At 57.0% G+C, this 57,671-nt stretch carries 52 protein-coding genes (2 of these 52 running past the window's edge); 16 read left to right on the top strand and 36 right to left on the bottom strand.

The features are described 5' to 3' along the window. The 5 genes from J3P86_RS07675 to fabB all read left to right on the top strand — a co-directional run. Positions 1-1,017 carry the final stretch of a TonB-dependent receptor plug domain-containing protein gene (locus J3P86_RS07675; protein ID WP_434699826.1) on the top strand. 1,143 nt of this gene lie to the left of the window's left edge, so only the last 1,017 of its 2,160 coding nucleotides appear in the window; its start codon lies off the left edge, out of view; its stop codon occupies positions 1,015-1,017. Further along, positions 1,018-1,950 carry an ABC transporter substrate-binding protein gene (locus tag J3P86_RS07670; RefSeq protein ID WP_305496092.1) on the top strand — a complete coding sequence of 311 codons (933 nt, stop codon included), beginning with the start codon at positions 1,018-1,020 and terminating at the stop codon, positions 1,948-1,950. It begins immediately after the preceding gene. Then, positions 1,947-3,848: an ATP-binding protein gene (locus J3P86_RS07665; RefSeq protein WP_434569399.1), complete on the top strand. Its 1,902-nt coding sequence runs from the start codon at positions 1,947-1,949 to the stop codon at positions 3,846-3,848. The genes J3P86_RS07670 and J3P86_RS07665 overlap by 4 nt, the downstream gene beginning before the upstream one ends. 249 nt (positions 3,849-4,097) lie before the next feature. Further along, entirely contained in the window at positions 4,098-4,613 is a 516-nt protein-coding gene (gene fabA, locus J3P86_RS07660; protein ID WP_030138344.1) for a 3-hydroxyacyl-[acyl-carrier-protein] dehydratase FabA, read from the top strand. 11 nt (positions 4,614-4,624) lie between these two features. Further along, positions 4,625-5,845: a beta-ketoacyl-ACP synthase I gene (fabB, locus tag J3P86_RS07655; RefSeq protein ID WP_434569400.1), complete on the top strand. Its 1,221-nt coding sequence runs from the start codon at positions 4,625-4,627 to the stop codon at positions 5,843-5,845. Between the two features lie 204 nt (positions 5,846-6,049). Here the strand turns inward: fabB and J3P86_RS07650 are convergent, their stop codons facing one another. Together J3P86_RS07650 and J3P86_RS07645 are read right to left on the bottom strand one after the other, a co-directional pair. After that, positions 6,050-6,514 carry a DUF3859 domain-containing protein gene (locus J3P86_RS07650; RefSeq protein ID WP_018610122.1) on the bottom strand — a complete coding sequence of 155 codons (465 nt, stop codon included), beginning with the start codon at positions 6,512-6,514 and terminating at the stop codon, positions 6,050-6,052. Positions 6,515-6,740: 226 nt separating this feature from the next. Beyond that, the gene (locus J3P86_RS07645; protein ID WP_434700610.1) at positions 6,741-7,757 is read right to left on the bottom strand and encodes an amidohydrolase family protein; all 1,017 of its coding nucleotides are present in this window, start codon (positions 7,755-7,757) and stop codon (positions 6,741-6,743) included. A gap of 118 nt (positions 7,758-7,875) precedes the next feature. On the opposite strand from J3P86_RS07645, the gene J3P86_RS07640 reads away from it, so the two are divergent. Next, a complete protein-coding gene (locus tag J3P86_RS07640) occupies positions 7,876-8,736 on the top strand; it encodes a pirin family protein (RefSeq protein WP_434699825.1) in 861 nt (286 codons plus the stop codon). Between the two features lie 142 nt (positions 8,737-8,878). Here J3P86_RS07640 and J3P86_RS07635 read toward each other — a convergent pair whose 3' ends face one another. From J3P86_RS07635 to J3P86_RS07620, 4 genes are all read right to left on the bottom strand, one after another. Beyond that, positions 8,879-9,607, bottom strand: coding sequence for a dienelactone hydrolase family protein (locus J3P86_RS07635; protein WP_434625228.1), 729 nt, complete (start codon positions 9,605-9,607; stop codon positions 8,879-8,881). 146 nt (positions 9,608-9,753) lie between these two features. Further along, on the bottom strand, positions 9,754-11,658 hold the full coding sequence (htpG, locus tag J3P86_RS07630; protein WP_434625230.1) for a molecular chaperone HtpG: 1,905 nt from the start codon (positions 11,656-11,658) through the stop codon (positions 9,754-9,756). Between the two features lie 87 nt (positions 11,659-11,745). Further along, positions 11,746-12,207 (bottom strand): PaaI family thioesterase, encoded by a 462-nt coding sequence (locus J3P86_RS07625; protein ID WP_434625232.1) that lies wholly within the window; start codon positions 12,205-12,207, stop codon positions 11,746-11,748. Next, positions 12,204-12,680, bottom strand: a complete 477-nt coding sequence (locus J3P86_RS07620) for a PaaI family thioesterase (protein WP_434699824.1) — start codon at positions 12,678-12,680, stop codon at positions 12,204-12,206. Before J3P86_RS07620 ends, J3P86_RS07625 begins: the two co-directional genes overlap by 4 nt. 158 nt (positions 12,681-12,838) lie before the next feature. On the opposite strand from J3P86_RS07620, the gene J3P86_RS07615 reads away from it, so the two are divergent. Then, complete coding sequence (locus J3P86_RS07615; RefSeq protein WP_030138335.1) at positions 12,839-13,090, top strand: hypothetical protein; 252 nt, start codon at positions 12,839-12,841, stop codon at positions 13,088-13,090. A gap of 72 nt (positions 13,091-13,162) precedes the next feature. On the opposite strand, the gene J3P86_RS07610 is transcribed toward J3P86_RS07615, so the two are convergent. The 11 genes from J3P86_RS07610 to sdhC form a co-directional block, all read right to left on the bottom strand. Next, entirely contained in the window at positions 13,163-13,900 is a 738-nt protein-coding gene (locus tag J3P86_RS07610; RefSeq protein WP_434603187.1) for a DUF599 domain-containing protein, read from the bottom strand. Between the two features lie 232 nt (positions 13,901-14,132). Next, on the bottom strand, positions 14,133-15,446 hold the full coding sequence (gene brnQ / locus J3P86_RS07605; protein ID WP_305496103.1) for a branched-chain amino acid transport system II carrier protein: 1,314 nt from the start codon (positions 15,444-15,446) through the stop codon (positions 14,133-14,135). A gap of 398 nt (positions 15,447-15,844) precedes the next feature. Next, positions 15,845-16,729 (bottom strand): succinate--CoA ligase subunit alpha, encoded by an 885-nt coding sequence (sucD, locus tag J3P86_RS07600; RefSeq protein ID WP_305496104.1) that lies wholly within the window; start codon positions 16,727-16,729, stop codon positions 15,845-15,847. Next, complete coding sequence (sucC, locus tag J3P86_RS07595; RefSeq protein ID WP_305496105.1) at positions 16,729-17,895, bottom strand: ADP-forming succinate--CoA ligase subunit beta; 1,167 nt, start codon at positions 17,893-17,895, stop codon at positions 16,729-16,731. Before sucC ends, sucD begins: the two co-directional genes overlap by 1 nt. A gap of 196 nt (positions 17,896-18,091) precedes the next feature. Beyond that, on the bottom strand, positions 18,092-19,528 hold the full coding sequence (gene lpdA / locus J3P86_RS07590) for a dihydrolipoyl dehydrogenase (RefSeq protein WP_434569407.1): 1,437 nt from the start codon (positions 19,526-19,528) through the stop codon (positions 18,092-18,094). Between the two features lie 111 nt (positions 19,529-19,639). Beyond that, the gene (gene odhB / locus J3P86_RS07585; protein WP_305496107.1) at positions 19,640-20,863 is read right to left on the bottom strand and encodes a 2-oxoglutarate dehydrogenase complex dihydrolipoyllysine-residue succinyltransferase; all 1,224 of its coding nucleotides are present in this window, start codon (positions 20,861-20,863) and stop codon (positions 19,640-19,642) included. Between the two features lie 44 nt (positions 20,864-20,907). Further along, a complete protein-coding gene (locus J3P86_RS07580) occupies positions 20,908-23,739 on the bottom strand; it encodes a 2-oxoglutarate dehydrogenase E1 component (RefSeq protein WP_434625240.1) in 2,832 nt (943 codons plus the stop codon). Positions 23,740-24,001: 262 nt separating this feature from the next. Further along, positions 24,002-24,706: a succinate dehydrogenase iron-sulfur subunit gene (locus J3P86_RS07575; RefSeq protein WP_039594133.1), complete on the bottom strand. Its 705-nt coding sequence runs from the start codon at positions 24,704-24,706 to the stop codon at positions 24,002-24,004. A gap of 11 nt (positions 24,707-24,717) precedes the next feature. Further along, positions 24,718-26,490: a succinate dehydrogenase flavoprotein subunit gene (gene sdhA, locus J3P86_RS07570; protein WP_434625242.1), complete on the bottom strand. Its 1,773-nt coding sequence runs from the start codon at positions 26,488-26,490 to the stop codon at positions 24,718-24,720. A 3-nt stretch (positions 26,491-26,493) separates the two neighbouring features. After that, entirely contained in the window at positions 26,494-26,862 is a 369-nt protein-coding gene (gene sdhD / locus J3P86_RS07565) for a succinate dehydrogenase, hydrophobic membrane anchor protein (protein ID WP_053182233.1), read from the bottom strand. Continuing rightward, complete coding sequence (gene sdhC, locus J3P86_RS07560) at positions 26,856-27,230, bottom strand: succinate dehydrogenase, cytochrome b556 subunit (RefSeq protein WP_053182236.1); 375 nt, start codon at positions 27,228-27,230, stop codon at positions 26,856-26,858. The genes sdhD and sdhC overlap by 7 nt, the downstream gene beginning before the upstream one ends. A gap of 364 nt (positions 27,231-27,594) precedes the next feature. On the opposite strand from sdhC, the gene gltA reads away from it, so the two are divergent. Further along, complete coding sequence (gene gltA, locus J3P86_RS07555; protein ID WP_092400176.1) at positions 27,595-28,884, top strand: citrate synthase; 1,290 nt, start codon at positions 27,595-27,597, stop codon at positions 28,882-28,884. Between the two features lie 125 nt (positions 28,885-29,009). Here gltA and J3P86_RS07550 read toward each other — a convergent pair whose 3' ends face one another. The 13 genes from J3P86_RS07550 to J3P86_RS07490 form a co-directional block, all read right to left on the bottom strand. Then, a complete protein-coding gene (locus J3P86_RS07550; RefSeq protein WP_434625245.1) occupies positions 29,010-30,596 on the bottom strand; it encodes a (2,3-dihydroxybenzoyl)adenylate synthase in 1,587 nt (528 codons plus the stop codon). Beyond that, positions 30,593-31,843: a hypothetical protein gene (locus tag J3P86_RS07545; RefSeq protein ID WP_434625247.1), complete on the bottom strand. Its 1,251-nt coding sequence runs from the start codon at positions 31,841-31,843 to the stop codon at positions 30,593-30,595. The genes J3P86_RS07550 and J3P86_RS07545 overlap by 4 nt, the downstream gene beginning before the upstream one ends. A gap of 41 nt (positions 31,844-31,884) precedes the next feature. Then, positions 31,885-33,066, bottom strand: coding sequence for a beta-ketoacyl synthase N-terminal-like domain-containing protein (locus tag J3P86_RS07540; RefSeq protein ID WP_434625249.1), 1,182 nt, complete (start codon positions 33,064-33,066; stop codon positions 31,885-31,887). A gap of 4 nt (positions 33,067-33,070) precedes the next feature. Next, the gene (locus J3P86_RS07535; protein WP_434699822.1) at positions 33,071-34,885 is read right to left on the bottom strand and encodes a non-ribosomal peptide synthetase; all 1,815 of its coding nucleotides are present in this window, start codon (positions 34,883-34,885) and stop codon (positions 33,071-33,073) included. A gap of 112 nt (positions 34,886-34,997) precedes the next feature. Further along, positions 34,998-35,840 carry a metal-dependent hydrolase gene (locus J3P86_RS07530; protein ID WP_434625253.1) on the bottom strand — a complete coding sequence of 281 codons (843 nt, stop codon included), beginning with the start codon at positions 35,838-35,840 and terminating at the stop codon, positions 34,998-35,000. A gap of 62 nt (positions 35,841-35,902) precedes the next feature. After that, complete coding sequence (locus J3P86_RS07525; RefSeq protein WP_434699821.1) at positions 35,903-37,315, bottom strand: isochorismate synthase; 1,413 nt, start codon at positions 37,313-37,315, stop codon at positions 35,903-35,905. Beyond that, the gene (locus J3P86_RS07520) at positions 37,315-37,659 is read right to left on the bottom strand and encodes an isochorismate lyase (protein ID WP_434699820.1); all 345 of its coding nucleotides are present in this window, start codon (positions 37,657-37,659) and stop codon (positions 37,315-37,317) included. The genes J3P86_RS07525 and J3P86_RS07520 overlap by 1 nt, the downstream gene beginning before the upstream one ends. An 83-nt stretch (positions 37,660-37,742) precedes the next feature. Further along, the gene (locus J3P86_RS07515; RefSeq protein ID WP_434699819.1) at positions 37,743-38,738 is read right to left on the bottom strand and encodes a Rieske 2Fe-2S domain-containing protein; all 996 of its coding nucleotides are present in this window, start codon (positions 38,736-38,738) and stop codon (positions 37,743-37,745) included. A gap of 36 nt (positions 38,739-38,774) precedes the next feature. Beyond that, positions 38,775-39,773 carry a beta-ketoacyl synthase N-terminal-like domain-containing protein gene (locus J3P86_RS07510; RefSeq protein WP_434699818.1) on the bottom strand — a complete coding sequence of 333 codons (999 nt, stop codon included), beginning with the start codon at positions 39,771-39,773 and terminating at the stop codon, positions 38,775-38,777. Next, positions 39,773-40,219: a 3-hydroxyacyl-ACP dehydratase FabZ family protein gene (locus J3P86_RS07505; protein ID WP_434699817.1), complete on the bottom strand. Its 447-nt coding sequence runs from the start codon at positions 40,217-40,219 to the stop codon at positions 39,773-39,775. Before J3P86_RS07505 ends, J3P86_RS07510 begins: the two co-directional genes overlap by 1 nt. Next, a complete protein-coding gene (locus J3P86_RS07500) occupies positions 40,216-40,521 on the bottom strand; it encodes a phosphopantetheine-binding protein (RefSeq protein ID WP_434625265.1) in 306 nt (101 codons plus the stop codon). Before J3P86_RS07500 ends, J3P86_RS07505 begins: the two co-directional genes overlap by 4 nt. Before the next feature lie 31 nt (positions 40,522-40,552). Beyond that, positions 40,553-41,302, bottom strand: a complete 750-nt coding sequence (locus J3P86_RS07495) for an alpha/beta fold hydrolase (protein WP_434699816.1) — start codon at positions 41,300-41,302, stop codon at positions 40,553-40,555. Between the two features lie 6 nt (positions 41,303-41,308). After that, positions 41,309-41,575 carry an acyl carrier protein gene (locus tag J3P86_RS07490; protein WP_434625269.1) on the bottom strand — a complete coding sequence of 89 codons (267 nt, stop codon included), beginning with the start codon at positions 41,573-41,575 and terminating at the stop codon, positions 41,309-41,311. 968 nt (positions 41,576-42,543) lie between these two features. Between J3P86_RS07490 and J3P86_RS07485 the strand changes: the two genes are divergently transcribed. Together J3P86_RS07485 and asnB are read left to right on the top strand one after the other, a co-directional pair. Continuing rightward, positions 42,544-43,548, top strand: coding sequence for a Rieske 2Fe-2S domain-containing protein (locus tag J3P86_RS07485; protein ID WP_434699815.1), 1,005 nt, complete (start codon positions 42,544-42,546; stop codon positions 43,546-43,548). Between the two features lie 53 nt (positions 43,549-43,601). Continuing rightward, the gene (gene asnB, locus J3P86_RS07480; protein WP_434625273.1) at positions 43,602-45,599 is read left to right on the top strand and encodes an asparagine synthase (glutamine-hydrolyzing); all 1,998 of its coding nucleotides are present in this window, start codon (positions 43,602-43,604) and stop codon (positions 45,597-45,599) included. A gap of 96 nt (positions 45,600-45,695) precedes the next feature. Here asnB and J3P86_RS07475 read toward each other — a convergent pair whose 3' ends face one another. The 3 genes from J3P86_RS07475 to J3P86_RS07465 form a co-directional block, all read right to left on the bottom strand. Further along, positions 45,696-47,354 carry a cation acetate symporter gene (locus tag J3P86_RS07475; protein WP_434569409.1) on the bottom strand — a complete coding sequence of 553 codons (1,659 nt, stop codon included), beginning with the start codon at positions 47,352-47,354 and terminating at the stop codon, positions 45,696-45,698. Next, on the bottom strand, positions 47,351-47,662 hold the full coding sequence (locus J3P86_RS07470) for a DUF485 domain-containing protein (protein ID WP_305496111.1): 312 nt from the start codon (positions 47,660-47,662) through the stop codon (positions 47,351-47,353). The genes J3P86_RS07475 and J3P86_RS07470 overlap by 4 nt, the downstream gene beginning before the upstream one ends. A 319-nt stretch (positions 47,663-47,981) precedes the next feature. Further along, positions 47,982-48,836 carry a glycine betaine ABC transporter substrate-binding protein gene (locus tag J3P86_RS07465; protein ID WP_434699814.1) on the bottom strand — a complete coding sequence of 285 codons (855 nt, stop codon included), beginning with the start codon at positions 48,834-48,836 and terminating at the stop codon, positions 47,982-47,984. 427 nt (positions 48,837-49,263) lie between these two features. Between J3P86_RS07465 and J3P86_RS07460 the strand changes: the two genes are divergently transcribed. Beyond that, positions 49,264-50,562: a serine/threonine protein kinase gene (locus tag J3P86_RS07460; protein WP_434695532.1), complete on the top strand. Its 1,299-nt coding sequence runs from the start codon at positions 49,264-49,266 to the stop codon at positions 50,560-50,562. Then, the gene (locus tag J3P86_RS07455) at positions 50,555-51,343 is read left to right on the top strand and encodes an MlaA family lipoprotein (protein WP_434699813.1); all 789 of its coding nucleotides are present in this window, start codon (positions 50,555-50,557) and stop codon (positions 51,341-51,343) included. The genes J3P86_RS07460 and J3P86_RS07455 overlap by 8 nt, the downstream gene beginning before the upstream one ends. Before the next feature lie 132 nt (positions 51,344-51,475). On the opposite strand, the gene J3P86_RS07450 is transcribed toward J3P86_RS07455, so the two are convergent. Continuing rightward, positions 51,476-52,390, bottom strand: a complete 915-nt coding sequence (locus J3P86_RS07450; RefSeq protein WP_434699812.1) for a DUF808 domain-containing protein — start codon at positions 52,388-52,390, stop codon at positions 51,476-51,478. Positions 52,391-52,521: 131 nt separating this feature from the next. On the opposite strand from J3P86_RS07450, the gene J3P86_RS07445 reads away from it, so the two are divergent. Continuing rightward, positions 52,522-53,130: a TetR/AcrR family transcriptional regulator gene (locus J3P86_RS07445; RefSeq protein ID WP_198798355.1), complete on the top strand. Its 609-nt coding sequence runs from the start codon at positions 52,522-52,524 to the stop codon at positions 53,128-53,130. A 133-nt stretch (positions 53,131-53,263) separates the two neighbouring features. Here the strand turns inward: J3P86_RS07445 and J3P86_RS07440 are convergent, their stop codons facing one another. Next, positions 53,264-53,722 (bottom strand): REP-associated tyrosine transposase, encoded by a 459-nt coding sequence (locus J3P86_RS07440; protein WP_434699811.1) that lies wholly within the window; start codon positions 53,720-53,722, stop codon positions 53,264-53,266. Between the two features lie 209 nt (positions 53,723-53,931). Beyond that, positions 53,932-54,372: a GlcG/HbpS family heme-binding protein gene (locus tag J3P86_RS07435; RefSeq protein WP_434699810.1), complete on the bottom strand. Its 441-nt coding sequence runs from the start codon at positions 54,370-54,372 to the stop codon at positions 53,932-53,934. Between the two features lie 267 nt (positions 54,373-54,639). Here J3P86_RS07435 and gcl point away from each other — a divergent pair, with 267 nt between their 5' ends. The 3 genes from gcl to J3P86_RS07420 all read left to right on the top strand — a co-directional run. Next, complete coding sequence (gene gcl / locus J3P86_RS07430; RefSeq protein ID WP_434699809.1) at positions 54,640-56,415, top strand: glyoxylate carboligase; 1,776 nt, start codon at positions 54,640-54,642, stop codon at positions 56,413-56,415. A gap of 129 nt (positions 56,416-56,544) precedes the next feature. Next, positions 56,545-57,327, top strand: coding sequence for a hydroxypyruvate isomerase (gene hyi / locus J3P86_RS07425; protein ID WP_434699808.1), 783 nt, complete (start codon positions 56,545-56,547; stop codon positions 57,325-57,327). 158 nt (positions 57,328-57,485) lie between these two features. Then, a protein-coding gene (locus J3P86_RS07420; RefSeq protein ID WP_434699807.1) for a 2-hydroxy-3-oxopropionate reductase crosses the window boundary here: on the top strand, positions 57,486-57,671 show its beginning. It continues 705 nt past the right edge of the window; 186 of the gene's 891 nt are visible here — the first part of the coding sequence; its start codon is at positions 57,486-57,488; its stop codon lies beyond the right edge, outside the window.

Here is a 57,671-nt window from a genome sequence, read left to right as displayed (position 1 = left end):
GGTGCCTCGCGAACCCTGTGCGGCGACATCGACCAGAGCGCCCGGGAGTCACGTTACGACCTGGAAATCCAGGACACCCTGAGCCTGTCCGATAGCCTGCGCCTGGTCACCGGGGCGAATTATCGCTACGACCGGGCCGACTCCGAGACGTACTTCAACGGCACGCTGGACGACACCACCTGGCGTCTGTTCGGCCAACTCGAATGGCGCGCCAGCGAGCATTGGCTGCTGCAGGGTGGGGCGATGTTCGAGGACACCCGCCTGACCGGCAGCTCACTGACCCCGCGAGTCGCGGTCAATTACCTGATCAACCCGCGACACGGGCTTCGGGCGGTGTACTCCGAAGCGGTGCGCTCGCCAGACATGTTCGAGAACAACGTCAACTGGAGCTACCAGGTCACCAACCTGCGGCCCGCCGCGTTCGGCCAGGACAGCGCGCGCTATTTCGTCCGCACGCGCGGCCCGGGGAACCTCGAGCAGGAGCACATGCGCTCGCGAGAGCTGGGCTACAACGGTTATTTCATGGACCTGGGCCTGACGGTGGATGTGAAGCTGTTCCATGACGAAATCACCGGCATGATCAGCGAACCGCTGCGCAACAACCAGTACATCGCCAGCAATGCCAACGACTCGCAGTTCGACGGTGCCGAGACCCAGCTCGACTGGCGCCTGACCAGCGCCGATCGCCTGCGCCTGACCTATGCCTACGTCGATGCCCAGGCCAGCAATCCTCTCGACGAACAACTGACCGCCCGCAACAGCGGCTCGGCGGGATGGCTGCACGACTGGGGCCAGGGCTGGAACAGCGCGGTTTTCTATTACGGGGCCGACGATCTCAATGGCTACCGCTACGAGCGGGTCGATACCCGCGTCGCCAAGCGGATCCCCCTGGGCAAGGCCAGCCTGGAGCTGGCGGGTATCGTGCAGCAGCGCCTCGATAACCAGCCGACCACATTCGCCGACAATCGCTACGACGCCCGTCACGTCCTGTATTTCAGCGCGGAGCTGTCGTTCTAGATGTCTGCGGACCAACCGCGCAAGACGCCCCTCCGCGGCCGCCTGCCGCTACTCCTGTGCCTGGCGTTTGTCAGTCTGCTGACGACCCTCGATGCCCGGGCCGCCGAGATTCTCTTGACCGGCGCCCAGGATAGCCCCGGCGTGCAATCGTTCACCCAGGCCCTGCAAGCCCGACGCCCGCAAGACAACGTGCGGTTCGCGCCATTGGCCAGCCTGCCGTCGCCGGACCGTCTGCCCGGCGATGTGCGCCTGGTCCTGCTTGATCCGCCAAGCCTCGACTGGCGCCTGCAAAAAAACCACGGCCCGGCCACGCTGGTCCTGCGCATCAGTCGCTTGCAGGCATACGAACGCCTGGGCGAGGCAACGCCTGAGCGTCTGAGCCTGCTGTGGAGCGATCCGCCCATGGCGCGGCAACTGCAACTGATCCGCAGGGTGCTGCCGCAAGTGCGGCGGGTCGGCGTGCTGTTCGACCGGCACAGCGAATTCCTGCTCAAGGACATCCAGCAGGCAGCCAGGCCGCTGGGCCTGGAAATCGTCAGCGAACGCTGGGACGACAGCAGCGACAACCGTCCCTTGCAGAACCTGCTGGGCCGCAGCGACGTACTGCTGGGCCTCGATGACCCCGACCTCTACAACCCCAAGACCGTGAAAAACCTGCTGCTCAGTAGCTACGCCCGGCAACGCGCGCTGATCGGGCCAAGCGCCGCGTTTGTCAGGGCCGGCAGCCTGGCCAGCACCTACAGCGACCAGGACGACTGGCTGGCGATCCTCGACGAATTGCTCGACCGTCCCACCGCCAGCTGGCCGCGCACGCTGTATCCGGTCCGTTTCAAAGTCATGAGTAACCAGCAGGTCGCCCGCTCGCTGGGCATTGAACCGATTGATGCCGAAGCCGTCGCTGCGCAGTTGGCAGAAGGAGAACACCGCCCATGACCTTGCGTCGACGTTGGGATATCAATACCCGCACCCAGCTCATTGCCCTCGGCCCGGCATTGTTGCTGACCGTGCTGTTGATCAGCTTCTTTACCTTCGTGCGAATCCAGGACTTGCGCCAGGAGCTCAACCACACCGGGCAACTGATCGCCAACCAACTGGCTCCGGCTGCGGAATACGGGGTGATTTCCGGCAACAACGAGGTGCTGGAAAGTTTGCTCACCGCCACCCTGGCCACTCCTCATGTGCGCTTCCTGGAAGTCCAGGACCGCACGGAGCGGATCCTCGTGTACGTCGAGCAACCGGCGCAGACGCGCAACCACTCGCGGCAGGTGGAGGTGTTCCAGGCTCCGGTTCGCCTGCAACGCATTGCGCTGAACAATGACTTCCTGCAAGGCACCAGCCCGTCCACCGAGGCGCCCGGCGAAGACTACCTGGGCCGCGTGATCGTCGGCATGTCCAGTGATGCCTTCAGCGAGCGCCAGCAGGAGATCCTGCTCAAGGCCGCGATCCTGGCGTTGTTCGCCCTGCTCTTTACCTTCCTGGTGGCGCGCCGACTGGCCGCCAGCCTGTCACAGCCGATCCGCGACATCGGCAATGCGGTCAAGGCGATCCAGCAAGGCGACTACAGCACCCCTTTGCCGATCGTCGACGACGGCGAACTGGGCGCTCTGTCGCGGCACATCAACAATCTGGCCGACGGCCTCGAGCAGGCCAGCCGCGAACAGCAGCAAGCCATGGCGCAGTTGATCCAGACCCGCGAGGAAGCGGAAAAGGCCAACAGCGCCAAATCGGAATTCCTGGCCATGATGAGCCATGAACTGCGCACGCCCATGAATGGCGTCCTGGGCATGTTGCAGTTGCTGGAAACCACCCAGATGACCGACGAGCAGCACGAGTACACCGCGCTGGCTTCGGAATCCACCGAGCACCTGCTGAAGGTGATCAACGACATTCTCGACTTCTCGCGCATCGAACGTTCGGCCCTGGAACTTGAACATATCGCTTTCAACCTGGCGGAACTGGTCGGCAGCTGCGCCCAGTCGTTCCAGCACAGCGCCGCGCAACGCAAGCTGGGCCTGGACCTGCTGATCCCCGACGACATGCGGGCCCTGCAAGTGCAAGGCGACCCGACGCGGATCCGCCAGATCCTGGTCAACCTGATCGGCAACGCACTGAAGTTCACCGACCAGGGGCGCGTCACCGTGCAATGCCAGTGGCAGGCGCTGGATCACGAACTGCTGTGGTTCACCTGCACGGTACGCGACAGTGGGATCGGCATCCCGGCCGACAGCCTGGAGCGCATGTTCGATGCGTTCCAGCAGGCCGACAGTTCGATTTCCCGGCGCTATGGCGGCACGGGCCTGGGCCTGCCGATCGCGCGCACCCTGGCCGAACGCATGGGCGGCACACTGCGGGCCCAGAGCGTGGAAGGCCAAGGTTCGGTGTTCACCCTGGAAATCCCGCTCGCGCTGTCCCGGCAGTCCCCACCGACCCTGGCCCCGCGCGCGCCCGGTGGCGGCAATGATGGCGAGGGCCGCAACGTCTTGCTGGTGGAAGACAATCCGGTCAACCAGACCGTGATCGAAGCCATGCTGCGCAGCCTGGGCTTCACGGTCAGCGTCGCCACCGATGGCGCCCAGGCCGTGCGCAGCGCCGAAAGCCTGATTTTCGAAGTGATCCTGATGGACTGCCGGCTTCCGGTGATCGACGGCTACGAAGCCACGCGACAGATCCGTCAGTTGCCAGGCTGCGCCGAGGTGCCCATCATCGCCCTGACGGCCAACGCGTTGCAGGGCGACCGTGAAGCCTGCCTGGCCGCAGGCATGAACGATTACCTGGCCAAGCCATTCAAAAGAATTGACCTGCAGCAGATTTTGCAGCGCTGGGTACGTTGATCCGGGGCCCCGGACCATCTGTGACTGGCGTGAAAGGCGAAAGTGCGGCAGTCTTAAGCACCCGGACAAGTCTCGATCGGGAAACGAATAACAATTTCAGTGCACAGGTGTACATTCATTTTCCCGTGTGCTGTGACTTTCACTACAACGCAATAGTCTATGAGTAGGCTGCCGACTCGAGGCATGAACGCTTCGATCGGCCGGGAAGATTTGCCCCACCCTGCCGCATGGGACTATTGAGGAGCTCGCATGACCAAACAAAACGCCTTTACTCGGGAAGATCTGCTGCGCTGCAGTCGCGGTGAGCTGTTCGGCCCAGGTAACGCGCAACTGCCCGCCCCGAACATGCTGATGGTGGATCGCATCACCCATATCAGCGACGAGGGTGGCAAGTACGGCAAAGGTGAATTGGTCGCCGAGCTGGATATCACTCCGGACCTGTGGTTCTTCGCCTGCCATTTCGAAGGTGACCCGGTGATGCCGGGCTGCCTGGGCCTGGATGCCATGTGGCAACTGGTCGGCTTCTTCCTTGGCTGGCAGGGCCTGCCGGGTCGCGGTCGCGCCCTGGGTTCGGGCGAGGTGAAGTTCTTCGGTCAGGTGCTCCCGACCGCGAAGAAGATTACCTATAACATTCATATCAAACGCGTCCTCAAGGGCAAGCTGAACATGGCCATCGCCGATGGTTCGGTGGCTGTCGACGGTCGCGAGATCTACACCGCCGAAGGCCTTCGGGTCGGCGTTTTCACCTCCACTGACAACTTCTAAGGGTTATCCGCATGCGCCGCGTCGTTATCACTGGTCTGGGCATCGTTTCGTGCCTGGGCAATGACAAAGAGACCGTCTCCGCTAACCTGCGTGCAAGTCGCCCTGGCATCCGGTACAACCCGGAATACGCCGAAATGGGTCTGCGTAGCCAGGTTTCCGGCTCCATTGACCTCAATCTCGAAGAGCTGATCGATCGCAAGATCTACCGTTTCGTCGGCCACGCGGCAGCTTATGCCTACCTGGCCATGAAGGACGCCATCGCTGACTCCGGCCTGACCGACGAGCAGGTTTCCAACGTGCGCACCGGCCTGATCGCCGGTTCCGGTGGCGCGTCGACCCTGAATCAGATGGAAGCGCTGGACATCCTGCGCGAAAAAGGCGTCAAGCGTGTCGGCCCGTACCGCGTCACGCGGACCATGGGCAGCACCGTGTCGGCCTGCCTGGCCACGCCATTCAAGATCAAGGGCCTGAACTACTCGATCTCCTCCGCCTGCGCCACCAGTGCCCACTGCATTGGCACCGCGGTCGAGCAGATCCAGATGGGCAAGCAGGACATCGTCTTCGCCGGCGGCGGCGAAGAAGAACATTGGAGCCAGTCGTTCCTGTTCGACGCGATGGGCGCCTTGTCCAGCAAGCGTAACGACTCCCCGCAGACAGCTTCCCGTGCCTACGATGCCGACCGTGACGGTTTTGTCATCGCCGGCGGTGGCGGCATGGTCGTGGTCGAGGAGCTGGAACACGCCCTCGCCCGTGGCGCGAAAATCTATGCGGAAATCGTCGGCTACGGCGCCACTTCCGACGGCTACGACATGGTCGCGCCAAGCGGCGAAGGTGCCGTGCGCTGCATGCAGATGGCCATGTCCACCGTCGATACGCCAATCGACTACCTGAACACCCACGGCACCTCGACTCCGGTCGGCGACGTCGCGGAGATGAAAGGCGTACGTGAAGTGTTCGGCGACAAGGCCCCGGCCATCAGTTCCACCAAGAGCCTGTCGGGTCACTCCCTGGGCGCCGCCGGCGTTCACGAAGCGATCTACTGCATGCTGATGATGGAAGGCAACTTCATGGCCGGTTCGGCCAACATCGACGAGCTGGACCCGGAAGTGGCCGACCTGCCAATCCTGACCAAGACTCGCGAAAATGCCACCATCAACACCGTGATGAGCAACAGCTTCGGCTTCGGTGGCACCAACGCCACCCTGGTGATGAAGCGCTGGCAGGGCCAGTAAGCCCCGCTGCTACGCCGCACACAAAAACGCCCCGACTGGTTCGGGGCGTTTTTTTGTCTGCTCACAACACAAAATCTCTGATGGAGCTCCCCTGTGGGAGCGAGCTTGCTCGCGATGGCGCCAGATCAGTCAGTATCGATTTTGTTGATCCACCGCTATCGCGAGCAAGCTCGCTCCCACAAGCTGGCTTGTGGTGGATTAAATTTAGCGCACGACAAACCGCTGCTGCGTCAGCAAACGATCCCCCTGGAACACCATGAATCGCCACTCCCCCGGCACCACTTCGTGGCTTTCGGTGAATTCGTAGGCCATCACATCCTGCGGCGCGCCAGGCACCAGCTTCTGAATGACTTCGAATTTGTCATGGCGCACGCCATCGGGGGTACGGATGCCCGGGGTGAAATACAACAGGGTCAACGGCTGGTCATCCGCGACCTTGCCGGCCAACTGGTAGCGCATGCCAAATTTGGTGCCCAGCTTTGCCGGTACGCTCTCGGTCTGGCGGATCTGCTCATTGCTGCGCCGCAAGACCCGCTCGCCCGATTGCAATTCGGCTTGCGGCCCTTCGAAGACACCGTATTCCACCGGACCTTCGACACGGACTTCGGCCTGTGCCAGGCCGCAGGTCAACAACAGCGCGACCAGTGCGCTTGAACGGGTGAGATGCATAGTGCGCTCCTTGATTGAGATGAGCGCGAGGGTATGACGCGGGAGTGACAGCCTGATGACAAAGCCAATGCACTCCCATTCTCTTGTGGCGAGGGGATTTATCCCCGCTGGACTGCGCAGCAGGCCCAAAACTGACGAATATGATAGGCCTGATGCATCGGGATCCGGACCTTAGGGCCGCTTCGCGACCCAGCGGGGATAAATCCCCTCGCCACAAAAAGCGATCTCAGCGTGGGGCGGTACGGGGCAATACCGAAAGGAAGTTATCCCGCGCCACTTTCCTCGCGACATCTTCCGGCAAGGCATCAAGGAACGGGTCGAAGCTGTGCAGCTCCTTGCCCAGCTTGTTGAAGCGTCCGACCACATCAGACCCGAGCATGAAGCGCTCCGGGAAGCGCTCCACCAGTTTTACCCATTCCTCGCGGGGCTTACCCGCCTCGTCGAGCAAATAGGGCGTGAGCATGCTCCAGGACAGGTCGATGAACAGATTGGGATAAGACTCAAGCATCCGCGTCAGGGTGGGCAACAGGAAATCCAGCCGAGTCTGGTGCCGATGGATTTCCATGCTGGTGCCGGCATGGGCCCAGATGAATCGCGTATGGGGATGATTGCGCAACGGCTCTTCGACCTCCGCCAGGTACAGCGGATTTTTCTCACGCTTGGAGGTGATGTTGGAATGCAGCATCACCGGCAGGTCATTTTCCGCCGCGAGGTGATAGATCCGCGTCATCGCTTCGTTGTTGGCGCGCGGTGTGTCGCCGGAGGTCAGCGCCGTCAGGTCATCATGGCGAGTGAAGACTTCGCCGATGCCTTGCCACAGCCCCGGATACAGGTCGAGCATGCGCTGGATATGAGCGTCGGAGTTCTTGTCATTGGGATTGAAGCCGGACAGGAACGGATGGAAGTACTGCCGCTGTTCGGCGGGCAGTTTGTTTACCGCGGCGGCCACAATCACATCGGTGGCGCTGTACCAATAGGCGTCGGCATCGTCACCGGCGTAATAGCGCGGGCGCTTGGGTTCGTCTTCATGCCATTTCTTGGCCACCGGCACGCCGGAGATCATCACATGCTCGATGCGATTGTCCGCCATGGCCTTGAGCAACTTGGGCATGCCGGCCGTTTCCTGGAAGAAATCGACGTAGTGCAGGTGCGCATCACTGTAGGTGTATTCGCGAGACACAGCGCCGGTGCTCGAAACAGCCAGCAGCCAAATGAAGATCAAACGGGTCAAAGGCACAGGCAGTCTCCGAAAGCCATAAGCAGCATAGACCCATCCGTCCCGCCTGGGTTCAGCCAGCGCTGCCGTCCGCTGTAGCCTCGGGTTATGCTTTGCGCATTCGTCGTTCAACCTGGAAGACATCATGACCGCTCCCCTGATCGTTCGTCCCCGCGCAGAAGACGTGGAGGGCCAGCCGATTCTTCGCCCGCTGCCGTCCGCCAAATGCCGCAGCGTCGGGCCTTTCGTGTTTTTCGACCATATGTTGCAAACCACCTACCCGGCAGGCAAAGGCATGAACATCCGCCAGCACCCGCACATCGGGTTATCCACCCTCACCTACCTGTTCGAAGGGAAACTCCAGCACAAGGACAGCCTGGGTTCCGACCAGGTAGTGGATGCCGGGGATGTCAGCTGGATGACGGCGGGCAGCGCGATCGCCCATGTCGAGCGCACTCCGCAATCGTTGCTGGCCAGCGCTTTTGTCATGCATGGCCTGCAAGTCTGGCTGGCCTCGCCCCAGCCTCATGAGCAGGGGCCCGGGCACTACAGCCATCATCCGGCACCGACCCTGCCGGTCTCCGAGAACCTGGGCGTCAGCATCCGCATGATTGCCGGGTCAGGCTTTTGCCTGGAGTCGCCAGTACCGGTGCTCTCGCCTACGTTGTATGCCGAACTGAACCTGCAAACCGCGACGACATTGCTGATTCCCACCGAACATGAAGAGCGTGCACTGTATGTATTGAGCGGCGAGGCGCAACTGGACGGTGAGCCGCTGGAGCCTCACTCGCTGGTCATCCTGCCGGCCGGAGAAGAAATGGCCCTGTTCGCCAGCAGCGACTGCCATGCCGTGCTGTTCGGCGGGGCACCGCTGGACGGGCCACGGCGGATGAACTGGAATTTCGTCGCCAGCGACCCGGCCCGTATCGATGAAGCCCGCCGGCGCTGGGCGGCCGGGGACTGGCCGACTGTGCCGGGGGAAAGCGAGCGGATCGAATTGCCCTGATTTCAGGGGTGTCTCATATGCAGCCATCGCGAGCAGGCTCGCTCCCACACTGGATCGGCGCGGTTCGCAGGTCTCGCGTACAACTCGGTTCAATGTGGGAGCGAGCCTGCTCGCGAAAGCAATATGACAGAAGCCAGGGCAATCAGCCCTTGAACACCTCATCCAGCAAATTATGCATCGACCGGAACGCCCGCCCGGCGACCTTGGCGTTGTACATCATCTTGCCCGGCACATTGGCCTGTGGATCGGTGAAGGAATGCACCGCGCCGCCATAACTCAGCAATTGCCAGTCCACCCCGGCGGCGTTCATCTCCTCCTCGAAAGCCGGCAACTGTTCTTTCGGCACCAGCGGATCGGAAGCGCCATGCATCACCAGGACGGCGCCCTGGATATTCTGCGCATCGGCCGGGTTCGGCGTATCCAGGGTCCCGTGGAACGAGATCGCAGCCTTGAGCGGTGCGCCGCTGCGAGCCAGCTCCAGTGAACAGCAACCACCGAAGCAGAAGCCGAACGTGGCCAGTTTCGCCGTGTCGACCTGCGCTTCGCCCTGGTTCTGCAATTGCTCCAGCGCTACCTGCATGCGCTTGCGCAACAAGGCCCGGTCGTTCTTGAGCGGCATCATTGCCGCTCCCGCCTCGTCGGCGTTGCTCGGGCGCAGCGTCTGCCCGTACAGGTCGGCGATCAGCACCACGTAGCCGTTGGCGGCCACCAACCTGGCAATGTCCTCGGCCCCCGCCCCCACGCCCATCCAGTTCGGCGCCATCAGCAACCCCGGACGCGGGCCCTGCTGGTTGACGTCGAAGGCCAGGCGACCTTCATAGCTTTGCCCATCGATCTGATACACCAGTGAACGAACCGTAACCTGACTCATGACGGACTCCTCTTGATGAAACATTCAAGAAGCCCTTGTGGGAGCGAGCTTGCTCGCGATTTCGGTCCGACATTCAACAGATGCGTTGACTGGTCTACCGTCATCGCGAGCAAGCTCGCTCCCACAGGGGACTTTCTTACGTCAGATCAAGCTGACAGCTCAACCAGCAGCTTGTTCAAACGCCGGACATAGGCCGCCGGGTCCTTCAGGCTGTCGCCGGCCGCCAGGGCCGCCTGGTCGAACAGGATGTGCGAGAGGTCGCCAAAACGCTCTTCGCTCTGCTCGTTGTCGAGTTTTTCCACCAGCGGGTGAGCCGGGTTGAATTCGAAGATCGGCTTGGAATCCGGAACCTTCTGGCCGCTGGCCTCAAGGATCTGGCGCATCTGCAGGCCGAGGTCCTGCTCGCCGATGGCCAGGATGGCCGGGGAGTCGGTCAGGCGGTGCGAGACACGCACTTCGCTGACGGCATCGCCCAACGCAGTCTTGATCCGCTCGACCAGGCCTTCCTTGCTCTTGGCGACTTCTTCGGCGGCTTTCTTGTCTTCTTCCGAATCCAGGTTGCCAAGGTCGAGGTCGCCACGGGCCACATCGACGAAGCTCTTGCCGTCGAACTCGTTGAGGTAGCTCATCAGCCACTCGTCGATGCGGTCGGTCAGCAGCAGCACTTCGATGCCTTTCTTGCGGAAGACTTCCAGGTGCGGGCTGTTCTTGACCTGCGCATAAGTTTCGCCGGTCAGGTAGTAGATCTTGTCCTGGCCTTCCTTGGCGCGGGCCAGGTAATCGGCCAGGCTGACGCTCTGCTCGCCGTCGTCACTCTGGGTCGAGGCAAAACGCAGCAGGCCGGCGATCTTCTCTTTGTTAGCGAAATCTTCGGCCGGGCCTTCTTTCATCACCTGGCCGAAGTTCTTCCAGAAGCTCTTGTATTGCTCAGGCTCGCTCTTTGCCAGCTTTTCCAGCATGTCGAGGACGCGCTTGGTCAGCGCCGACTTCATGGAGTCGATGATCGGATCTTTCTGCAGGATTTCCCGCGAAACGTTCAGCGACAGGTCATTGGAGTCCACCACACCCTTGATGAAGCGCAGGTACAGCGGCAGGAACGATTCGGCCTGGTCCATCACGAACACGCGCTGCACGTACAACTTCAGCCCGCGTGGTGCTTCGCGCTGGTACAGGTCGAATGGCGCACGGGTCGGCACGTACAGCAGCGAGCTGTATTCCAGCTTGCCTTCGACCTTGTTATGGCTCCAGCTCAGCGGGTTCTCGTAGTCGTGGGCGATGTGCTTGTAGAACTCCTGGTATTCCTCGTCCTTGATCTCGGTACGAGGACGGGTCCACAGGGCACTGGCGCGGTTGACGGTTTCCCATTCCACTTCAGGTTTTTCTTCGCCTTCGGCAGCGGTGACTTCCTTCGGCAACTCGATCGGCAGCGCGATATGGTCAGAATATTTCTTGATGATGTTGCGCAGGCGCCAGCCATCGGCGAACTCTTCTTCACCGGACTTCAGGTGCAAGACGATGCGGGTACCGCGCTCAGCCTTGTCGATGGTCGCGACTTCAAATTCGCCTTCGCCCTTGGAGGACCAGTGCACGCCTTCGCTCGCTGCGAGGCCGGCACGGCGGCTGAACACTTCGACCTGATCGGCAACGATGAACGCGGAATAAAAACCGACGCCGAACTGACCGATCAGATGGGAATCCTTCTTCTGGTCGCCCGACAGGTTTTTCATGAAATCGGCGGTGCCGGACTTGGCGATGGTGCCCAGGTGCGTGATCACCTCGTCGCGGCTCATGCCGATGCCGTTGTCTTCGAGCGTGACGGTTTTCGCGTCCTTGTCGAAGCTCACACGGATTTTCAGCTCCGCGCCGCCTTCCAGCAGTTCTGGCTTGGACAGCGCTTCGAAACGTAATTTGTCGACTGCGTCAGAGGCGTTCGAGATCAGCTCGCGAAGAAAAATTTCCTTATTCGAATACAGCGAGTGAATCATCAGGTGCAGCAGCTGCTTCACCTCGGTCTGGAAGCCCAGGGTTTCCTTTTGAGTTTCCACGCTCATGGTCATCAAACTCCAAGTGGATAGTGGTGTCCGCCTCGCTGAGATTGGCGGCGGGATGTCCACAAGGTGGGGGCACCGGTGATGATTTCAAGGGGCGGTCGGCCTGGAGGGTGCAGGGATCTTGAAATGGGCCCTAGCCGTGGCAATCGGTTCGGCTTCGGATTCCTGCCAGGCGGTGATCGCCACATTGGCCACGCGCCGGCCCTGGCGCCAGACCTGACACCGGGCATAGGTGTCACGAAACTGCCCGGCGCGCAGGTAATCCAGGGAAAAATCGATGATCTTCGGCACCCCGGTCGCACGGGTCGCAATCAGCAGATGAACGGCGGCCGACAGCTCCATGAAACCGGCAATCACCCCGCCATGGATCGCGGGCAGTAAAGGGTTACCAATGTTGTCCTTGTTGGCCGGCAGGCAAAACAGCAACTCGTCGCCCTGACGAGAACATTCGACGCCGATGAGGCGCGCATAGGGGATCGAGGCCAGCAGCAGCGCGTAGTCGCCATGCTCGCAGGCCTGGCGCAGTTGTTCCTCGGTGATATCGCTCATGGCTTTTGCGCCGCAGCCGTCAGGCCACCCTTTCCCATTCCCCGAGCGCTATCGCCCAGGCGCATGAAAGTGCCCACCACATGGGCGATGGGTTGCCCGGGATCATCCTGGTAGGCAAAACCCCGGCTGAAAATCACGTCCGGCGTGACCCTATAGCACTGTGCGAAACCATAGATGGCTTTATCAGGCATGGCCGCGTGCATGTAATCGATGCGCAGATCCAGGGTCGGGCAGACCTCGAATTGCGGCAGCACGCACAAGGTCGACATGCCGCAAGCGGTATCCATCAGCGTGGTCAGCGCTCCGCCATGGACGATGCCTGTCAGCGGATTACCAACGATAGATGGGCTGTAGGGCAACATCACGGTCAAACCTTCGGAATTGGCGCTGTGCAATGTCAGACCCAGCACCTGGCAATGCCTTAGCGCGGATAAGAAGCGTGTCGCACGCTCAAAAACGGAATCCTCAGCCATTTGTGTTAATGCCCTTGTGTATGAAGAAGCCCAACAACCACCGTGGGCCATAAAGTTCCGCTGCGCTGCAAAGTTATATATCTAGAGCAAAAGAGGAACTTAACCCGAGGGGGCGCGCTCAAAAGGCCAGTAGTTATATCCATAAGGAGAAACACCCCATGCGTAAGACTTTTGCTATTGCCTTGATGTTGGCCGCCTCCCTCGGTCTCGCTGCCTGCGATAAAAAATCCGAGGACAAGGCTCAAGATGCCAACCAACACGCTGAACAAGCTCAGCAAGACATGAACAAAGCACAGGATAAAGTGAACGACGCGGCGAAAGAAAACGCCGAAGCTGCCAAAGCTCAGTCTGAATCGAACAGTGCCGCCCAGCAGGAACAAGCCCCTGCTACCGCGCCTAAAACCAACTGATACGGTTTCAGTGGTAAAAGAAAACCCGCCTGGTGCGGGTTTTCTTTTGCCTGCAATTCGAGAAAGCTGCGATCAAGCCGCTTCCTTGCCGGTTTCGGGCACCGGCGCTTCGGTAGGCGTGTAGACCATCACGTCCAGCACATCCGAATGAAACTCGCGTTGATACAACACAAACACCACGCCGGCGCTCATCAGCATGAACAGCCAGGGGCTGACGAACCATGCCAGCATGGTCATGCCGAAATAATAGGCACGCAAGCCGAAGTTGAACTGGTTGGCCGCCATCGAAATGACCCGCGCCGCCCTCGAAGCAAAGGCCTTGCGCTCCAGCTCGGACACATGCCGCTCGCCGATCATCGGCGCAGAACCTACCAGGACCGCGGCGAAGTTGTATTGGCGCATGCACCAGCTGAACGTGAAGAACGCGTAGACGAACACCAGCGCAAGACACAGCAGCTTCACTTCCGCCATGCCCTGGGAGGCCTGTTGTACCAGCGGCAGGTCCGCAAGCAGCGATACCGCGCGGTCAGACGCCCCGAGCACGGTCAGGATACCGGCCAGGATGATCAGCGTGCTGGAGGCGAAGAAGGACGCGTTGCGCTCCAGGTTGCCGATCACGCTGGCATCGGCAATGCGGTTGTCGCGCAGCAGCATGCGACGCATCCAGTCTTCGCGGTACAGGTGCATCACGCTGGCCAGGCACGCCGTGTCGCGGGCCTTCCAGGAGGCGTAACGGGTATAGCCGGCCCAGCAGATGATGAACCAGACGGCGGCGAGCAGATGGATCAGGTTGGCTTGGATGAATGACATGCAGTTCCCTGTGATGAAACAAAACCTGCGGCAATAATATCAGCGAACCCTGTGGGAGCGAGCCTGCTCGCGATAACGATATAACTTTCGCTTCTATGTCAGCAGTTCGGGCGCTTTCGCGAGCAGGCTCGCTCCCACAGGTCCACGGAAAAAGACACTGTCCCAATAAAAAATGCCCCGCATCGATTGATACGGGGCATTTCGTTTTACCGATGGGCCTGCTGGAAGCCGCTTACGCCAACGCTTCGCTGCGCTTGCCCAGCAGTCGATCGCAGACCACCGCGACCACCAGGGTCATGACCGAAGGGACCAGCCAGGCCAGGCCCTGGTCGCTCAACGGCAGGTGGGCCAACTGCGTCGGCAGCCAATCCGCCAGCCCGGCGCCCTTGAGGGCGTCGATCAAGCCGAACAGGAACGACACCAGCATGACCGGGCCGACGATCCGCCCCTGCTCATGCCAGAAGTCTTTGCAGAAGCTCAGGGCGACCAATGCGATGCAAGGTGGATAGATCGCGGTGAGGACCGGAATCGAGAAAGCGATCAGCTTGGTCAGCCCGAGGTTGGACACCAGCAGCGAAAACGCCGCCAGGATGATCACCAGCGTCTTGTAGGACAGCGGCAGGACGCGGCTGAAGTACTCGGCGCAGGCGCAGGTCAGGCCAACCGCCGTCACCAGGCACGCCAGGGAGATCAGTACCGCAAGGAAGCCGCTGCCCAGGCTGCCGAAGGTATGTTGCACGTAGGCATGCAGGACGGCCGCGCCGTTGGTCGCGCCCGCGGCGACTTCATGGCTGCCCGAACCCAGGCGGAACAGGCTGACATAGACCAGCGCCAGCCCCACCCCGGCGATAAGCCCGGCGATGATGGCGTAGCGGGTGATCAAGGCCGGAGACTCGACCCCTCGGGAACGGATGGCGTTGACGATGACGATGCCGAACACCAAGGCACCGAGGGTATCCATGGTCAGGTAGCCATTGATGAAGCCTTGGGAAAACGGCGCCGCCACGTATTCGGGAGTCGCCACGCCGATGTCGCCCGCCGGCAAGGCAAACGCGGCGATGCCCAGCACCGCCAGGGCGATGATTTTCAGCGGCGCGAGAAAGCGCCCGACGGTGTCCAGCAAGCGGCCCGGATAAAGCGAGATGAAGAACACCACCAGAAAGTACACCGCGCTGTACAGGAACAACGCCAACGGGCTCTCGCCGGTCAGCGGTGCCAGGCCGACTTCGAACGATACGGTGGCGGTTCGCGGGGTGGCGAATAGCGGGCCGACCGCCAGGTAGCACACCGCTGCCAGCAAACCACCGGCGATCTTGCCGATGGGGCTGCTCAAGGCGTCCATCGCGCCACCGACCTTGGCCAGCGCAACGACCGTGATCACCGGCAGCCCGACCGCCGTGATGAGAAAGCCCAGCGCCGCCATCCAGACATGAGGCCCGGACTGCAAACCGACGATAGGCGGAAAGATGATGTTGCCGGCCCCGACGAACAGGGCAAATGTCATGAAACCAAGCGCCAGGATGTCCTGGCCTTTCAACACTTTCATTAAGGAAACCACACTACTGAATCGGAATTTAGAGAGGGATTTCCCTTATGGGTGAGGGAAATGCTGCCGATCCGTATGAGACCGACCCGTTTAGCGCGTCGCTTCCTTGTGGGCAGCGGTCGCAAAAATGGCTGCTAGCCTAACGAATTTAGCGATAAAACGCACTGTGAAGGGGCGAACTATCCGATGCGCGACAACCTTGTGTCGCGTTTGTGCATGTAAATGGTTGGTGACTGTAATTTCGTCATCGCGAGCAAGCTCGCTCCCACAATGAAAATGCGCTCGAATGTGGGAGCGAGCTTGCTCGCGATGAGGCCCTGACTGGCACCACAGCCCCAGAAACGACAAAGGCCACCCGAAGGTGGCCTTTGTTGCTGGAACGAAGGGTCAGCCGAAGCTTACTTCTTCATTTCCCAGCCAGTCAGCTCGGCCAGGGCCTTGCCGATGTCTGCCAGCGAACGCACGGTTTTCACGCCTGCGTCTTGCAGCGCAGCGAACTTCTCGTCCGCAGTGCCTTTGCCGCCGGAGATGATTGCACCCGCATGGCCCATGCGCTTGCCCGCAGGGGCAGTCACACCAGCGATGTAGGAAACGACCGGCTTGGTCACGTTTGCCTTGATGTAGGCAGCGGCTTCTTCTTCAGCGGAACCGCCGATCTCACCGATCATGACGATCGCTTCGGTCTTCGGGTCTTCCTGGAACAGCTTCAGGATGTCGATGAAGTTGGAGCCTGGGATCGGGTCACCGCCGATGCCGACGCAAGTGGACTGACCGAAACCGGCGTCAGTGGTCTGCTTCACGGCTTCGTAGGTCAGGGTGCCGGAACGGGAAACGATACCGACCTTGCCTGGCAAGTGAATGTGACCTGGCATGATGCCGATCTTGCATTCGCCTGGAGTGATCACGCCTGGGCAGTTAGGGCCGATCAGGGTAACACCCAGTTCGTCGCACTTGACCTTGGCATCCAGCATGTCCAGGGTAGGAATGCCTTCGGTGATGCAAACGATCAGCTTGATGCCGCCGAATGCTGCTTCCAGGATGGAGTCCTTGCAGAAAGGAGCTGGAACGTAGATCACGCTGGCGGTGGCGCCAGTGGCAGCTACAGCGTCTTTCACGGTGTTGAACACTGGCAGGCCCAGGTGCTCGGTGCCGCCTTTGCCCGGCGTTACACCGCCGACCATCTGGGTGCCGTATTCGATGGCTTGCTGGGTGTGGAAGCTACCTTGCGAACCGGTAATGCCCTGGCAGATAACCTTGGTGTCTTTGTTGATCAGGACGCTCATTATTTGCCCTCCGCAGCTTTGACGACTTGTTGAGCAGCGTCGGTCAGGCTGGTAGCAGCGATGATGTTCAAACCGCTTTCTGCCAGTACTTTAGCGCCCAGTTCAGCGTTGTTGCCTTCAAGGCGCACAACAACCGGGATTTTCACGCCGACTTCTTTCACGGCGCCAATGATGCCTTCGGCAATCATGTCGCAGCGAACGATGCCGCCGAAGATGTTGACCAGTACTGCAGCGACGTTGGAGTCGGACAGGATGATCTTGAACGCTTCGGTAACGCGTTCCTTGGTAGCACCGCCGCCCACGTCGAGGAAGTTGGCTGGCTTGCCGCCATGCAGGTTGACGATGTCCATGGTACCCATGGCCAGGCCGGCACCGTTGACCATGCAGCCGATGTTGCCTTCCAGCGCTACGTAGTTCAGTTCGAACTTGGCAGCGTGCGCTTCGCGCGGATCGTCCTGCGACGGATCGTGGAAAGTCTTCAGCTTAGGCTGACGGTACATGGCGTTGGCGTCGATGTTGATCTTGGCATCGAGGCAGTGCAGATCGCCGTCGGCCTTGATCACCAGCGGGTTCACTTCCAGCAGGGCCAGATCGTGATCCTGGAACAGTTTGGCCAGACCCACGAAGATCTTGGCGAACTGGGCAACCTGCTTGCCTTCCAGGCCCAGCTGGAAAGCCAGCTCGCGACCCTGGAATGGCTGTGCGCCAACCAGTGGATCGATGGTGGCCTTGAGGATTTTCTCAGGGGTGTCGTGAGCGATTTTCTCGATGTCCACGCCACCTTCGGTGGAAGCCATGAACACGATACGACGGCTCGAACGGTCAACGACAGCGCCCAGGTACAGCTCTTTAGCGATATCAGTGCACGATTCAACCAGGATCTTGGTGACTGGCTGACCGTTGGCGTCAGTCTGGTAAGTCACCAGACGCTTGCCCAGCCACTGCTGCGCGAAGGCTTTGGCGTCTTCTTTGCTGCGAACCAGCTTGACGCCGCCCGCTTTACCGCGACCACCGGCGTGAACCTGGGCTTTGACAACCCATTCGCTGCCGCCGATCTTGTCGCAAGCTTCTGCTGCCGCTTCCGGGGTGTCTACCGCGTAACCGGTGGATACTGGCAGGCCGTACTCAGCGAACAGCTGCTTACCCTGATACTCGTGAAGATTCATGCTTATTACCGTCTTCGTTAGGTACTGCGCATTCGGTGCTGCACCGTTGTGGTGCCGCACCACCTGTGACTGCTGCTTGCGTAGCGTTCCGGTTAACCGGTGCCGCTACGCAAGACTGCGTCCAGCGGACATTCCGCGGTGAGTCTTGCACGCAAGGCTCGCGACGGGCCGCACCGCCGTGGTTTCTTATTATCCGTTAACGCTTCTTGCGGTTGGCCACGTGGATGGCGCCGCCATTCACGGCCAGGGCCGCTTCGTGCAAGGCTTCGGACAGGGTCGGATGGGAGAAGACCATCATGCCCAGGTCTTCAGCGCTGGTGCCGAATTCCATACCGATCGCGCCTTGCTGTACCAGCTCGGCAGCGCTTGGGCCAATGACGTGAACGCCCAATACGCGGTCGGTCTTGGCGTCGGCGATGACTTTCACGAAACCGCCGGTGTCGTTGGCTGCCATGGCGCGGCCGCTGGCGGCGAACGGGAAGGTGCCGACGTTAACTTCAACGCCTTCGGCTTTCAAGGCCTGCTCGGTTTTACCGACCCATGCGATTTCCGGGTGGGTGTAGATAACCGATGGGATCAGGTCGTAGTTCATCTGGGCCTTGTGGCCCTTGATGCGCTCGACAACCATGATGCCTTCTTCGGACGCCTTGTGCGCCAGCATCATGCCGCGAACCACGTCACCGATGGCGAAGACGCCCGGTACGGCGGTTGCGCAATGGTCATCGACCGCGATGAAGCCGCGCTCGTCGATTTCCACGCCGCAATCGGCGGCCAGCAGGTCAGTGGTCACCGGACGACGACCGACCGCTACGATCAGCTTGTCGAACGTGATGGTCTGTTCGCCGTTGGCGTCGGTGTAGTTGACCACGACTTCTTCGCCGTTGACCTTGGAGCCGGTCACGCGAGCGCCCAGCTTGATGTCCAGGCCTTGCTTGGTCAGGGTCTTCAGCGCTTCCTTGGAAACCGCGGTGTCGGCGGCCATCAGGAAGGTGTCGAGGGCTTCGAGCACGGTCACTTCAGCGCCCAGGCGCGACCATACCGAACCCAGTTCCAGGCCGATCACGCCAGCGCCGATCACGCCCAGGCGTTTTGGCACGGTCTGGAATTCCAGGGCACCGGTGGAGTCGACGATGACGTTCTGGTCGACCGGAGCCGGCGGGATGTCGATCGGACGCGAGCCTGGCGCCAGGATGACGTTTTCGGCTTCGATCACTTCAACCGAGCCGTCTGGCTTGGTCACTTCGACTTTCTTGCCCAGCAGCAGCTTGCCGTGGCCTTCGATGGAAGTCACGCCGTTGGCCTTGAACAGGGTGGCAACACCGCTGGTCAGGTTCTTGACGATGCCGGCCTTGCGGCCAACCATCGCGGCGACGTCCATTTTCACTTCACCGGTAGAGATACCGTGAACGTTGAAGCTTTCTTTCGCTTCCTTGTATTTCCAAGAGCTGTCCAGCAGCGCCTTGGAAGGAATGCAACCGACGTTCAGGCAAGTACCGCCCAAGGCTTGCTTGCCTTCCTTGTCGGTGTATTTCTCGATGCAGGCAGTGGTAAGGCCCAGTTGCGCAGCCTTGATGGCCGCTACGTAGCCGCCAGGGCCCGCACCAATCACTACCACGTCGAATTTCTGAGTCATGAGTCATTCCTTTTCGAATCAAACCGGACGGTCACTTGTGGTGACCGTCGAGGGACGAAACCGGTTGTTTCAGCAAGAGGCCGGTCAACAGACCGGCCCTCGCGGCGAAAATCAGATATCCAGCAGCAGACGAGCCGGATCTTCAAGCAGGTTCTTGATGGTGACCAGGAACGTCACGGCTTCTTTGCCGTCGATCAGGCGGTGATCGTAGGACAGTGCCAGGTACATCATCGGACGAATCACGACTTGACCATTGATCGCCATCGGACGCTGCAGAATGTTGTGCATGCCGAGGATAGCCGCTTGTGGCGGGTTGACGATCGGGGTCGACATCATCGAACCGAATGTACCACCGTTGGTGATGGTGAACGTACCGCCGGTCATCTCTTCGATGGACAGCTTGCCGTCACGGGCCTTCTTGCCGAAGGTGGCGATGCCGCCTTCGATTTCGGCCAGGCTCATCAGTTCGGCGTTGCGCAGTACCGGAACCACCAGGCCACGGTCGCTGGAGACCGCGACACCGATGTCGGCGTAGCCGTGGTAGACGATGTCGGAACCGTCGATCGACGCGTTGACGGCCGGGAAGCGTTTCAGCGCTTCGGTGGCAGCCTTGACGAAGAACGACATGAAGCCCAGGCGTACGCCGTTGTGGGACTTCTCGAACAGATCCTTGTACTTCGAACGCAGGGCCATGACTTCGGTCATGTCGACTTCGTTGAAAGTGGTCAGCATCGCCATGTTCGACTGGGCTTCGACCAGACGCTCGGCAACCTTGGCACGCAGGCGGGTCATCGGTACGCGCTTTTCCACGCGGTCGCCGGCAGCGAACACTGGTGCGGAAGCGGCAGGCGCGGCAGGCTTGGCTGGTGCTGCGGCCGGTGCGGCTTTCTTGGCGGCAACAGCTGCAACCACGTCTTCCTTGGTCACGCGACCACCCTTGCCGGTGCCGGCAACGGAAGCGATGTTGATACCGTTCTCTTCAGCCAGCTTGCGAGCAGCAGGGGCAGCGACTGGATCGTCTTCGCCCGATGCAGCAGGAGCAGCGGCCTGAGCGGCAGCCGGTGCAGCAGCAGCGGCTGGAGCGGCGGCGGCAGCGCCGCCCTCTTCGATCGAGCCCAGGACCTGGTTCGACAGAACGGTGGCGCCCTCTTCGGCAATGATTGCGCCCAGCACGCCGTCGGCTTCGGCCAATACTTCCAGCACGACCTTGTCGGTCTCGATGTCGACGATCAGGTCGTCACGCTTGACGGCCTCGCCTGGTTTCTTGTGCCAGGTGGCAACGGTGCCATCGGCAACCGATTCCGGGAATGACGGGGCTTTGATTTCGATAGCCATTATCTGTGGGTCCTTAAAATTCGGTTTCAGTCAGCACGAAGGCGTTAAACAGTGAAGGCATCTTGCAGCAGTTTTTCCTGCTGCTCGGCGTGCATCGACGCATAACCACACGCAGGGGCGGCAGAAGCGTCACGACCGGCGTACTCCAGGCCCAGGGCCTTGTTATGGTTGCCGATGCTGCGACGCAGGTGATGCTGGCTGCTGTACCACGCGCCCTGGTTCATCGGTTCTTCCTGACACCACACCACGTGGGTGAGGTTGGTGTAAGGCGCGATGGCCTCCATCAGGTCGTCTTCCGGGAACGGGTAGAGCTGCTCGATACGCACGATGGCAATGTCTTCGCGGCCTTCGGCACGACGTTTTTCCAGCAGATCGTAGTAGACCTTGCCGCTGCACAGGATCAGGCGAGTCACCTTTGCCGCGTCCAGGGTGTCGATTTCCGAGATAACGGTCTGGAAGGAGCCTTCGGCCAGGTCTTCGAGCGTGGAAATCGCCAGCTTGTGCCGCAACAGCGACTTGGGCGTCAGCACGATCAGCGGCTTGCGCAGCGGACGGATGACCTGGCGACGCAGCAGGTGGTAGATCTGCGCCGGGGTCGTCGGTACGCAAACCTGGACGTTGTGCTCGGCGCACAATTGCAGGTAACGCTCCAGACGTGCCGAAGAGTGCTCCGGCCCCTGCCCTTCATAACCGTGTGGCAGCAGCATGGTCAGGCCGCAGAGACGACCCCACTTGTGCTCGCCGCTGGTGATGAACTGGTCGACCACCACCTGGGCACCGTTGGCGAAGTCGCCGAACTGGGCTTCCCAGATCACCAGCGCATTCGGCTCGGTGGTGGAATAGCCATATTCGAACGCCAGGACGGCTTCCTCGGACAGCAGCGAATCGTACAGGTCGAAACGTGGCTGGCCTTTGTACAGGTGTTGCAGCGGGATGTAGGTGCTGGCGTCTTTCTGGTTGTGCAGCGCCGCGTGGCGGTGCGAGAAAGTACCGCGGCCTACGTCCTGGCCGGTGATGCGAATCGGGTGACCTTCGAACGCCAGGGTCGCGTACGCCATGGTTTCGGCGTAACCCCAGTTGATCGGCAGGCCGCCGGCTTGCATCTTCTGGCGGTCTTCGTAGATCTTCGCAACCTGGCGCTGGACCACGAAGCCTTCCGGGATTTCCAGCAGCTTGGCCGACAGTTCCTGCAAGGTCTTGAGGTCGAAGCGCGTGTCGTGACGCGCGGTCCAGGCGTGACCCAGGTAAGGACGCCAGTCCACGAACAGTTCCTTGTTCGGTTCCTTGACCAGGCTTTTTACAACGTGCAGGCCGTTATCCAGGGCGTTGCGATATTCATCGACTTTTTCCTGGATACGTGCGGCATCCAGAACACCGCTCTGGGTCAGGCGATCGGCGTACAGCTCGCGGGTGGTGCGCTGCTTGGCGATCTGCTGGTACATCAGTGGCTGGGTACCGCTTGGCTCGTCGGCCTCGTTGTGGCCGCGACGACGGTAGCAGACCAGGTCGATCACCACGTCGCGCTTGTACTGCATGCGGTAGTCGATGGCCAGCTGGGTCACGAACAGCACGGCTTCCGGGTCATCACCATTCACATGGAGAATCGGCGCCTGGATCATTTTCGCGACGTCGGTAGCGTACTCGGTGGAACGCGAGTCCAGCGGGTTGCTGATGGTGAAACCGACCTGGTTGTTGATGACGATGTGAACCGTACCGCCAGTCTTGAAGCCGCGGGTCTGCGACATCTGGAAGGTTTCCATGACCACGCCCTGACCGGCGAATGCCGCGTCACCGTGGATGGAAATCGGCAGGACCTTTTCACCGGTCGGGTCGTTGCGACGATCCTGGCGGGCACGGACCGAACCCTCGACCACCGGGGAAACGATTTCCAGGTGGGACGGGTTGAAGGCCATGGCCAGGTGGACTTCGCCACCGGTGGTCATCACGTTGGACGAGAAGCCCTGGTGGTATTTCACGTCACCGGAACCCAGCTCGACCTTCTTCTTGCCTTCGAACTCGTCGAACAGCTCGCGCGGGTTCTTGCCGAAGGTATTGACCAGTACGTTCAGGCGACCACGGTGGGCCATGCCGATGACGACTTCCTTGGTACCGTAGGAGCCGGAACGCTGGATCAGCTCGTCGAGCATCGGAATCAGGCTTTCGCCGCCTTCCAGGCCGAAACGTTTGGTGCCCGGGTATTTGGTACCCAGGTATTTCTCCAGACCTTCACCGGCGGTGACGCGCTCGAGCAAGTGGCTCTTGATGTCGGCGGAGTACGTCGGACGGCCACGAACGCTTTCCAGACGCTGCTGGAACCACTGGCGCTGCTCGGAATCGGTGATGTGCGTGAATTCAGCGCCGATGGTGCGGCAATATGTCTGCTGCAACGCTTCGTGAATTTCGCGTAGGCTCGCTTCCTCTTTGCCGATGAACAGGTCGCCGGCACGGAAGGTCGTATCAAGATCGGCATTGGTCAAGCCGTAATGAGTGATCGACAGGTCTGCAGGTGCAGGACGCTGCCACAGCCCCAGCGGGTCCAGCTGGGCTGCCTGGTGGCCGCGCATCCGGTAGGCCTGGATCAGTCGCAGTACTTCAACTTGCTTCTTCTCATGCTCGGAGCTCACGCTGCCGGCAGACACCGGTTGGGCGCGGCGCTGGTTCTTTGCCAGCAGCACGAAATGATCGCGAATCGTCGAGTGCGAAACATCGGTGGCAGAGTTACCGTCAGCCGGCAACTTCTGAAAGTAGGTGCGCCATTCTTCTGGCACAGCGTTAGGGTCGTGCAGGTAGAGCTCGTAGAGCTCTTCCACATAGGCAGCGTTACCACCGGAGAGGTGGGCACTGTTCCACATGCGCTGCATCACGCTTTCTTGCATGCTTGGTCACCCTCGATTAGGGGAACACCACCGGCGAAAACACCGAGCAAACTTGCAGAAGTCCGAGTGCAGCGACTAAAACAAGCCACTTAGGATCACGCTGATAGTCCGGGTACCAGCCCGGATGCCCCTGCTTGTCTCATTTCTTCAAAATAAGAACGGCCGCTTTGTGAGTGGCTGCTCTGGTTATAGCCAGGACGTGGGTTGAAGCCCACGCCCTCGCCTTTACGGGTACAGCGGTTCTACGGGTACAGCAGCTGAATCACACGCCGTTTTGCAGCAGCATGTTACGTACGTGACCGATGGCCTTAGTCGGGTTCAGGCCTTTCGGGCAGACGTTGACGCAGTTCATGATCCCGCGGCAGCGGAATACGCTGAACGGGTCATCCAGTGCGGCCAGACGCTCGGACGTCTTGGTGTCACGGCTGTCTGCCAGGAAGCGATACGCTTGCAGCAGGGCGGCCGGGCCCAGGAATTTGTCCGGGTTCCACCAGAACGATGGGCACGAGGTCGAGCAGCAGGCGCACAGGATGCACTCGTACAGACCGTCGAGCTTTTCACGCTCTTCAGGAGACTGCAGACGCTCGATGGCCGGAGCCGGCGTGTCGTTCTGCAGGAATGGCTTCACCTTCTCGTATTGCTTGTAGAAGATGCTCATATCGACGACCAGGTCACGGATGACCGGCAGACCTGGCAGCGGCCGAACGATCAGCTTGTTGCCCTTGACCACCGCCGACAGCGGCGTGATGCAGGCCAGGCCGTTCTTGCCGTTGATGTTCATGCCGTCGGAGCCGCAAACGCCCTCGCGGCACGAGCGACGATAGGAAAAACCTTCGTCCTGCTCTTTGATCAAGGCCAGCACGTCCAGCACCATCAGGTCTTTACCACCGGTATCGACCTGGAAGTCCTGCATGAACGGCGCGGCGTCCTGATCAGGGTTGTAGCGATACACACTGACTTGCAACATAGCGGTCACCCTTAATAAGTCCGGACTTTAGGTTCGAAAGTCGGAACAGTCTTCGGCGAGAAGTTCACGGCACGCTTGGCGACGCGTTTTTCACCCGGGAAGTACAAGGTGTGGCACAGCCAGTTTTCGTCGTCACGGTCTTCGAAGTCTTCGCGGGCATGGGCACCACGGGACTCTTTACGCACTTCAGCCGCGATGGCGGTGGCTTCGGCCACTTCCAGCAGGTTCTGCAGTTCCAGCGCTTCGATACGGGCAGTGTTGAACGCCTGCGACTTATCGTTGATCTTCACGTTGGCGATTCGTTCACGCAATTGCGCCAGCTGGGCAATACCCTTCTGCATGTATTCGCCGGTACGGAACACACCGAAGTAGTTCTGCATGCAGCTTTGCAGCTCGCGACGCAGGGTGGCGACGTCTTCGCCTTCGGTACGCTCGTTGAGACCGGCCAGACGCTTGAGGGCCACGTCGATGTCGGTGTCGCTGGCGTCGCGGTATTCGATACCGTCGGTCAGCGCTTTTTCCAGGTGCAGACCGGCAGCGCGGCCGAATACCACCAGGTCGAGCAGCGAGTTGCCACCCAGGCGGTTGGCACCGTGCACCGATACGCACGCCACTTCACCCACTGCGAACAGGCCAGGGATGATTTCGTCCACGCCTTCGGCGCTTTGGGTGATTGCCTGGCCATGAATGTTGGTGGCAACGCCGCCCATCATATAGTGGCAGGTTGGAACCACTGGAACCGGCGCAACGACTGGATCGACGTGAGCGAAGGTCTTGGACAGTTCGCAGATACCTGGCAAGCGGCTGTGCAGCACTTCTTCGCCGAGGTGGTCGAGCTTGAGCATCACGTGGTCGCCGTTCGGGCCACAGCCGTTACCGGCAATGATCTCTTTAACCATCGAACGAGCCACGACGTCACGACCGGCAAGGTCCTTGGCGTTCGGAGCATAACGCTCCATGAAACGCTCGCCGTGCTTGTTGATCAGGTAACCACCTTCACCACGGCAGCCTTCGGTGACCAGTACACCAGCGCCGGCGATGCCGGTCGGGTGGAACTGCCACATCTCGATGTCCTGCACCGGCACGCCGGCACGCAGGGCCATGCCGACGCCGTCACCGGTGTTGATCAGGGCGTTGGTGGTGGACGCGTAGATACGGCCCGCACCGCCGGTCGCCAGCACGGTGGCCTTGGCGCGGATGTAGGTGGTTTCGCCAGTTTCGATGCAGATCGCGATCACGCCGACGAAGGCGCCGTCCTGGTTCTTCACCAGGTCGACAGCGTAGTACTCGTTCAGAAACACGGTACCGGCTTTCAGGTTGCCCTGATAAAGGGTGTGCAGCAGTGCGTGACCGGTACGGTCGGACGCAGCGCAAGTGCGTGCAGCCTGGCCGCCCTTGCCGTAGTCCTTGGACTGGCCGCCGAACGGACGCTGGTAGATACGGCCCTGTTCGGTACGCGAGAACGGCATGCCCATGTGGTCCAGCTCGTAAACAGCAGCCGGGCCTTCCTGACACATGTATTCGATAGCGTCCTGGTCACCGATGTAGTCGGAACCCTTGACGGTATCGTACATGTGCCAGCGCCAGTCATCGTTCGGGTCGGCCGAAGCGATGGCGCAAGTGATGCCACCCTGGGCGGAAACAGTGTGCGAACGGGTCGGGAAAACCTTGGTGATCACGGCAGTCTTGTGACCGCCCTGTGCCAGTTGCAGCGCTGCGCGCATGCCGGCACCGCCACCACCAATGATGATGGCGTCGAAAGAAATCGTTGGAATGTTAGCCATGAATCAGATACCCCAGAGAATCTGCACACCCCAGACGAAGTAAGCGAACATCGCAACGCCGCATACCGCCTGGAAGAGGAAACGCACTACAGTCGCAGACTTGCCAAGCGCCATAGGCGTTAGATAGTCGGTCGCGACGGTCCACATCCCAACCCAGGCGTGAGCCCCTAGCGCAACAAGAGTCAGGAGGCTGAAAATACGCATCCAGTTATTTGCAAACAGCGCGTGCCACTGGTCGTAGCCAATGCCAGGATTTGCAATGAGATATCCAATCAGGAAGATGAAATAAGCCGCGAGAACGACCGCAGACACCCGCTGAGCCATCCAGTCGTACAGACCCGAACGCGAGAGGTTCGTGACATTAGTTACCATATCCATACTCCTGCCAAAACGATCAGTACCGCGGATACGGCAATAATTATCTTCGAGCCCAGCTTGCCACCCTCTAGCGTCTCGCCGATGCCCATGTCCATCATCAGATGGCGCACGCCGGCCACCATGTGATAGAGCAACGCCGAAAGCAGGGCCCAAGCTATGAACTTGGCCAAGGGGCTGGTCATGTACGCCTTCACCTCGGCAAACCCTTCGGCGGACTCCAGCGACTTGCTCAATGCATAAAGCATGATCACAAGGCCAAGAAACAGAATGATGCCGGATACACGATGAGTGAACGACGTGACGGCTGTAATGGGGATTTTGATGGTTCTAAGGTCTAGGTTTACAGGTCGTTGGCTTTTCACGGCTTTTTTTCACACTGAAGAGCCCCTAACAATCAGGGCAAAGTTGTTGGGGCGCGCACTGGTCAGGTACTCACCACCCAGGGAGTGACGACCCCCAAGAAAGCAGGCCCAAAAGCCCCTGGCGGTCGGTGGCCGAGTATAGACAGTTAGGCTACTAATGACAACGCGTTCACCTTCCCCTAATAGCGCATTGCACAAGCGCGGCAAAAGGCGTAAACGGCAGGTAATTTCGCGGAAAAAGTCCGCTTAAAGCCTTCTGGAGCAAGACTTTAGGCAAATTGACATTCGGATTTATCTCACTATAGTGGTGCGGGCCCTGCGTGGGGGGTCTGTCTGATGATTCCAAGCATTAATAGGAGGCCACATGGCTGACAAAAAAGCGCAGTTGATCATCGAGGGCGCAGCCCCCGTCGAGCTGCCCATTTTAACCGGCACCGTTGGTCCCGATGTAATCGACGTACGGGGCCTGACGGCCACGGGCCGTTTCACCTTTGACCCAGGTTTCATGTCGACCGCCTCGTGCGAGTCGAAAATCACCTATATCGACGGCGACAACGGCATCCTGCTGCACCGCGGCTACCCGATCGAGCAACTGGCTGAAAAATCGGACTACTTGGAAACCTGCTACCTGCTGCTCAACGGCGAGCTGCCAACCGCAGAGCAAAAGGCCCAGTTCGTCAGTACCGTGAAGAACCACACCATGGTTCATGAACAGTTGAAGACCTTCTTCAACGGTTTCCGTCGCGATGCCCACCCGATGGCCGTCATGTGCGGCGTTGTCGGCGCCCTTTCGGCCTTCTACCACGACTCCCTGGACATCAATAACCCCCAGCATCGCGAAATCTCCGCGATCCGCCTGGTGGCGAAGATGCCGACCCTGGCAGCCATGGTCTACAAGTACTCCATGGGCCAGCCCATGATGTATCCGCGCAACGACCTGACCTATGCAGAGAACTTCCTGCATATGATGTTCAACACCCCGTGCGAGATCAAACCGATCAGCCCGGTGCTCGCCAAGGCCATGGACCGGATCTTCATCCTCCATGCCGACCACGAGCAGAACGCCTCCACGTCCACCGTGCGCCTGGCCGGTTCGTCGGGTGCCAACCCGTTCGCCTGTATCGCCGCCGGTATCGCTGCACTCTGGGGCCCGGCCCACGGCGGTGCCAACGAAGCGGTACTGACCATGCTCGATGAAATCGGCGATGTCTCGAACATCGACAAGTTCATCGCCAAGGCCAAGGACAAGAACGATCCATTCAAGCTGATGGGCTTCGGTCATCGGGTCTACAAGAACCGCGACCCACGCGCCACCGTGATGAAGCAGACCTGCGACGAAGTGCTCAAGGAACTGGGAATCAAGAACGATCCGCAACTCGAACTGGCCATGCGCCTGGAGGAGATCGCCCTGACCGACCCGTACTTCATCGAGCGCTCGCTCTACCCGAACGTCGACTTCTACTCGGGGATCATCCTCAAGGCGATCGGCATTCCAACCAGCATGTTCACCGTGATCTTCGCCCTGGCGCGGACCGTGGGCTGGATCTCCCACTGGAAGGAAATGCTCTCCAGCCCGTACAAGATCGGCCGCCCACGCCAGTTGTACACCGGCTACGAGTCGCGTGACATTACCCGGTTGGAAGACCGCAAGTAACCGCACACAATCGAAGCGCCGATAGCTACAAAAAAACCTGCCCTTTGTGGCAGGTTTTTTATGCGGTCACGATATTAGTTCGTTTCAGTCCAGCAATCGCTACCGCTACGATAAACACGACGAGCTCACGCCATCGACGCGTACTGCGCGGCCAGCTTCTTCTTATCAATTTTGCCAACAGCCGTAAGCGGTAGGGCACTGACCATGATGACCTCATCGGGATATTTGTAGCCTGCGACGCCCTGGACCTCAAGGTAGCGACAAACCTCTTCCCTACTGAGGGTCTGCCCACGAGGCTGGATAAAAAATATAACCCGGTCACCCTCCGCTATGCGCTCCACCCCAACTACGGAACAAGCATCGATTCTGTCCCACGCGAGCAATACTCCTTCGGTATCTGCGGGCGAGTACTTTTCTCCCGCTCGATTGATCTGCTCTTTGACTCTGCCCAGCACTATCACATTGCCACCCTCATCAAGCCGAACCAAGTCTCCAGTCTTATAAAAACCTTCCGAGTCGAACCCCTCACGGTTGGCTTCTGCATTATTGAAATATCCCCGAATCGTGTAGGGGCCTCTGACATACAGCTCTCCCACCCCACCTTGTGGCAAATCCTGACCGTGTTCATCAACAACGCGCAGAAGATCGACGGCGCTCAACGGCCGTCCCTGGGTGCTGATCTTGAGTGACACCGGATCAAAACGACGGTTGAAACAGAGCAGCCCTTCCGCCATCCCATAAATATGCTGGAGCTCACAATTCAAAAAAGACCGTATCTTCTGGGCTGACGCTTCGGAAAACTTCGCCGCACCGACCTGGATCAGTGTGAGGCTGGAGAACGCCTCGACGCCCAACTCCATATACTCAACAAGCAGCTCAGCCAAAGCAGGCACCAGCGCCGTAACGGTGATCCGCTCCTGAGAGACTATTTCAGAAAAAACCAGGATATCGGGGCGCGCCAAGAGGTAAGCAAATCCGCCCATGGCCATGATGCCCAGAACGCCCGGGCAGCCAAGCGCGAAGTTATGAGCCACCGGCACTGCACACAAATAACGAGAAGAAGTGTCAAGCAGGCACTCGGTGGCCATGTGGGTGAAATTGAACACATAATCGGCATGAGTCCTAGGAATTAGCTTTGGTGTATTCGTAGTGCCTCCCGACAACAACAACAAGGCAATATCATCAGGTGCAGGAGGAACAAAGGCATCTTCTTCGTGCTCATCGATCGCCCTTGAAAAGCCGAGATCATCGAAAAAGACAACACTATTTTTATCCAGCCCCTCACCGATCAGCATCGTCGCAATGCTTTCATAGCTGAAGTGATCATGCTCGCGTTGCGCTATATAGAAACGAGCGTCAGCGACCTTATGCACGCCCCTGATCTCATGCGACCGATGCCCCGGCAGTACCAGAACCGGCAAGGCCCCCACACGAATAACAGCGAACAGTACGATAAAAAAATTGACACAGTTAGGTAACTGAACAAGCACCCGATCGTCACGCTGCAAACCACGAGATGAGAGTAAGCGGGCAAATCCTGATGCTTCCTCAAGCAACTGCCGATAAGACAGTTGCCGAAACTCATCCTTCAACGCAACACGTTCGCCAAACTCATCAGCCCAATCAACGAGCGATGAAAATAGATCGGCCTTAGGTAGCACCCCCTTCTTGAAATAATCATCGAATATGATTTCAGGCGTGCTCGACTTCATTCTTGTAGTCCTTTCGTGTATGCCTCACTGAATAAAATCAACTCGGCCTCTGGCAAATTTACCTTAACAACCAAACACCCCGGATTAGCGACCGACGGATATATTTGAACAAATCGAATAGGGTCCGAAAGAGGCAAGTCAATGTGAGACGGGCCACCACCAAAATCAAATTCCTTATAAGGCATGGCCATCAGGTTATTAAATAACAGCCCCGAGCCGTACATACTGTCATAAAGCGGCTTAAGCAAATAACGGCCTTTAGCGCTCCGCTGAGAAAAACACGCAATCTCCTGAATCTCTTCAAGCAATTCGTCACCCTTAACGACGAGATCAAAAGCCCCTTCGCGTATCAACGAGGACAGCATATCCAACTTAATAGTGGCAATGTCTGACGTCGACAGGTGGATAGAAGGGTAACATAATAAATTCCCAACATAGTTTGGTCCCACCGTGGTAAGTTGCCTTGCGTCATACACTGGATAGAGTGACACAGTATCATCAACGTCCAAAGCCAAACCTGCACTGATGTACTTCCATGCGTCCGCTATGATGTAGTCGTAACGCATAAAACCAACGCAGTCGAAGCCGCCTACGATTCGAGCCACTGACGCTTCATTCAAAACGAAAGTGGCCTCCGAAAAGAGGGGAGATTTTTCCGGGCCGGTAGGTGTATCCCATACATCAACAAGCAACGAAGTGACATCTGCCCCCCTTCCCTTGCCGATACGAGCAAAATCCGGTGTATGGCTTTCGGTCTCGAGCCCCATGTACAAACGTGACAGGAGCCGGATGAAATTAAAGAAGGTGGAGCCATCCGACAACGAGTGCCAGACACTCAAACCCAAAACGCTCGCCCCCTCAAATTCAGATAGTTTTATCTGGAACAGGGGGTGCTTGAAGCTTGAGCGTGAAAGCCTATGCCCTGCCCTGAAGTCCTTCCCACAGAGCAGGTCATACCCGTGGTAGTCGTTCTCGTAGAAGCGCGATGGTAACTCAACGTTGAACTGTTGGGTCTCCAGCAACACACCTTCATTTCCACCAGTGACAAACGTTTGAACACCATCCTTGGAATATTTCCTTCCGGAAAAATAGGGATTAATATCAAGCGCAGCCTGAAGACTCGTAACGAAGCGCTCCTTATCCAAGGTGTGCGGATACACAATTATATAATCCGCCCAAGATTCAAGCATTACATCAACACCATTCAATAATAGCGCTGGCACCTCATTTTTCCCTGCAACAATCATCTCGCCTCCCTTGCATCAAAAATATCTACCCGCCTGATGCTTCAGGCTCGCGTAAAGACGACCGATACATTCTGCCCACCAAAGCCGAATGAGTTAGAAATGACACTTTCAATATGAGCATGGTGGTGATTGGCATCAACAATCGTGACACCGTGATCCGCCATGCCACCATCATAGTTTAGCGTTGGTGTTACGACCTGATGCTTCAAACTTAAAACCGACACCACCGCCTCAATCACGCCGGCGGCATGAATGGTATGACCGATCAACGACTTAACTGACGTCACTAATGTTTCTTTTCCCAACAACTCCCCAATAATCTTGGTTTCCATCCGATCATTCTCGGGTGTACTCGTACCGTGCGCATTCACGCAACTGATCGCCGAGGGAGTCAGTCCGGCATCTTCAATCGCTTTGAGCATGCAGTTCTTGATACCGGCCCCTTGCGGATCACCTTTGGTCCGATGAACGTTATCCGTGGTATTTCCGCAGCCGCTGAGATAAGCGTAGATTCTCGCGTTTCGTTTCTTGGCTATATCTTCCCTTTCAAGCACGATACACCCACCCCCTTCACCAATTACAAACCCGTCACGACTTTGACTAAAAGGGCGACATGCCGTACTCGGCGAATCATTACGTGTTGACAACGCCGACAGGTTATTAAACTTAGTAACGGTTTCGTCATAAATCGAGCTGTCCGCGGCTGCAACTAAGACCCTTTTGGCATTCCCGCGGACAATTGCTTCGTAACCCAACTGAATTGCGCTTGCAGAGGATGCGCATGCGGTTGCGATGATTGCCGGATACTGAGCAAGGCCATACGTTTCAAAAAAAAACGCAGACAATTCCTCCTCAGAAGAAAACGTCTCAAAAGCATTGCGTACCGATTGGGGGCTTGCCGTTCGATCCGCGAGACGCTCATGCCAATAATACATGCCATTAGGAAGCGAATAATACATGCGATCAAACGTACCACCGCCGGCATCAATGCAGGCTTCCGCAACAACCTCCTTAATATACGTTTCTATAACTACCCGAGGATTTAATTCTTCTTCGAAGCGATCATCGACTGCCGCGAAAGAAGTTCGTATACTTTTCCCGCATAGCCGCTTTGAATGTTTAAAATTTGACCCACCGCTCACCATCGCCTGCCAATTTTCATTAACCCCCTGACCAACAGACGTACTCACACCCAGCCCCACCACCACAACTTTGCTTTTCATGATCTCATCCGACCTTAATTAAAGAGGCTGTATTTTTAACGTTAGGCCTCAACAAAAAACTACTTAAATTAATCCTAACGCCACACTGGTCCTCTAACGCCTTGACAAATCGAACGGCCAACAGTGAGTTGCCACCTTTTTCAAAAAAATCTGTTTCAAGGCTGGTTACAGAAATACCTAAGAGCTTTGAAAACAACTTCGCAACGACAGCCTCGTTTTCGTTGAATCCAAGCGACGTCGAGTTGATCCGAGCATCAAGCAGCGCCTCAATTGCCCTTCGATCCAGCTTACCGTTGCTCGTCACAGGAATTTTGTTGATTGCATACATCTGTTTGGGCTGCATAAAAGCAGGCAGTTTTCCGATAAAACCGGAAAAGTAGGTCGCGTCCACTTCATCGATTTCGAGCGGCCCCTCCCACGCCCTACCCGTTAACACGACGAGCCCGATTAAAACTTTCTCAACGGAGCTCTCACCCAGCTGCCTGACGACAGCAACGGCCTCTTTGACCTCCGGAATGCTCTTTAAGCCAGCCTCGACCTCACCCAACTCGACACGATATCCGTTCAACTTTATCTGTGTGTCTCGACGCCCTTTGTAAATAATCTCACCGGCCTCATTGACTTGAGCAATATCCCCGGTTCTATAAACACGTTGCGCCTTCCCGGAGGGGGTTAATATTTCAATATACTTATCATGGCTACCGGCAGCCGAATTAATATACCCCTTTGACAGGCATGCTCCGCCCACACATAGCTCACCGTCCTCCCCCATCGCGCATGGCTGAAGTAACTCATTTAGAATGTACGTCTGCACATTGCCAATCGCTTTGCCAATGGGAACGTGATAAGGCCAGCGATCAAATGGAGCATTATTACTATACGTGGTAACCACATGCGTTTCTGTCGGACCATAATGATTGATCAAGCGGCAGTCCAATCGACTTAACCATTTGATGATTTCTTTGGTCATTAGCAACTGTTCGCCAGCGGTGATCATGTGTATAAAGGCGCCAGGACCTTTCGCCTCCTGACGTTCATACTCTATCGCTAAGGTCTGCAATACAGAGTAAGGGAGAAATGCTCTTTCCAGTTCGTGGACACGAATGAACTCGAACAGCTTCGATGTATCGGCTCTAATATCGTCAGGAGCAATGACCAACTCACCACCGACCGCGAGACATGAAAGTACCTCTTGGCAAGAGACATCAAATCCAGGTGATGCAAATTGCAGCGTACGCAGGGGCCGTCTAAACAAAGCATCATTTTCCAACTGGTCGTCAATCAGATTGGCTATCGACTTGTGCGGCATTTCCACACCCTTGGGCATCCCCGTTGACCCAGACGTGTACAAAACATAGGCAATTCTATCGGGGTCGGCACTCTCTATGCCTCGTGGTCGCTTCTGCCGTCGCAGTGTAGAATCACTTTCCCCCTGCCTTGGTGTATTCATGAACAGTGTGCGTACGCCCTCTTGCATCAACGCAGAAGCGTGAACAGGATCGGTGATCACAAAAGCCAGATCACTGTCGTTGATCATATATCGACAACGTTCAAAAGGAAGCGTCACATCAATAGGAACATATACCAAGTCCGCTCTAAATATGGCCAGCATCGCGATGAAGACATCAAACTTATCATCCAGATACACACCTATTCTTCTCTGTTTCTCCGGCGTCATTTCTGTCAAGATTTCCGCAAGTGCGCGGACATCTTGTTCTAGTGTAAAATAATCGTACGAACCTTTATCGCCGGTCAGTGCCGGGGCATACGGAGTCCGCTCAGCCTGAGCGCTTAAATAAAAACTTAAACATTTTTCCATAATAACCACGCTCCTCTGCAGCCGGATTAAGTTAACGAACTCACCGACGTTAACTATAAATCAGCGCTCACCTTTATCGATTCTAAAAGCCACTCGTGCCTGTTGCAAAAAATCACGCTAGCGCATTGTCAAGATGATTGACGACCGAGGCAATCAGATGACTATTATCGTGATCCCACGGGTGAAAATCGTCACGATAAAAATCTTCTATGTATTTCATCATACCTTTCAACAACCCGTCGCCAGCATTCAAAAACTCCGTTTTCTCCAACCATTCCTTGATGACTCGAGGTTTCCCACCTTCCATCATGTACATCTGGCAAATTGTGTACGTTAGGTTTTTGCACAGCTGGCCGACGGTAAAATCCATCGTCTGATTAAGCAGGGCTTTATCGCCACATACGTTCATATAAACATCAAAGGCAACTGCTTTATGTTCAATCTCCTCCAACGAATGCCATAACCAAAAGTCTTTCACTGCTCCTTTCGCACGGCCGAGGCAACGCTCATCAGTAATTACCAAGTGCGATGTAACGGCCGTCAGGTGTTCCATGCACACTGTAGTGGCTAACAACGAAACTGGCGAAGCGTGCTCCGAAATATATTCATTGTGTTTTTTATAGGGAGCTTCTAACCGCTCCAGATCGTAGCCTCGATGTTCTGCAATCAAACGATTATAGGCAATATGCTCTTTGGTGTGAGCCGACTCTTGTTTAAAAAAAACACCGACCACCCTCTTCAACTGCGGATCACTTAATTGTTCAAGAAAATACCTGACTGATTTTATGAATAGCTTTTCACCACTGGGCAATGGAATGGAAAGCGCGTTGGCCAAAATTGTTTTAAATTGGTCATCCTGGTTCCAGTTCGCACTCAGGTCCCTTTCCAAACAGAACTCGTACCGCCGGGATACCATATCCAGATCAACATCACGAGAACTTTTATTTCTATCCATTTATCCCTCGCATAGCCGCAATCGATATTTGGAGCAGCTGAGACGGCCAGAGTAATTCCTAGTCAAGCCAGCATCAGACTTGCAATAGGTCGAGCGCTATCAATTAGCGCCTGTTGCAGACCGGATAATTTCAGACATGTTTCTTGATATTCTTGTTCTGGGTCCGAGTCGCTGACAATGCCGCATCCCGCAAAGAGCCTACAATTAACGCCTGATATTAGTGCGGATCTGAGCCCTACAATAAAATCTCCATTCCCGTCGGCATCAAGCCAACCAAGAGGAGCAGCGTACCAACCTCGATCCAGTTCTTCGTGCTTGCGAATATAATCAAGCGCCGCCTGGCGTGAATGGCCGGCAACCGCAGGCGTTGGATGCATAGCCGCGACTATATTGAGTAAGCTAACCTCCCCTTTGACTTGAGCACGAATGGCGGTATTGAGATGCTGGACTTTGGGAAGGCAGTGCAAAGTCGGCTCTTGGGAGATTTCCAGCTCGGATACCAACGGCGTCAGCGCCTCACGAATCGCCTCGACGACAAGGGCATGCTCGTGCCGCTCCTTGTTCGACTCAAAAAGCATCTCCCCTAAGCGCCGGTCTATTGCAGCGTCCTCATCCCGGCGAGTGGTTCCCGCCAATGCATGGGTGTGAAGATTTCCGTCGAGGACACAAGCCAGACGCTCAGGCGTTGCTCCAACAAAGCAACTATCACCCCGGCTAAAAGCGAACAGATGCGCTTGGCTATTGCTGCTTAAAGCTCTCACCAAAGCGCCGGGATTGATGGGCTCGTCATGTACCTGCTGGACGGACCGGGCCAGCACGACTTTGGTAAATGCCTGGCACTGTATTTTCTCGACAGCCAGTCTGGCTTTTGACTTCCATTGACCAGCGTTCGCCGGTTCGTACAACGCAAAGTTGGACGATCCGTGCGCCAGTTTCTTTTCGCGCCCGCATAAAAGTTCGATGTGTTTTTTGTAGCTAGCCACCAACAAAGCCACATCCGCATCTGGATCGACATAGCAGTGGCAAAGCAGCCAATCCCGATCTGGCGCATGGACAACCAGCGTTTTGTACAAACTCATGCAGGCGTCGGGGAAGTCCCTCCAACACGGATCCTTGTCACCATCCACATCAAATCGAAATCCGCCAACCAACCTAGGCCCTAAAGGTCCCCGGCATACCGAGTGCTCAAGAAGCGAACGCCAGAGTGCCTGCACCTCGGAAAAACGTGTTTCGCCTTGGACGTTGATTTCAACCTCCGTACCCCAGCCAAACATGCAGACCGCCGGGTCTCTAGCCTTCCAAAACGCGTAGGAATCGTGGTAGCCCTGAGCTCTTTCCAACAGCGACAGCGGATCCACCGTTGCGACAACACAAGAAAAAGCCGCGAGCACAGGGCTTGCCGTTTCAAGCGCTTTTTTATGAGCCTCTTCAATACATAGATAAAGCCCTGTGTAATCCACATCGAGAATACTCATTATGCGAGGCCTCGTTGTTGTCGCCAATAACCAACCTGCTCAGCGATATACCAATTGATAATCTGGCTAAACAGACCTTGTACAAAATCACCATCCAACCCCGCCTCTTCTGCCCATTTCCGACGCTGAGGAAGCATTTCTGCCACACGCGCAGGCGCTGGGATACTAGATTCAGAGGGTTTGAAACGAGACGCGGACCGGACATATAACATACGTTGTCCCATCGCACGGATAATGTGTTCATCCAAGCCGTCAATCGCCCTACGGATATCTGCGAGATTTTCACACTCATCCGGTTGTTTGGCGGTAAGTTCTCTAAATATTTTATCGACCGTCATCATCATGAGCGCCTCATCGCATTACTACAAAGCAGGAAGAAATACACAAAACAGATAGGATTTAGCATAAATGCCATAGTACTCAGACACTACCAACCTTGAAATGCCGCACTTCCGTCGTAAAACCCCTGGCACCATTGGCGAAACTTGGCAATCGGACCATCAACGCGACTTAATGGAGGGCGTTCTATATACTTTTTGTTCTCCCAAATATCGAAATCCTTGGCCAACTCACCAGCTAATCGAGGGGTAAGGTATTTAATCAGCATCGCATCTTTACGAGGGTCGCCCGTGTGTTTTACGGAAACGCTCATGCGGATTACAACGTTCTCATTGTCTATCGGGGAAACGTAGAGAAAACTCCTAAACCTTATCTTCCCACCATCCACATTGACTTCAACTTTATGCAACCCCAACCCATCCAATACGACGTTGGCGTGCGCCACCGAAGACTTCCCACCGATATCACTGGAGCTGATTGATGTCCAACTAGCACGTGGCCAAGTGAATGAGAGCTCTCTTAACTCGCCAATGGATTCCGCATTATGTACCGTTGTAAAGTGAGCAACATCCACTCCATTTTCCGCCACCTCTTGGACGTGCGTCTTCAATGACCAGACACTTCCCTTATCCAGTCGCGGCGAGGTCCATCCAACAGAATCCACTGGGTCCACATTCCAACCAGGCTCACTTTGCGTGCCGCCGTACCAGACTTGGAGCATGCCTGCGTGAATAATCGAGTGCCACCGTTTCAAGCCAACTTTCATGGTACCGTCATAGAATGGAATACGGCTACACTGCCCACCGCTACCAAACTCCCAGCCATGAAACGGGCACCGGATATTTTCACCGATGACCACCCCACCAAACCCCAAGTGTGCGCCTAGATGAGGGCAATGGGCATCATATACCGCAACTTCCCCTGAAGCAGTCCTAACGACAACAATGTCTTTGCCACAGAGCCGCACACTTCGGATAGTTTCATTATCAATATCGTCAGCCCATGCTACGGCATACCAGCCGCAGGGATACGAGCCAAATGGAAACCGATTAGTCACCGGGTGAATTTGATTTTGCGAGTCCATGAAAAACCCCGTTAATGCATTCCGAATGCTGTCCGACTATAAAACATCCACGAGAAATGCTTCGAAATGTGCTCTTCCTACTTGGGTTATCAGTAGTATTCGCTTGCGGCGTTGCAACTGCAGCATTGGCTTAAAATGCAACAATGAAAACAGGACTTGAGTGGGCAATGTCGATTCAAATAGACTGCCGAAATAATCGGCGATATTGACGCCTACAATCCCAACGCCTTCAGGGAACCAATATGCAGGAGGACTGATGCCGGGATGAAAACTTGCCGAAACGGCCGACACTTCATTCTCGATAATAATCTCGGCTAAGTTCTTCAGATCAAAGCGCTCAAGTCGTGAAATACCGGCTATCGCGTCGGTCGGTACCGATCCGAGTACCATACAAGTCGCTGCGCTGCCGAATACGATGGGCGTTGATCCACAATGGTTTATTGAGGCAACGTACTCATCGTGAATTTCCTGATCACCGTTGAACACGCCCCCTACGATAGAATGGTGCGCCTGCCCACTCGAGAGTTTCTCGATAGCATGCGTCACCGCTTGTACCGAAGCAGACGCTTCTCCGACGAACGTTACGCTCTCGCCTTTAGCACCAAACACTATCGAAATGTTAGCTGAATACAAATTCGGTAGTTCAGCAAGGAAATGGGTAGGCCGTAAACGGCTCAACTCGGCGTTGATGTCGAGCGTACCGATTTTAGCCCCTTGTATAATAGCGGCATCGACATCCTTATTTCGTTCACCGATTTTCGAAGCCATAAAAATGTCATAGCTTGTAAGATCGCTGCCCAGCAAGCGTGCGTCCTCCAATGCCAAGCCTGCGGCACAGACCAACATTTTTTGTCCCAAACCCATAGAGTTGATATCACGCTGTTTAGTAATATATCTACTCACCGGGAATTCAGACGCGCTGACTTTGCTCGTGCCGATAAGGAGCGGCGAAAAAGCCATCCATGGATCGCGGGCCTGTAAACATCCCAAGTTGGAGACTCCGCCGACACCCAGAATAAAGGCGCTGTTATTCATCACTCACCCCTCGCCGACTTTACCGAACTGACAACACTTTCCTTGAGAACGTCATTAGGAAAATCCATTAGTTTCAACATGAGCTCGGCGTTGGCCACCATCAACGGCGCGCTAATACTGGCTTTGAAAACCAAATAACCGTCTCCTTGATGAGTTAACTGCGACTTCACGTCAAGCACCTCACCTGGCGAGACAAACCGCTTAAACTTCGCGCTTTTGATATTTACCAGGTAAGGCATCCGCTGAAAACCCGATGACAACATATAAAGATAACCACTCGCTTGAGCCATCATCTCCACCAGCAACACGCCTGGAACGATTGGGTTACCTGGAAAATGCCCCTCAAAGAGAGGGGCCTGTGTTGGCACCGTGCTGCGACAGGTAATACGTTCCCATTCAGAAACGTCCACAACCTTATCGACCAACGCGTTAACTTCGAAATTCATGCCTCAACCAATTTCGGCACTATTAGTGCGTAAACTGCATCCACGAAATCGCACATCTTGGATTCATTTTTTTTACCGTCAGGCACATCCGCCGACCATTGCTCAAGTGGAAACTGAATTTTATAGGTATCTTCGATCTCAAAAACGATATCGAGGAAGTCAACACTGTCAACGCCTAGCTCTTGGGTCAGACTGACGTCGGGATCGATACCGGTAATACCCAGATCCGCCGCATCGCAGTACTGCAAAATGATTCGTTCAATATTGCTGTACAGCGCCTCTTTGGTCACATCAGCTTCCATTTTGCCATCTCCATTATTTATTAATGTTTATTTACGAAACAATAAAACTCTTAACTTCTTCCATTATCGTTTCACTCCTAAAAAACCCAGAGTGTCCTTGCCCATTCGTCGCTCGAAACAAGGCGCCGACCCAACGTTCCGCAAGTTGCTCGCCACCTTGTTCGAATTCAATTACCGGATCATCGCGATCGTGATAGATCAGCGCATCTAGCGTCAGGAATTGGCATAGGTTGATCGTCGAATACTCCTCCCTCCATGAACTGCCGAATGACGATGATATTTCTTGCTCCAGGTCATCCATGCAAACACCCCGGTCAGCCTGAAGCGCGAGGAACCGCTTGAAGACATATTCCTGAGTCGCAGCGGGGGACAAGCAGACCACACGTTGGACGTGTAATCCGTTCCTCATCGCCCACAGTGCCCAGCTGCACGCCATGGAATGCGCGACCACCGCATAGATTTCGCCGTATTTTTTTTGCAGGGCGAGGAGGCTGAACCCGATATTGTTGGACGGGATAAAACGACCCTGCGCATCGTGGGATGGTATATCTACCGCAATAACGCCATGACCCACTTCAGTCAACTTGGAAATCAGCTTTCCAAACTGAGCCGAATTGCCATTGGAACCGTGGAGGCATAACACAGTACGTTCGCCGGGCCAGCGATACAGCCTCACTTCGAGGTCCCCCACTAAAAGCCGGTCCTGCTCGGCTTTTTCAAATAGAGATTTATATGCCTTGGGGATTTTTGGAGCGGTGACGACCGCAATCGGACTGTGCATACTTTCCTACTCAAGCTGTGCTTCAAGCTGCAACTCGCTTGTAATGAAAGCGCTTTGCCTATTGATAGTATTCAATGCGTAAAAATTTTTGACTTCCATCTTCACACCAAATTTCTTCATACACTTTACGAAAAGACTCATGACCTTTAATGAACTGCCACCGACACTTAGAAAATCTGAGTCTTCATCGAAGCTCTGCGAGGGGAGCAACTCTCTCCATAGGTGATGTAACTCCTCTTTGACTTGAGCCGTGTTCATATCTGTAATTCTCATGGTAATTAGTCCAAAGCAAAACTCGTCTAACACGACGGCCGGCAATCAAGCGAATAGATTTTCCACATATCTTAGCCGCTGGTTTAATAAGAGCCAGCGAGAATACTCCGTGCCCCGGGATACTCAGCCGATACCAAAACCTTCATCATGCTGTTCCGCCAGCCTGGGGTTGGTATTTATGAGTTCATTTAGATTTGCTTGGCTAAGTAGAGTTTACGACTCACAGTCTTTCGAACAGGTGGCACTCGCCCGCGCTTGGATTATTAAGGCACGATCAGTTTTGCAATTGAATCGACCACTCGGAGAGGCAACGGTTCGTTGTGCCTGGCGGCGATAGGATGAAAATTTTTTAAACGATACCGCACACCCGCCATTTCCGAGCGAGTAGTTAGGTAGAGGATTATTGCGAATTTTGCATCCATTCATCGAAGCATGTCCTTATCATTCCTTGATAGAGCTTACTGCCTGAATCATCAGCATCAATCAAACCAAAAGCCTGACCTTGACAGTGTCCATTGCTGCAACGTGCCATCGAGCAGCAAAGGCTTGAGTTGCTATCTAGCCTAATCATCCAGAGATCGATTTTGCAACAAAAATTTATGGTTTCGTATTCTCCTAATGTCCCTGTTCCCTACAGCGCGGGGGCGAAAGAGCGAATTTATCCTAACGCTCCTTCGTTTTTTGTACGATCGTGCTTGAATCATACATAACCAGGAAATAGCCTTTTAAAATCAGCAGGTTATGTGTTTTTCACAAGAGCCACGACCGCTGAAATTTCCGATCCTGGGAACTCACTGTTTTTCTTGGTTTGTTTTAGGAAGGGGTGAATTTTTTCCAGCTAGAGTGTTGCGTCAAATGTCAATTTACGTCTACTCTCTGCCGCGGCCGATATGGATCACGGCCATTTTTCAGGCTTCTTTTGCATCTAAATCCGGCTGTAAGCAGAGCATCAATTATGGAGAATTGAGATGGCTGTTGATTTTTCCTGGAGTAAAATTTCCCAGTATTTCCATCCTGTTCTTGATGAAAAGAAATTGCGTAATTCACCCGTTCAGGTCGAAATTGGTGATTTCAAGATTGTGCTTTTCAGGGGGGCGGAAAACGAAATCGTAGCCATGCCTGATCGGTGCCCTCATCGATTTACTCCCCTGTCAATGGGAACTGTTTTACCCAACGGTTCGATAGAATGTCCTTACCACGGCTGGACCTTCGATAAAGACGGCAAAGGCGCCATTCCTTCCTGTCCAAAAGTAAAAACATGCACGATTCCTGTATTAAAGACGGTGCAACGCCATGGCGTCATTTGGGTAGGAGGACAGGAAGCCTCTCCTCCTCCTGAGTTTGAAGATCCTGATTACGTATTTTTGGGACAGTTCCCCGTTGTCTTCAAGTGTCCCTTACACGTTGCCCTGGATAATTTCTCTGAAGATGAGCATTTTCCGTATGTACATCAAACGTTCGGTTGGGACCGGGAAGGCGCAAAGCACGTCGAATACGAATTTGAACAGTTCGATGACAGCACCAATAACTATTACCGAGGTCCCATTCGAAAATTTCCGCTAATGTTCCTTACCGGTGTTCAGCCAGGGGATATCTCCCACAACCGGTTTATTACGTTTTTTAATCCAGTTCGCAGTACCTACGAGTCCTGGGTCACGCGTCGGGAAACCGCCGCATCTATTGGCGGGCGGATCAAAACCACCATATTCTTTGTTCCAAACAGTGCGCAGCGCACTACCCTCTACAGCTTCGTCTTTGGAAAAGCGGAGGATAAGAAATCTGCTTTCCTTCAAAAGAACCTTAAACGCTTTGTCTTGAAATTCATAAAAAAAGAATTTGAAGCAGACGGTAAATTCTCCGAGCGTCTTGCTCATCTTCCCTATGCACTGAACGGCACCAGGCTAGGAAAATATGACAAGCCTCTGGTTGTGCACAGAAAAATGCTTGAACGTATTTATTTAGGCGATCGCTAGTAACCCGGGCTCATCGAGACTGCCCTTCCTCATTAAAAATTGGCGCGAACGTTATGTGCGGTATTTTCTCATCCCTTGGTTTTGACATCGATACTCATTATGTGGAGCGTGCGCTAGACGCTTTGCACCACAGGGGTCCTGATGGACGTAGCTCCTACTTTGATCATGAGGAAAAACTCGTTCTGGGTCATACCCGACTGTCCATTATCGATCTTGATAATGGTGGTCAGCCACTGTTCAGCAAAGACGGCAACAAGGTCCTTGTTTGTAATGGCGAGATCTATGATCACGACCGGTTAAGAGCCGAGTTGATCGAAGAGGGTTATTCATTTTCCTCATGTTCGGATTCTGAAGTCATTCTTCATCTTTATGAACGTGATGGGATCGATTTTACCAGCTCCCTGCGGGGCGAATTTGCGTTCATACTATTTGACCGAACTCAACGAAAACTGCATATCTGCCGAGACCGTTTTGGTATTAAGCCGTTGTACTATCATCTGGATCAAACCTGTGGCCTGAAGATAGCCTTCGCCTCGGAAGCCAAGGCCCTTTTCGCGGCTGGCATTCTTGCTCCAAAGCTAGATGTCGTTGCTATTCGCGACATGCTCAGCTTTGTGCCAATGGACAGTATTTTTGAAAATATCAATGTGGTGAAGCCTGCTACGTTGATCACCATCGACCTTGAGCGCTCAAGTCTCGAAAGCCATGTGTACTGGGAACCAGACCTGCTACCTGATGCCTTTGATGCCAAACGGCACGATGAAGCTCAGGTATTGGCAGAACTGAAGCAAAGACTTGAGGAATCCATCTCACTAAGGCTTCGAGCGGACGTGCCCGTGGGCATTTATCTCAGCGGTGGCCTGGATTCGGCGGCGGTCGCTGCGATCGCCGCGAAAATCCTGCCGTCGCCACCCGAAGTTTTTTCCATTTCCTTCAATGAAGATGAGGACTATGACGAAGCAGCCATTGCAATGCGCATGGCCGCGAAAATTGGCGCCAACTTCCATAAAATTCAATGCAGCGAAGACGACCTGCTGGGTAACCTTGAGGATTGCCTCTGGTTCAGTGAAACCCCGGCAGTCAATTACAACGGCGTCGGCAAATACCTGTTATCCAAACTAGCAGCCCAGCATGTCACCTGCGTCCTGACGGGGGAGGGCTCAGACGAACTGTTTCTAGGCTATGCCTACTTCAAGGACCGCAACGAGGGGTTATCGAGTCACGCCTATCGGCGCGCGCCGAAGAAGCCCACAAGAGCGCAAAACCGCTCGGAACAACGGATCAATCGAACCTTCGGGTTCGTTCCTCAGGTCGAGATGATTGATCTTTTTTCTACCAGTACTCAGGCGTTTCTGCACAATCTCTTCGCCAAGTGCAAGCGGCCGATATTGCGCACTACATCGCCGATAAGCCGTTTAACACAACGTATCGACAAAGCGCAGACCGACCCGCTTGAACCGGTCAATAAGATGCAGATGTTCAGCATCAAGGGTTTGCTGTCCCCCTTCATTCTGTCCAATCTTGGGGATCGCCAGGAAATGGCTCACTCCCTTGAAGGTCGAACTCCTTTTTTGGATCATCATTTGTTCGACTGGGCGTGCAAGCTGCCGAACACGCTGAAGATCAAAGACGGTGTAGAAAAATACATTCTTCGTGAGCTGGTCAAAAATGACATTACGGATGAAGTCTATGCTCGCAAGAAGTGGCCCTACATCACGCCTCCCATTTGGGTCGACGCCGGAAGGTCAGAAAAAATGGCCAAGCTGGTCGACACCTATCTAACGCCTCAAGCGATCAAGACCAGCGGGATATTTTCAGCATTTTCCATTCGACTGATGCTCAAGCTGGTGAAAACGCGCGTGGTGCCACGACACCTTCGAGAGAGGCTCAACAACATCCTGCTTTATGTTCTGACCGTACAGATCCTTGACAACCAGTACGTTCAGAATCTCGATACGTGGTTGGAGTCAAGTAAAGCGACCAGGTCTCGTAAAGCGCAAAATGACGTCCCTGTATCGCGCCATCGAGCGCCTCCGATGATGATTCCATAAGCCCATCCGTGCGGACAAAAAAATACCCCGGCCTCTCGACCGGGGTATTTCTTTAAACACAACGCTTTAACTTGATGCCTTCAGCTTGCCGCTGCCTCAGTGATTAACCGCCCCACTCGCCCCCAGACCCGTCTGCGAACGCACGAACTGCGGGAAGAACAGCGCCCGCTCGTTAGCGCCTTCAGCCGACTTGTCGGTGATGGAGAAGAACCAGATGCCGACGAACGCAATGGCCATCGAGAACAGCGCTGGGTATTCGTACGGGAAGATCGCCTTCTCGTGACCCATGATCTGCACCCAGATGGTCGGACCGAGCACCATCAGGCCCACGGCACTGACCAGGCCCAGCCAGCCGCCGATCATCGCGCCACGGGTAGTCAGCTTCTTCCAGTACATCGAAAGCAGCAGTACCGGGAAGTTGCAGCTCGCCGCGATGGAGAACGCCAGGCCCACCATGAACGCGATGTTCTGCTTCTCGAACAGGATGCCCAGGCCGATCGCCAGCACCGCCAGACAGATGGTGGTGATTTTCGAAACCCGAATCTCATCCTTCTCGTTGGCCTTGCCTTTCTTGATCACGCTGGCGTACAGGTCATGGGACACCGCCGAGGCACCGGCCAGGGTCAGCCCCGCTACCACCGCCAGGATGGTCGCGAACGCCACCGCCGAGATGAAGCCCAGGAAGATGCTGCCGCCAACCGCGTTGGACAGATGCACCGCCGCCATGTTGTTGCCGCCCAGCAAGGCACCTGCCGCGTCCTTGAAGGCCGGGTTGGTGCTGACCAGCAGGATCGCGCCGAAGCCGATGATGAAGGTCAGGATGTAGAAGTAGCCGATGAAGCCGGTGGCATACAGCACGCTCTTGCGAGCTTCCTTGGCGTCGCTAACGGTGAAGAAGCGCATCAGGATATGTGGCAGGCCAGCGGTACCGAACATCAGCGCCAGGCCGAGGGAGAAGGCCGAGATCGGATCCTTCACCAGGCCGCCAGGGCTCATGATCGCTTCACCTTTAGGGTGAACCTTGACCGCTTCGGCAAACAGCATGTTGAAGTCGAAGTTGACGTGCTTCATCACCATCAGCGCCATGAACGAAGCACCCGACAGCAACAGCACGGCCTTGATGATTTGTACCCAGGTGGTGGCCAGCATGCCGCCGAACAGCACGTAGAGGCACATCAGGATACCGACCAGGATCACCGCAACGTGGTAGTCCAGGCCGAACAGCAGCTGGATCAGCTTGCCGGCACCGACCATTTGCGCGATCAGGTAGAACGCCACCACCACCAGCGAACCGCAAGCCGACAGGCTGCGGATCTGGGTTTGCCCGAGGCGATAGGACGCCACGTCGGCGAAGGTGTATTTACCTAGGTTGCGCAGACGCTCGGCGATCAGGAACAGAATGATCGGCCAGCCCACCAGGAAGCCGATGGAGTAGATCAGGCCGTCATAACCGGACGTGAACACCAGCGCGGAAATACCCAGGAAGGAAGCCGCCGACATGTAGTCGCCGGCAATCGCCAGGCCGTTCTGGAAGCCGGTGATCTTGCCGCCAGCCGCATAGTAGTCGGCCGCCGAGTTGTTTTTCTTGGACGCCCAGTAGGTGATGTACAGAGTCGCGCCGACGAAGGCCACGAACATCAGGATAGCCGCGACGTTGAGGGGTTGTTTCTGCACAGCCCCCGCCACGGCATCAGCCGCCCAGACGCTCGGTGCGAACGCAGCGATGCTCAAAAGAGCCAGTAGACGCCGGATCATTGCTGAGCCTCCTTGAGAATCGCATTGTTCAGGTCGTCGAACTCGCCATTGGCGCGTCGTACGTAAATGCCGGTCAGGACAAAAGCCGAGAGAATCAGGCCGATCCCGATGGGAATGCCCCAGGTGATCGTTCCCTCAGGCGTGATCTTGGCGCCGAGAATATGCGGCCCGTAGGCAATCAGAAGGATGAATCCCGAGTAAAGCCCTAGCATGATCGCCGAGAGAATCCAGGCGAACTTTTCCCTTTTACTCACCAGCTCCTTGAAGCGCGGGCTGTTTTGTATCGAGAGGTAAATGCTGTCGTTCATTGTTTTTATCCTCGCAGCACAGATTTAAGTTGGAACGAGCCTACTCTATGCGGCTCAAGGCCAGGTTCCAGACGACCTTAGTATTAGAACGACATGACGGTTTTGCCAGTTTCCCGGATATTTTCGCAAGTGCCCCTGCCCTCCTGTGGGAGCGAGCCTGCTCGCGAAAGCTGCTTGCGGGTCAAATGCAGGGTCAGCTGGCAGATCGCTTCGCGAGCAGGCTCGCTCCCACAGGGGTGCGTCGAATTGAGGAATCACGGGCACAAAAAAACCGCATGAACAACTCATGCGGTTTTTCGGAACAGTCAGACCAGGCCGATTACTTGCCGGTCCACTCCTTCACGCGGTCCGGGTGCTTGGCAACCCAATCCTTGGCGGCGGCGTCCGGCTTGGCGCCTTCCTGGATCGCCAGCATGACTTCACCGATTTCGTCTTTCGAGGCCCACTGGAACTTCTTCAGGAACGCGACCACTCCCGGCGCCTTGGCTTCCAGGCCTTTGCTGCCGATGCTGTTTACGGTTTCAGCCGCGCCGTAGACACCCTTCGGATCTTCCAGGAAGCGCAGTTTCCACTTGGCGAACATCCAGTGCGGCACCCAACCGGTGACGGCGATGGACTCTTGTTTCTTCTCGGCACGGGTCAGCTCGGCGATCATGCCGGCGCCGGAACTGGCCTTGAGTTGATAACCGGTCAGGTCGTAGTCCTTGATCGCCTGTTCGGTCTTGAGCATCACGCCTGAACCGGCGTCGATGCCGACGATGCGTTTCTTGAAGGAATCGTCGGTCTTGAGGTCTTCCAGCGACTTGGCCTTGACGTACTCTGGCACGATCAGGCCGATCTTGGCGTCCTTGAAGTTCGGGCCGTAGTCGACCACGTTGTCCTTGTTTTTCGTCCAGTAGTCACCGTGAGTCACCGGCAGCCAGGCCGAAAGCATTGCATCGAGCTTGCCGGTGGCCACGCCCTGCCACATGATCCCGGTCGCCACCGCTTGCAGCTTCACGTCATAACCGAGTTTCTGCTTGATCACTTCGGCCGCCACATGGGTGGTCGCGACGCTGTCGGACCAGCCGTCGACATAACCAATGCTCAGGGTTTTGGTTTCGGCGCTGGCCAGGGTGGAGCTGATCGCCAGTACCAGTGCGGCACCTGCGCCCAAGAGTCGTCGCATCTTCATCGTTACTTCCCCGAAAGTGCTGCGCCCGACGGATGCCGAGCAGCGTCAACGTATTGTTATGGTGCACAGCGCCCCCATCACGCTCACCTGCAAACCGGTTCGAACGCCAGTGGAGTACTGACAGGCTGATCATCAACCTGCGCCGATCTGGAACCTGCTCTGTCTGCGACGCTGAGGCAGCGAGAAACGACATCAGAAAGCCAGCAAGCCATTCCGGGCGTTTCAGACCGCGGATTTCGATCAAATCTTGCATGCCTGAACCAGGCGAGCCGCCAGGTCACTAGCGGTCACCACGCCTCACCGTGTATCGTCCCGCTACTATCGCGACCCGTCCGCGCTTGTTTTGCAGCCGTCATGGCACTTGGCTTCACTTCGGTGGTCATAGGCTGCGAACTTCATTCGGCACCTTCCTCTAAGGGATCCAGACATGCTCCGTTCCTTGCGCTTCGCTGCCTTCGCCGGCGGCCTTATCCTGAGTGCGTCCGCGCTGGCGGTGGATGTCGACGCCGCCAGCTATGGCTACCCCTTGACCAACCCGTTCGAGGCGACCATCGCCACCACGCCGCCGGACCTGCGCCCGGAGCTGCCGCTCAATGAGGACATCAACCAGTCGGACCAGAGCCTGACCCTGCGTCCGGAGCGCGAATTCATCCTGCCGGACAATTTCTGGCCGGTGAAAAGCCTCACCTACCGCATGGCCACCCAGGACAAACCCGCGCCGCTGATCTTCCTGATCGCGGGCACCGGCGCGCGGTATGACAGCACGCTCAACGAGTATTTGAAGCGCCTCTACTACAAGGCCGGCTACCACGTGGTGCAGTTGTCCTCGCCCACCAGTTTCGATTTCATGAGTGCCGCTTCGCGCTTCGCCACGCCAGGCATCACCAAGGAAGACGCCGAAGACATGTATCGCGTGATGCAGGCCGTGCGCGCGCAAAATCCGAAAGTGCCCGTCACCGAGTACTACCTGACCGGCTACAGCCTCGGCGCCCTGGACGCGGCCTTCGTTGCGCACCTGGACGAGACCCGGCGCAGTTTCAACTTCAAGAAAGTCCTGTTGCTGAACCCGCCGGTGAACCTCTACACCTCGATCACCAACCTGGACAAGCTGGTCCAGACCGAGGTCAAGGGCATCAACAGCACCACGACATTCTATGAACTGGTGCTGAACAAACTGACCCGCTACTTCCAGCAGAAAGGCTACATCGACCTCAACGACGCCCTGCTCTATGACTTCCAGCAGTCCAAGCAACACCTGACCAACGAGCAGATGGCGATGCTGATCGGCACCTCGTTCCGTTTCTCGGCGGCCGACATCGCCTTTACCTCGGACCTGATCAACCGTCGCGGCCTGATCATCCCGCCGAAGTTCCCGATCACTGAAAGCACCAGCCTGACGCCGTTCCTCAAGCGCGCGCTGCAATGCGATTTCGACTGCTACCTCACCGAGCAGGTGATCCCGATGTGGCGTGCGCGCACCGACGGCGGCAGCCTGCTGCAACTGGTTGACCAGGTGAGTCTGTACGCGTTGAAGGATTATCTGCAGGCCAGCACGAAAATCGCGGTGATGCACAACGCCGACGATGTGATTCTCGGCCCGGGCGACCTCGGCTTCCTGCGCAAGACTTTTGGCGACCGCCTGACCGTTTATCCACTGGGCGGCCATTGCGGCAACCTTAACTATCGCGTCAACAGCGACGCCATGCTGGAGTTCTTCCGTGGCTAAATACCTCCTGCTTATCGCCGCGTTAATGAGTGCGGGCATGGTCCACGCCGATAACAGCAAGGCCAATGCCCCCGTGGTGGTGGATTCGGACGGCTTCAAGGAGCCGCTGACCAAACTCAAGTTCAACCCGGGCCTGGACCAGCGCGAATTCGAACGCTCGACGCTCAACGCTTTGAACGTCTACGACCCGCTGGAATCGTGGAACCGCCGCGTCTACCACTTCAACTACCGCTTTGACGAATGGGTCTTCCTCCCTGTTGTCGACGGCTACCGCTACGTCACCCCGGCCTTCGTGCGCACCGGCGTCAGCAATTTCTTCAACAACCTGGGGGACGTGCCGAACCTGATGAACAGCCTGCTGCAATTGAAGGGCAAGCGTTCGATGGAAACCACGGCGCGCCTGCTCCTCAATACCACCGTCGGCATCGCCGGCCTCTGGGACCCGGCCACGGCCATGGGCCTGCCGCGCCAGAGCGAGGACTTTGGCCAGACCCTGGGTTTCTATGGTGTGCCCGGCGGCGCGTATTTCGTGCTGCCGATCTTCGGTCCTTCGAACCTGCGCGACACTTCGGGCCTGCTGGTGGACTACACCGCGGAATCGGCGATCAACTTCCTGAACGTCTCGGAGGTCAGCTCCAACCACCCGGAACTGCTGCTGTTGCGCGGCGTGGACAGGCGCTACCAGACCAGCTTCCGCTACGGGCAGCTGAACTCGCCGTTCGAGTATGAGAAGGTGCGGTACGTGTACACCGAGTCGCGCAAGTTGCAGATCGCCGAGTAACTTGCGAACACCATAGAACCCATTGTGGGAGCGAGCTTGCTCGCGATGGCGTCGGTTCAGCTACATTTGCATTGGCTGATACACCGCTATCGCGAGCAAGCTCGCTCCCACAGTTGTTTTGTGTTGCCGGACTCAGCCTTTCAGCGCTTTCCAGATTTTGCCCACGACGAGCACACCCGCCAACACGGCAGCACCCGCGACAATCCCCGCCACCGCATTGAGCAGCATCGGCACGATGAACCCGGCGCCGCCGGCACCAGCCGCCACGCCTTCGATCCAGTGATGCACCGCCGGTACGCCATGGGTCAGGATGCCGCCGCCCACCAGGAACATCGCCGCCGTACCGATCACCGACAGGCTTTTCATCATGTAGGGCGCGGCGCGCAGGATGGCGCCGCCGATGCTTTTGGCGGCCTGCCCTGGCTTTTTGGTCAGCCACAAGCCCAGGTCATCGAGCTTGACGATCCCCGCCACCAGGCCGTACACGCCGACAGTCATGACAATCGCAATGCCCGACAGCACGATAACCTGCTGGGTCAGCGGCGCATCGGCGACAGTGCCGAGGGTGATGGCGATGATTTCCGCCGAGAGAATGAAGTCGGTGCGAACCGCGCCTTTGATCTTGTCCTTTTCGAAGGTCACCAGGTCCACCGCCGGGTCGGCCACCGCCTCCACCAGTTGCGCATGCCCGGCCTGGTCTTCAGCCTTGCTGTGAAGGAACTTGTGGGCGAGTTTTTCGAACCCTTCGAAACACAGGTAGGCGCCACCCACCATCAACAGGGGTGTCACCAGCCAAGGCACGAAGGCACTGATTGCCAGCGCCGACGGCACCAGGATCAGCTTGTTGATGAAGGAACCCTTGGCCACCGCCCAGACCACCGGCAGCTCCCGCTCGGCCCGCACGCCGGAGACTTGCTGGGCATTGAGCGCCAGGTCGTCGCCGAGCACGCCGGCGGTTTTCTTGGCGGCCATCTTGGTCATCAGCGCCACATCGTCGAGCACGGTGGCGATGTCGTCGATCAAAACCAGCAAACTGCTTCCAGCCATGGAGGGGCTCCTTGAACAATAATGCTGCGCAGCATACCGCGAGCGGCGCCGCCTTGGGGCATTCTTGAGCGGCCCGCGAGGCCGGTGCTACCATGCGCCACCGCCAGAACCGGCAAGGAACCCCAGGGTTTATGAGCACTATCCGCGAGCGCAACAAAGAACTGATCCTGCGTGCCGCCAGCGAAGAGTTTGCCGACAAGGGCTTCGCCGCGACCAAAACCAGCGACATCGCGGCCAAGGCGGGCCTGCCCAAACCCAACGTCTACTATTACTTCAAATCCAAGGAGAACCTCTACCGCGAGGTCCTGGAAAGCATCATCGAGCCGATCCTCCAGGCCTCCACGCCCTTCAACGCCGACGGCGAGCCGGGCGAAGTATTGAGCCACTACATCCGCTCCAAGATCCGCATCTCCCGCGACCTGCCCTTCGCCTCGAAAGTCTTCGCCAGTGAAATCATGCACGGCGCCCCGCACCTCAGCGCCGACCTGGTCGAACAACTCAACGCCCAGGCCCGGCACAACATCGACTGCATCCAGACCTGGATCGACCGCGGCCAAATCGCCCCCATCGACCCCAACCACCTGATGTTCAGCATCTGGGCCGCCACCCAGACCTACGCCGATTTCGACTGGCAGATCAGCGCCGTGACCGGCAAGGCCAAGCTCGACGAAGCGGATTACGAAGCGGCGGCGCAGACGATTATCCGGTTGGTTTTGAAGGGGTGTGAGGTGGATCGCTAGGCTCTGGAGCGAGTCGCCGCTTTCGCGAGCAGGCTCGCTCCCACAGGGTTTTGCTGTGAATTCAGAATCTGCGAGCAACCTGAATCCCTTGTGGGAGCGAGCCTGCTCGCGAAGGCAACGCCTCGGTTTCAAGTCAAAGCCAGATGGCATCCCACAGCGGATAGTCGCCAAGCCGCTTCACCAGGCCTGCCCGCAGTGGGTTGGCGACGACATAGCGCGCCATAACTATCAATCCATCCTCCTGCCTCAATGCTCGTTCATGGTATCCCGGCTGCCAAAGGCTGCCTCTATAGCCGGTGGATATGTTTACTGCCCGAGCGCTCAAGGACTTGGTCTTTTGCATCAGCTCGTTCAGTGAGCTTTGTTGCAACTCAACCAGCCAATGAAAATGGTCCGGCATGACCACCCAGGCTAATGACTTTGCCCATCGTTTATCCTCAGCACATCGAAATTGTTCAACGACCAATCTGCCTAAAGCGAAATCATGGAAGACGGGCTTTCGATCAGCCGTGTTAGTGGTCAATAAATAGATTCGATTCAACTCACCGTAGCGGCCGGTTCGCAAGCGGTGTGAAGCGGGTAGGTCAGACATTCCTGCGCCTCCAATGATCAGGTCATCAAAGGCTAGGCCAGTGGATTTTGAACGCCGGACAGACTCTTCGCAGGATGTGTCGGGTAGATCGTCATCGCGAGCAAGCTCGCTCCCACATTGGATTTGCGCATTTCTTAAATTATGTGTCCAACACCCAACCCTGTGGGAGCGAGCTTGCTCGCGATGGCGCCAGTCCAGTCACTACATAATCAAACAACAACCCCCACATCCGCCCTCAACCCCGACACCTCCACCGCCCTGACCGCCACCTGCTCATCCACATCCGAAACATCCCCGCTGACACCAATCGCCCCCAGCACCTTCCCGTCCTGATCCCTGATCAACACTCCGCCCGGTGCCGGCACGATGTTGCTTTGGCCCATGCCGTTCAAAGCGGCAAAGAACGCCGGGCGCTGCTGGGCGTCCTGGGCGAGCAGGCGTGAGCCTTTGCCCAGGGCGATGGCGCCCCAGGCCTTGCCGATGGCGATTTGCGGGCGCAACAGGCTGGCGCCGTCCTCGCGCTGCAAGGCTACGAGGTGTCCGCCGCTGTCCAGGACCGCGACGGTCAAGGGGGCTGCGCTGATCTCGCGGCCTGCGGCAAGGGCTTGCCCCGCCAGGCTGACGGCGATTTTCAAGGTGAGATCGCTCATGGGTGCTGTCCTTCTTTAGTCATGGGAGAGCCTCGAGGCTTTACTTTCAGCAAAACCGAATTCAGCAAATAGAACACAACAAACATAATTTTTGTATACAATAATTTTCACTATCCGTCTTAAACGACAAAAGGCATCAGCAAAATCTGGCATCTGACGAACCAAACAGCTGCTTGAGAAAATCAATTGACCTTAGCCGTCTGCCGTGAATAAACTCCGACCCACAGCCACTTGTATACAATTACAAAACGTAAGAGGCACAAAACAATGAGCAAAATGAGAGCAATCGAAGCCGCCGTCCTGGTGATGCGCCGTGAAGGCGTGGACACCGCCTTCGGCATCCCGGGTGCCGCGATCAACCCGCTGTACTCTGCCCTGCAAAAGGTTGGCGGCATCGATCATGTCCTCGCTCGCCACGTTGAAGGCGCCTCGCACATGGCCGAGGGCTACACCCGGACCAAGGCCGGCAACATCGGCGTGTGCATCGGTACTTCGGGGCCGGCGGGCACTGACATGGTCACTGGCCTCTACAGCGCTTCGGCCGACTCGATTCCGATCCTGTGCATCACCGGACAAGCGCCCCGCGCCCGCATGCACAAGGAAGATTTCCAGGCGGTGGATATCACCAGCATCGTCAAGCCCGTGACCAAATGGGCGACTACCGTGCTGGAGCCGGGACAGGTGCCCTACGCCTTTCAGAAGGCTTTCTTCGAGATGCGCTCCGGCCGTCCGGGCCCGGTGCTGATCGACTTGCCGTTTGACGTGCAGATGGCCGAGATCGAATTCGACATCGACGCCTATCAGCCGCTGCCCCTGGCCAAGCCGGCCGCCAACCGGGTGCAGATCGAGAAGGCCTTGGCGATGCTGAACCAGGCCGAGCGCCCATTGCTGGTGGCGGGTGGCGGCATCATCAATGCCGATGCCAGCGACCTCTTGGTGGAGTTTGCCGAGCTCACCGGCATCCCGGTGATCCCGACCTTGATGGGCTGGGGCACGATCCCGGACGATCATCCGTTGATGGTCGGCATGGTCGGCCTGCAAACCTCGCACCGCTACGGCAACGCCACCTTGCTCAAGTCGGACGTCGTGCTGGGCGTCGGCAACCGTTGGGCCAACCGCCACACCGGTTCGGTGGACGTCTACACCGAAGGCCGCACATTCATTCACGTCGACATCGAACCGACCCAGATCGGCCGGGTGTTCACCCCCGACCTGGGTATCGTTTCCGACGCAGCCTCGGCCCTGACCGTGTTCATCGAAGTGGCCCGCGAATGGCAAGCCGCCGGCAAGCTGAAGAACCGCAGCACCTGGCTTCAGGATTGCCAGCAACGCAAGGCCAGCCTGCAGCGCAAGACCCATTTCGACAACGTGCCGGTGAAGCCGCAGCGCGTCTATGAGGAAATGAACCAGGTGTTCGGCAAGGACACCTGCTATGTCAGCACCATCGGTCTATCGCAGATCGCCGGGGCGCAGTTCCTCCACGTCTACAAACCACGCCACTGGATCAACTGCGGCCAGGCCGGTCCCCTGGGCTGGACCATTCCGGCCGCGCTGGGAGTGGTCAAGGCCGATCCGGATCGCAAGGTCGTGGCGCTGTCGGGCGACTATGATTTCCAGTTCATGATCGAAGAACTGGCGGTGGGCGCACAATTCAAGCTGCCCTACATCCATGTCGTGGTGAACAACTCCTACCTGGGCTTGATCCGCCAGGCTCAGCGCGGCTTCGACATGGACTACTGCGTGCAGCTGTCCTTCGACAACCTCAACGCCCCGGAGCTCAACGGTTATGGCGTGGACCACGTCGCCGTGGCCGAGGGCCTGGGTTGCAAGGCATTGCGGGTGTTCGAGCCGTCAGGTATCCAGCCAGCGCTGCGCAAGGCCCAGGAGATGATCGAAGAGTTCAGGGTGCCAGTGATCGTCGAGATCATCCTTGAGCGGGTGACCAACATTTCCATGGGCACCGAGATCAACGCCGTCAATGAATTTGAAGACCTGGCGCTGGTGGGCAACGATGCACCCACCGCGATTTCATTGCTCGACTGACCTTCTCCTGTGGAAGCGAGCCTGCTCGCGAAGGCGATCTACCCTTTATTGATGTTGAATGACATACCGCTTTCGCGAGCAGGCTCGCTCCCACAAGGGAGGCCTGCCAACTATTTACAGGAGACCACCATGCCGCGTTTCGCCGCCAACCTGTCCATGCTGTTTACCGAGCAGGATTTCCTCGCCCGTTTCGAAGCGGCCGCCAAGGCCGGTTTCAGTGGTGTCGAGTACCTGTTCCCCTACGACTACAGCTCCGCCGAACTCAAGGCCCTGCTCGACGCCTATGGCCTGACCCAAGTGCTGTTCAACCTGCCGGCCGGCGACTGGGCCAAGGGTGAGCGCGGTATCGCCTGCCTGCCGGATCGGGTCGAGGAGTTCCGCGCCGGGGTCGACCTGGCGATTGCCTATGCCAAGGTGTTGGGCAACACCCAGGTCAATTGCCTGGCCGGGATCCGTTCGCAGAAGTGCGACGAAGCGCTGGCGGAAAAAACCTTCGTCGCCAACCTGAAGTACGCCGCCGAAAAGCTCCAGGGCGCCGGCATCAAGCTGGTGATGGAAGCCATCAACACCCGCGACATCCCGGGTTTTTTCCTGAACAACACCGCCCAGGCCCTGTCGATCCGCGAACAGGTGGGCAGCGCCAACCTGTTCCTGCAATACGACATCTATCACATGCAAATCATGGAAGGCGACCTGGCCCGGACGCTGTCGGCGCACCTGGGCGAAATCAACCATGTGCAACTGGCGGACAACCCGGGCCGCAACGAGCCCGGCACCGGCGAGATCAATTATCGGTTCCTGTTCGAACACCTGGATCGCATTGGTTATCAGGGTTGGATCGGCTGTGAATACAAGCCGCTCACCACGACCGAAGCGGGACTGGGCTGGTTGAAAAGCCATAACGCGATCTGATCCAGCTCTCCCTTTGTGGGAGCGAGCTTGCTCGCGATAGCGGTGTTCCAGCCAACCTCTTCGGTGAAGGTGAAACCGTCATCGCGAGCAAGCTCGCTCCCACAGAAAAGCAGTTCTTCATCGGCTGAAGCAGCGATAACAACAAGAGGATTTTCCACATGGCTAAAATCGGATTCATCGGCACCGGCATCATGGGCCACCCCATGGCACTGAACCTGCAAAAGGCCGGTCACAGCCTGTTCCTGACCCAGCATCACGACGCTGCCCCGGCCGACCTCGTGGCAGGCGGCGCGGTGGCGCTGGCCAACCCGAAGGAAGTCGCCCAGGAGGCCGAATTCATCATC

This window comes from Pseudomonas sp. D1-1 (genome assembly GCF_051132225.1).
GTDB lineage: Bacteria > Pseudomonadota > Gammaproteobacteria > Pseudomonadales > Pseudomonadaceae > Aquipseudomonas.
Note: the sequence above shows the minus strand (reverse complement) of the source record. Positions and strands in the feature narration are given on the sequence as shown.

Coding starts and splice junctions, on each gene's coding strand:
- J3P86_RS07545 (WP_434625247.1), bottom strand. CDS start 31,843: ATGATTGTTGCAGGGAAAAATGAGGTGCCAGCGCTATTATTGAATGGT.
- J3P86_RS07435 (WP_434699810.1), bottom strand. CDS start 54,372: ATGAGCGATCTCACCTTGAAAATCGCCGTCAGCCTGGCGGGGCAAGCC.
- J3P86_RS07485 (WP_434699815.1), top strand. CDS start 42,544: ATGGCTGTTGATTTTTCCTGGAGTAAAATTTCCCAGTATTTCCATCCT.
- hyi (WP_434699808.1), top strand. CDS start 56,545: ATGCCGCGTTTCGCCGCCAACCTGTCCATGCTGTTTACCGAGCAGGAT.
- sucD (WP_305496104.1), bottom strand. CDS start 16,729: ATGAGCGTCCTGATCAACAAAGACACCAAGGTTATCTGCCAGGGCATT.
- J3P86_RS07535 (WP_434699822.1), bottom strand. CDS start 34,885: ATGGAAAAATGTTTAAGTTTTTATTTAAGCGCTCAGGCTGAGCGGACT.
- J3P86_RS07610 (WP_434603187.1), bottom strand. CDS start 13,900: ATGTCATTCATCCAAGCCAACCTGATCCATCTGCTCGCCGCCGTCTGG.
- J3P86_RS07615 (WP_030138335.1), top strand. CDS start 12,839: ATGCGTAAGACTTTTGCTATTGCCTTGATGTTGGCCGCCTCCCTCGGT.
- sdhA (WP_434625242.1), bottom strand. CDS start 26,490: ATGGCTAACATTCCAACGATTTCTTTCGACGCCATCATCATTGGTGGT.
- asnB (WP_434625273.1), top strand. CDS start 43,602: ATGTGCGGTATTTTCTCATCCCTTGGTTTTGACATCGATACTCATTAT.
- gltA (WP_092400176.1), top strand. CDS start 27,595: ATGGCTGACAAAAAAGCGCAGTTGATCATCGAGGGCGCAGCCCCCGTC.
- fabB (WP_434569400.1), top strand. CDS start 4,625: ATGCGCCGCGTCGTTATCACTGGTCTGGGCATCGTTTCGTGCCTGGGC.
- J3P86_RS07650 (WP_018610122.1), bottom strand. CDS start 6,514: ATGCATCTCACCCGTTCAAGCGCACTGGTCGCGCTGTTGTTGACCTGC.
- lpdA (WP_434569407.1), bottom strand. CDS start 19,528: ATGACTCAGAAATTCGACGTGGTAGTGATTGGTGCGGGCCCTGGCGGC.
- J3P86_RS07670 (WP_305496092.1), top strand. CDS start 1,018: ATGTCTGCGGACCAACCGCGCAAGACGCCCCTCCGCGGCCGCCTGCCG.
- J3P86_RS07500 (WP_434625265.1), bottom strand. CDS start 40,521: ATGGAAGCTGATGTGACCAAAGAGGCGCTGTACAGCAATATTGAACGA.
- J3P86_RS07515 (WP_434699819.1), bottom strand. CDS start 38,738: ATGGACTCGCAAAATCAAATTCACCCGGTGACTAATCGGTTTCCATTT.
- gcl (WP_434699809.1), top strand. CDS start 54,640: ATGAGCAAAATGAGAGCAATCGAAGCCGCCGTCCTGGTGATGCGCCGT.
- brnQ (WP_305496103.1), bottom strand. CDS start 15,446: ATGAAAGTGTTGAAAGGCCAGGACATCCTGGCGCTTGGTTTCATGACA.
- J3P86_RS07450 (WP_434699812.1), bottom strand. CDS start 52,390: ATGGCTGGAAGCAGTTTGCTGGTTTTGATCGACGACATCGCCACCGTG.
- odhB (WP_305496107.1), bottom strand. CDS start 20,863: ATGGCTATCGAAATCAAAGCCCCGTCATTCCCGGAATCGGTTGCCGAT.
- J3P86_RS07440 (WP_434699811.1), bottom strand. CDS start 53,722: ATGTCTGACCTACCCGCTTCACACCGCTTGCGAACCGGCCGCTACGGT.
- J3P86_RS07460 (WP_434695532.1), top strand. CDS start 49,264: ATGCTCCGTTCCTTGCGCTTCGCTGCCTTCGCCGGCGGCCTTATCCTG.
- htpG (WP_434625230.1), bottom strand. CDS start 11,658: ATGAGCGTGGAAACTCAAAAGGAAACCCTGGGCTTCCAGACCGAGGTG.
- J3P86_RS07490 (WP_434625269.1), bottom strand. CDS start 41,575: ATGAGAATTACAGATATGAACACGGCTCAAGTCAAAGAGGAGTTACAT.
- J3P86_RS07470 (WP_305496111.1), bottom strand. CDS start 47,662: ATGAACGACAGCATTTACCTCTCGATACAAAACAGCCCGCGCTTCAAG.
- J3P86_RS07625 (WP_434625232.1), bottom strand. CDS start 12,207: ATGAGCGATATCACCGAGGAACAACTGCGCCAGGCCTGCGAGCATGGC.
- J3P86_RS07495 (WP_434699816.1), bottom strand. CDS start 41,302: ATGCACAGTCCGATTGCGGTCGTCACCGCTCCAAAAATCCCCAAGGCA.
- J3P86_RS07505 (WP_434699817.1), bottom strand. CDS start 40,219: ATGAATTTCGAAGTTAACGCGTTGGTCGATAAGGTTGTGGACGTTTCT.
- J3P86_RS07635 (WP_434625228.1), bottom strand. CDS start 9,607: ATGAGTCAGGTTACGGTTCGTTCACTGGTGTATCAGATCGATGGGCAA.
- J3P86_RS07540 (WP_434625249.1), bottom strand. CDS start 33,066: ATGAAAAGCAAAGTTGTGGTGGTGGGGCTGGGTGTGAGTACGTCTGTT.
- sucC (WP_305496105.1), bottom strand. CDS start 17,895: ATGAATCTTCACGAGTATCAGGGTAAGCAGCTGTTCGCTGAGTACGGC.
- J3P86_RS07510 (WP_434699818.1), bottom strand. CDS start 39,773: ATGAATAACAGCGCCTTTATTCTGGGTGTCGGCGGAGTCTCCAACTTG.
- J3P86_RS07445 (WP_198798355.1), top strand. CDS start 52,522: ATGAGCACTATCCGCGAGCGCAACAAAGAACTGATCCTGCGTGCCGCC.
- J3P86_RS07665 (WP_434569399.1), top strand. CDS start 1,947: ATGACCTTGCGTCGACGTTGGGATATCAATACCCGCACCCAGCTCATT.
- J3P86_RS07640 (WP_434699825.1), top strand. CDS start 7,876: ATGACCGCTCCCCTGATCGTTCGTCCCCGCGCAGAAGACGTGGAGGGC.
- J3P86_RS07580 (WP_434625240.1), bottom strand. CDS start 23,739: ATGCAAGAAAGCGTGATGCAGCGCATGTGGAACAGTGCCCACCTCTCC.
- J3P86_RS07550 (WP_434625245.1), bottom strand. CDS start 30,596: ATGAAGTCGAGCACGCCTGAAATCATATTCGATGATTATTTCAAGAAG.
- fabA (WP_030138344.1), top strand. CDS start 4,098: ATGACCAAACAAAACGCCTTTACTCGGGAAGATCTGCTGCGCTGCAGT.
- sdhD (WP_053182233.1), bottom strand. CDS start 26,862: ATGGTAACTAATGTCACGAACCTCTCGCGTTCGGGTCTGTACGACTGG.
- J3P86_RS07620 (WP_434699824.1), bottom strand. CDS start 12,680: ATGGCTGAGGATTCCGTTTTTGAGCGTGCGACACGCTTCTTATCCGCG.
- J3P86_RS07525 (WP_434699821.1), bottom strand. CDS start 37,315: ATGAGTATTCTCGATGTGGATTACACAGGGCTTTATCTATGTATTGAA.
- J3P86_RS07520 (WP_434699820.1), bottom strand. CDS start 37,659: ATGATGATGACGGTCGATAAAATATTTAGAGAACTTACCGCCAAACAA.
- J3P86_RS07475 (WP_434569409.1), bottom strand. CDS start 47,354: ATGATCCGGCGTCTACTGGCTCTTTTGAGCATCGCTGCGTTCGCACCG.
- J3P86_RS07465 (WP_434699814.1), bottom strand. CDS start 48,836: ATGAAGATGCGACGACTCTTGGGCGCAGGTGCCGCACTGGTACTGGCG.
- J3P86_RS07530 (WP_434625253.1), bottom strand. CDS start 35,840: ATGGATAGAAATAAAAGTTCTCGTGATGTTGATCTGGATATGGTATCC.
- J3P86_RS07575 (WP_039594133.1), bottom strand. CDS start 24,706: ATGTTGCAAGTCAGTGTGTATCGCTACAACCCTGATCAGGACGCCGCG.